17 protein-coding genes and 1 pseudogene are annotated in these 46,489 nt (G+C 59.9%); 8 read left to right on the top strand and 10 right to left on the bottom strand.

The genetic code is table 11. The features are described 5' to 3' along the window. Window positions 1-304 (bottom strand): annotated as a pseudogene (locus X742_RS0138605) (ABC transporter permease); the annotation flags it as partial. A gap of 56 nt (window positions 305-360) precedes the next feature. Further along, on the bottom strand, window positions 361-1,488 hold the full coding sequence (locus X742_RS142900) for a BMP family ABC transporter substrate-binding protein (RefSeq protein ID WP_023774950.1): 1,128 nt from the start codon (window positions 1,486-1,488) through the stop codon (window positions 361-363). Between the two features lie 342 nt (window positions 1,489-1,830). Here X742_RS142900 and X742_RS142905 point away from each other — a divergent pair, with 342 nt between their 5' ends. Together X742_RS142905 and X742_RS02960 are read left to right on the top strand one after the other, a co-directional pair. Further along, entirely contained in the window at window positions 1,831-2,475 is a 645-nt protein-coding gene (locus X742_RS142905; RefSeq protein WP_084056221.1) for a GntR family transcriptional regulator, read from the top strand. A 225-nt stretch (window positions 2,476-2,700) separates the two neighbouring features. After that, window positions 2,701-3,387 (top strand): hypothetical protein, encoded by a 687-nt coding sequence (locus X742_RS02960; RefSeq protein ID WP_198019259.1) that lies wholly within the window; start codon window positions 2,701-2,703, stop codon window positions 3,385-3,387. A gap of 825 nt (window positions 3,388-4,212) precedes the next feature. On the opposite strand, the gene X742_RS142910 is transcribed toward X742_RS02960, so the two are convergent. Next, on the bottom strand, window positions 4,213-4,941 hold the full coding sequence (locus X742_RS142910; RefSeq protein WP_031248558.1) for a hypothetical protein: 729 nt from the start codon (window positions 4,939-4,941) through the stop codon (window positions 4,213-4,215). 888 nt (window positions 4,942-5,829) lie between these two features. Here X742_RS142910 and X742_RS142915 point away from each other — a divergent pair. Further along, window positions 5,830-6,282 (top strand): hypothetical protein, encoded by a 453-nt coding sequence (locus X742_RS142915; protein ID WP_023774944.1) that lies wholly within the window; start codon window positions 5,830-5,832, stop codon window positions 6,280-6,282. Window positions 6,283-6,551: 269 nt separating this feature from the next. Here the strand turns inward: X742_RS142915 and X742_RS1000000173265 are convergent, their stop codons facing one another. Then, complete coding sequence (locus tag X742_RS1000000173265; RefSeq protein WP_023774943.1) at window positions 6,552-6,896, bottom strand: helix-turn-helix transcriptional regulator; 345 nt, start codon at window positions 6,894-6,896, stop codon at window positions 6,552-6,554. Window positions 6,897-7,022: 126 nt separating this feature from the next. On the opposite strand from X742_RS1000000173265, the gene X742_RS142925 reads away from it, so the two are divergent. From X742_RS142925 to terL, 5 genes are all read left to right on the top strand, one after another. Beyond that, window positions 7,023-8,267 carry a hypothetical protein gene (locus tag X742_RS142925; RefSeq protein ID WP_023774942.1) on the top strand — a complete coding sequence of 415 codons (1,245 nt, stop codon included), beginning with the start codon at window positions 7,023-7,025 and terminating at the stop codon, window positions 8,265-8,267. Next, the gene (locus X742_RS142930) at window positions 8,264-8,641 is read left to right on the top strand and encodes a hypothetical protein (protein ID WP_023774941.1); all 378 of its coding nucleotides are present in this window, start codon (window positions 8,264-8,266) and stop codon (window positions 8,639-8,641) included. Before X742_RS142925 ends, X742_RS142930 begins: the two co-directional genes overlap by 4 nt. Before the next feature lie 69 nt (window positions 8,642-8,710). After that, window positions 8,711-10,306: a DNA methyltransferase gene (locus X742_RS142935; protein WP_348524193.1), complete on the top strand. Its 1,596-nt coding sequence runs from the start codon at window positions 8,711-8,713 to the stop codon at window positions 10,304-10,306. Then, complete coding sequence (locus X742_RS0138590; protein ID WP_023774939.1) at window positions 10,303-10,758, top strand: DUF5681 domain-containing protein; 456 nt, start codon at window positions 10,303-10,305, stop codon at window positions 10,756-10,758. The genes X742_RS142935 and X742_RS0138590 overlap by 4 nt, the downstream gene beginning before the upstream one ends. A gap of 65 nt (window positions 10,759-10,823) precedes the next feature. Next, window positions 10,824-12,212, top strand: coding sequence for a phage terminase large subunit (terL, locus tag X742_RS142940; protein ID WP_023774938.1), 1,389 nt, complete (start codon window positions 10,824-10,826; stop codon window positions 12,210-12,212). A gap of 517 nt (window positions 12,213-12,729) precedes the next feature. Here terL and X742_RS142945 read toward each other — a convergent pair. From X742_RS142945 to X742_RS01000000170790, 6 genes are all read right to left on the bottom strand, one after another. After that, window positions 12,730-14,691 (bottom strand): DEAD/DEAH box helicase, encoded by a 1,962-nt coding sequence (locus tag X742_RS142945; RefSeq protein WP_051407771.1) that lies wholly within the window; start codon window positions 14,689-14,691, stop codon window positions 12,730-12,732. Window positions 14,692-14,728: 37 nt separating this feature from the next. Further along, window positions 14,729-16,876, bottom strand: a complete 2,148-nt coding sequence (locus tag X742_RS142950) for a hypothetical protein (protein ID WP_023774936.1) — start codon at window positions 16,874-16,876, stop codon at window positions 14,729-14,731. A gap of 21 nt (window positions 16,877-16,897) precedes the next feature. Continuing rightward, complete coding sequence (locus X742_RS142955; protein ID WP_023774935.1) at window positions 16,898-18,784, bottom strand: HlyD family efflux transporter periplasmic adaptor subunit; 1,887 nt, start codon at window positions 18,782-18,784, stop codon at window positions 16,898-16,900. Window positions 18,785-18,906: 122 nt separating this feature from the next. Further along, on the bottom strand, window positions 18,907-19,800 hold the full coding sequence (locus X742_RS142960) for an efflux RND transporter periplasmic adaptor subunit (RefSeq protein ID WP_051407765.1): 894 nt from the start codon (window positions 19,798-19,800) through the stop codon (window positions 18,907-18,909). After that, on the bottom strand, window positions 19,784-20,089 hold the full coding sequence (locus X742_RS142965; RefSeq protein ID WP_084569667.1) for a DUF3467 domain-containing protein: 306 nt from the start codon (window positions 20,087-20,089) through the stop codon (window positions 19,784-19,786). Before X742_RS142965 ends, X742_RS142960 begins: the two co-directional genes overlap by 17 nt. An 81-nt stretch (window positions 20,090-20,170) precedes the next feature. Beyond that, entirely contained in the window at window positions 20,171-46,351 is a 26,181-nt protein-coding gene (locus tag X742_RS01000000170790) for an Ig-like domain-containing protein (protein WP_210164351.1), read from the bottom strand. Between the last annotated feature and the right edge of the window lie 138 nt (window positions 46,352-46,489).

Below are 46,489 nucleotides of genomic sequence, written 5' to 3'. Positions count from 1 at the left end.
CACCGAGCACGATCGCCCCCTCGCCGCCGATGACGACGAGGCCGAGCCGCGCCGGCAGCGCCACGCAGAGCGCGGTGAGCAGCAAGGGGGCGGCGCGCGACAGCGAGTTCTGGATCGAAAACCAGGAGCCGAAGCCGCCGCGCCACATCATTTCATAGAGCTGCACCGGCGACTTGCCGACGGCCAGGATGAACAGGCTGAAGATCGCCATGCCAACGATGAGTGCCGCGACCGGAATGACGAAGGCCTCGGCGCGGCGGGCGACCCATTCGAGCGCCGCCGGATAATCCTTGACGCCGAACATCGGCACGTCCGCATTGCTGACCGTCTCTGCCATGGCCCCGTCTCCGTCCTCCCGGCTCAAGCGGTCGAGCCGACGACCCCGTCGACCAGATAATCCATGCTTTCGAGTTCGACGGCCGTCTCTGGGAAGGCCTGGCCTTCGGTGGCAACGACCGTGCCCTTGTTGCTCTTCAGCGGTCCCTTGATGACGGCGAAGCCACCCTTCATCATTTCGGCCAGCGTGGCATCGAACTGCTTGCGCGCCGGCTCGCCGACCGCGGGGCCGAGCGGGCTCATCTTGACAAAGCCGTCGGCGAGGCCACCGCGTGTGAAGTTGGGCAGCGGCTTGCCGGCGACGAGATCGTCGACGAACGTCTTGTAGACCTTGGCCCAGTTCCACTCGGCGCCGGTGAGGTATTTTTCCGGGGCCAGCGGGCTCTGGTTGGCGTGGTAGCCGCAGACAAAGGCGCCACGGCCAGCGGCCGTCTCGACCACTACTTTCGGGCTATCGACATGGCAGGTCACGACGTCGATATCCTGGTCGACCAGCGCATTGGTGGCCTCCGCCTCCTTCACCGCCAGCGACCATTCGCCGGTGAAGATGACCTGGCAGGTGATGGTGGGGTCGACCGAGCGGGCGCCGAGCAGGAAGGAGTTGATGTTGAGCAGCACCTGGGGGATCGGCTTGGCGGCGACGAAGCCGAGCTTCTTCGACTTGGTGGTGTGGCCGGCGACAACGCCGTTGAGATATTGGCCCATGCCGATATAGCCGAAATACGAACCGGCATTCATCGGGTGTTTGGCCTTGTCCCACATGCCGCCGCAGTGGCGGAACTGGACAGCGGGGAATTTCGCGCACATGGCCAGCATGTGGGGGTCGAAATAGCCGAACGAGGTCGGGAAGATCAGCGAGGCACCGTCGAGATTGATCATCGATTCCATCGTCTTCTGGACGTCGACCGTCTCGGGGACGTTCTCTTCCTCGACGACTGTGATGCCCTCGATGCCCTTCAGCGCCGCCGCCCCTTCGGCATGCGCCTGGTTGTATCCGTAATCGTCCTTCGGTCCGACATAGATGAAGCCGACCGTGGCCGCGGCGGCAAAGGCCCGGCTCATCGGCAATGCGTTGGAGAGACCAAGGGCTGCCACACCCGTGGTGGTGGTCTTGAGCAAGTCGCGGCGCGTCAGCATGAATCTGTCGGTCATCTGAATGTTCCCTCTCATGAGGCCCCTAGGGAGCCGATTTACACCTCGCTAAGAAAGTGTATGCAATCTCCATGCCAGCTTGAAAATTCCAGATTATCTAATAGATTCAGTGAAATGCAGTTTCGTGCGCTGCACAAAGACTTGGCAATTGCATACAGTTATTGCCTAAATAGTAATCTATTTGACATACGGATTAAAATATAGGCATAAAGGAATAATCAGTGAGTCGAATTGGCCGCTGGGCCTACGGACCCTGCGGTTCGGCCAGGCAAAAAGAACTGTGTGGGAGAGAGCGTGTCGGGAAAGCGCAGCTTGATCAGGTCGGGAACGACCGTCGATCAGATGGTGAGGGCGATCGGCGACCGCATCGTCACCGGCGTGCTGCGCCCCGGCGAGAAGCTGGACGAGGCATCGCTCGCCGCCCGCTTCGAGGTCTCACGCACGCCGGTGCGCGAGGCGCTAGGCCATCTCAGTGCGATGGGGTTGGTTGAAAGGCGGCCGAACCGCGGCGCCATCGTCGCCGTGGTCACGCAGGACCACCTGGCGTCGATGTTCGAAAGCATGGCCGAACTGGAAGGGATCTGCGCCCGCTTTTCCGCCGAGCGCATGACGGCCGGCGAACGGCGCGCGCTTGAGGCAGAGCATCAGGCGTCGGCGCGACTGGTGCGCTTGAGTGCCGAAGAAGACTACGAGCACTTCAACACCGAGTTCCATTCGCGGCTCTACCGCGGCGCCCACAGTACGCACATCCACGAACTCACGGTAACCACGCGCGGCCGGCTGGCGCCGTTCCGGCGCGCGCAGTTCAGGCTGGCCGGACGGCTGACGAAGTCCTGGCAGGAGCATGATGAGATTGTCACGGCGATTCTGCGCGGTGATGGCGCCGCGGCCGGTAAGGCTGCCAGGGATCATGTTTCAATCGTCAGCGAAGCCAGTTCGGTGTTCGCTGCGGCTGATTGCAAGCCGCTTGGGCGCAACGTAGCCTAAGAGTCTTCAATGCATGAAGCGTGCTGTTGCCGCGGCGCGGAAACGCGGCGCTGGAAGTTTGATGTCGCGCGCATGCCGCCCAAGACGCGCTTCTGAAAGACGCCGAGGAAGCGGCCGACTTAGTGCCCGGGCCAGTGTCCGGTCCGCGCTCGCCGAGTTGGTCAAACAAGGTCAGGCGGTCGATTCCTGCTACTCAATGCCGGATTGGTCCCAACCAAGAAGCGCGTGGTCACCGCGGCGGGCGTTGAGGCTTCTGAGGCCCCGCTGATCGGCCATCATCAACTGACTGTCGGGTTGCTTCGCGCCGACCTTCTTAACCCCGACGCGCGGATTGTTATCACCAGTGCGGAGCCTGCCCGCGGCGGCGTACCCATGTTCAAGTACACCGACTTGCGAGACTTCGCGGCCAAGAGTTACCAGGGTAACCGAACCGCCGCTGTTGAAGCCCTGATCCGCAACGGCCCGAACCTGAAGTACGCGCCCAACAATGCGTATGCCGACGCGAAGCTCATCATCGCTTGGTGGGTGGCCGCGCTGGCACGCAGGCTACCCTCCGACATGGCCGTGTATGCTGTCCGGTGCGTCGAACGACACCAAGGTGGCGCGAAACGCTGGCCCGCTGTTGAAGTACCTGATGATTCCAATAGTGAACCTCATTCCCGGCATGAATCAGACGCCGGAGACCGCGGCCCGTCGGTACCTCCAGGCGTCGGAGTTCGGAACCGACGTCTCGGGGCAATTCTTCGCCTCGGCTCAAGGGAAGTTCTCAGGCCCGATGAAGGTGCAGCGCCAGCCCTCTACGATCGCGCCAGCCAGGAAGCTACGTGGCAGGCCGTGGTCAAGGTCTCCGGCGTCGACTTGTCTAACCCAGCCCCTTTGCGCCCGCAGGACCCTAACAAAATTTTGTACTAAATAGTTCAGAATCCTCTTGGACTGTGGTCTCGGCGCCTAACTATCACACAAAAAAGTTCAAAATTAACCCAGACGCCCCTGACGTCGCCAGGAGAGTACGCATGGAACGATACCAAGAAATAGTGATTGTCGGCGGGCGCGCGGCTCCTGGTGACGGTTCGCTCGCAGGCGGGCCTTGAATCGGCGCGGAGGAGCTTGGGAACGACGCCATCGATGCAGAAGAATCTCTGCGGCGATCCGATCAGACCAAGGGTATACCTCCGTCGCGGTCACAACAAAGCGCTCGATATCAGCTTTCGACCAAAGCAGACCACAACCCTCGCAGTCTGAATGCCAGTTGCAGCGCTAAGCCTGTCATTCCTTATGTTCACGGACGAATATCTTGCGGCCTTCAGGGTCGTTCACGATCATACGACGCATACCGGCGACGGGATCAATGTCCCGCGACAGCGGAACTCCGGCTTCCAATACCTTCGCACGAACATGGTCAAGATCGGCAACGTCCAGTCCAACCATGACTCCCGGAGAGGCGACATCTTCGCCCGGATAGATTTCCAGAACCAGACTCTCGCTGGCGCAGGCCAAGTGCAGTGGGCCAGTCCCGTGCTGTTCGGAAAGGAAATCGAGACCGAGCAGACGATAGACTTNGGCGGTGCGTTCGATGTCCTGGGCGAAAAATGTTACAAAGGTGATCATGAGCACTGGTCCAATTCTGCAATGCTTAGCCGAGTCTCGATGCCCTGATCGGTCACAAGGATACGGCCAACGGGTATAAGAAGGAGCGCAGAGACCGCAATGGCCGCCCCGGCTGGCGACAGCACGGGATCAACCCACAACCTCAGGATAGACAGCAAAAAGCGCCGAAAACTGCCCCAGAAAGCCTGCAGCCACTGCATCTGCGATTAGGCGTCCTTGTTCGCGGATTCCAACCGTGTCTCGCACCAAAGCGAACACCAGAGGGAGAACGTGGCTCAGTGACATGCCGGCCAGAACAAAAAACAGCAGCGACATCGACGTTCCACCTGAGGCAGTTAAACCAGCAACACTCAACAAGGACATTGTCAGCGCACTTGCCATGTGTTTTTCCGGGTTCCCGATGCGGGCACGGGCTGGACGAAAACCAACGGCACCCATGACATGCCCTAACACATAAATGGCTGTCCCTTGCCCGCTGCCGATCGGGAACCCCAGCAGGCGCATACTGACGTGAGACAGTTCAAAATAGAGGAGAATATGGACAGCCATATGGCCTGCAACGATGGCCAACAGAGGAATCGCCCTAAGGCCACGCTTGGCTTCTGTCAAAATTTGGACTTGGGCTGACGGCGTGGCCTTTTGCTTGGCGCCCTTGCGCACCAGCATAAAGAAAGGGAGGATGACAGCCGGCACGCCAAAAAGCGCGTAGACAGCATTCGCGTTGGTGGTTGCTATCCTGGCGGCCAAGGCCGCCATGATCAGGCCGTAGGAGCTGGTTGCCATATTCAGGTAAGAGAGCAACCAGTTCGACGTCGGCTTGTCGTAGTCTTTGATCGCCAAAGCGTTGAAACCCGTCATGATGAGGGCAACTGACAGGCCCAGCCCAGCCCTCGCGAGGAGTGCCTGGGCCCCATGCGAGGCAAGCCCATCGCATAATCCACTGAGGGAAAACCCTAGGACCCCAAGGCGCAACAAGCCTGGCAAGACAGACAAGAGCAAGGTGCGCAAGGAAGCGATTGTCGTCGAACTGCCTCTGCTCCCGGAACTCAAGGATGAGCTTTCCTTCGCCCCGGCCGGCAACCTGACATTTCTCGTCACCGAGTATGGTCGGCCTTTCTCGGAAAACGGCCTTGGTAGCAAGATGCGCCAACGGTGCGACGAAGCGGGGCTCCCGGGCTGCAGCGCCCACGGGGGTCCGCAAGGCAGGCGCCACCGTTGCCGCCGAAAACGGTGTCACGCATGAACAGCTGAAGGCGATTTACGGCTGGACCACGTATCAGCAGCCCGATCACTACATCCGCAAGGCACGCCGCCGGATAGTGGCGCAGTCTGCCCGGACGCTTCTGGTATTCGATCGAAACGAGAACGAAATGTCCCACTTTTGGAGGGTGGAAGAGAGTGGGACAAAAAAGTACAAAAAACCCAATTAAAGCAACGGAAGCGAAAGCCAATGGTGGTGCTGGCAGTCATATGCGAACCAGTCTCTGTCTGTTTTTCCCTGTTAGGCGTAAAAAAACAGCGAATTTTCGGTCATTTTCGTTTTCGAAGCCAATTTCGACCTAAAATCCTACTGTAGCTTCAATTGTTTGGTGGGGAATTCCCTACGCGGCGTAACAGGGAAATGAAGCTCGCCTAACAGGGAAAGCGTTGGATCGGGAGCGGCCGAAATGTCCATCCTTTGCTTGACTTTAAGCAGCGTCGCGACTGGGGCGTCACACCCCCGCCAAATCCCCGTGATACCCAAGAATGCACCGCACCTTCACTAGGCAACAATTGTATGACCTCGTTTGGTCGACATCCATCGTCACGCTCGCCGAGAGTTTCGACATTTCGGATCGAGGACTGGCGAAGACTTGCGCCCGCTATCAGATACCGGTTCCCGGCCGCGGCTATTGGGCAAAAATCGAAGCCGGCCAATCTGCGCCGAAAACGCCACTTTGGAAAATTTACAACCCGACTTTAGAGATCGTCCACATTGGAGGCCACAAGCCAGCGATCAACCCATACGTCGCTTTTGCGATCGAGGCGGCGGCCGGCACAGTGAGGAAGTCGAAGGAGGAGAGACAAGCGACGGCTGCTCCTAACCAGACAACAGATGGTGCAGAGAAGGGACCGTCATCTCGGGCGCCAAAGGCAAAGGTCGTTTTCGAACTGGTGAAACGTCCCTACAAAGCGGTCACTGGCTTGTGGCAACGCTGAGATCTGCGAAACCCGACCAACACGGCGAGGTCTCAGTCCCTGGTGTGAGAATCCACAGGAGTCCCGTATCCCGGTTGTAATCTCCATCACCTGGCTCTTGCTCTCGACCAACGAGAAATCATGCTCAGCGACTTCGTTGACCAGGCCGCCAGGGATTTGCAGGATTACAAACACGCGGCCGCGGTTCTGGATCAGATCGTAGAAGCGTTACGGTGTTGTCGATCACATTTGAGGCCTGGCATAATGGACCCTCGCCGCTCTCTGAACCGTTAGCCCAACTGCCTCAGAGCCCTCACCTGCTCCAGCGCTACTTTCATAAGCCGGGGCGCTAGTTGGCGCACGGTTTCCAGGAGTTCGGCCTCCAGCTCCGCGCGCTCCCGCGAAACGGCGCGTCTCTTTTCCAAGCCTTCAAAGAAGTCCGTCAGCGGTACATTGAGGACGCGGGCAAGCTCAACCAGCGTCTCGACATTGGGCATCTGCTTGCCGCGCTCGATATTGGAGATGCTCTCTGGCGTGCGCCCGATGCGGTCCGCCAGCGCCTCCTGGCTCAGCTTCGCACGCCGTCGCGCCGCCTGAACCCGGGTACCAATAGCCTGCTTTAAAGACTCGCTCATACATGAAGCGTGACTTCGGTATTTCGAGTTGACAACGAAGTCCGCTTAAGCATTGGTCAGTGTTATGAAGTCTACTTCGTATCACTGGAAAATCATGAACAGCCATGCAAGGGGCGGCAGCCGGAAATGAGCGCGTTGCTTTTATCCGCCGCGCAGGGCAGCGCTACGCCCCTCACTCGCCACTCGCTGGTTCGCAATGCCGGCACGCCCTCGCCACATGGCTATGATGAGCGCTGGCTTCGGGATCTCCTGTTTTGGCATCCTGAGTTGCTGGTCGTCGATCGCCTCAGCAGCGGGCTTGATGAGGTGATTCCGCTGTGTTGCGAGCTCGCAATATCCAAAATTGGTGGAACAGTTTTTGCCGACCTTCTGGGGGTGACCAAGACCGGCAGACTCGTCGTTGTCGAGTGCAAGCTCTGGCGCAATCCGCAGGCACGCCGCGAAGTGCTGGCGCAAATTCTTGAATATGCCGCCCTGCTCCGACGCTGGAGCTTTGGCGATCTGACGTCAGCGCTCAACCGCAAGCTGGTCACCGCCGAGCCCAACCCGATCTATGCCGCGGCGAAACAGCGGTGGCCGGATCTGGAGGAGGCGCCCTTCGTTGACGCGGTGACCCGGTCCCTGAAGCTGGGCGACTTCCAACTCATAGTCGCAGGCGATGGCATTCGCTCCGACACTCACGCTATAGCCGATCACCTGAACTCGCAAAGCGTGGGATTAGCGCAGTTGGCGCTGCTTGAGATCCAGCTTTGGCAGGCAGCTTCGGGAAACATCCTGGTCGTGCCGACGGTGCCCTTGCGTACCGAAGTGCTGCAACAGAGAGTTTTGGTCGATCTCGGTGGGACGCCGCTTCAATTGGAAGCCCCACAAATCGTCAGCGCCGTCCCGGTTGACACCATGGAAAGCGTTGTCGATCCAGAACGAGCCAACCGGAGAGCAGTGAACCGCGCCTTCTGGCAGCAGTTCATCGATCAGACGCAATTCGACCACGCGGACCAACTGCCGCCACGCCATGGCGGTGACAACTGGGTCAGGATTCCGCTGCCCGAGCCCCTTGATTGGATGACCGCCTTTCGTTCGACCGGGGCTAAGGCTGAGGTCGGATTATTCCTCACCTTTCGTGACGAAGACGGCCAGGCGCTTTTTAATAGCTTCCACAGCGACATTGAAGGGCTTCGCAGCGAAAGCGGCCTTGAATTAGTCGCGCGCCGGAAATCTGCCGCCCCATTCTATGCGGAGATCGGTGTGTTCAAGCCGCGGTCTGAATTCGCGACGGACGACCAGCAACTGGCCTGGCTCTGCGGTGCCGCAAATCGACTTGTCACGTTAATCCGGCCGAGGCTAAGCTTACTCGCAGAGGCCGCCGAATGACACGGCTGCTCAAATGGGAACGATCGGCCCTGAAGGGCGACTTCACAGCGATGCCCTCGCCGTTTATGTGGGCTCAGTCGGCGCGCTTCGCACATTTCATGAATGGATATGAGGTTGCCGGTGGAATGGACCGCCTTGCAAATCTCTCCAACACCATGTCAGAGCGGTTCCGCGAGACAGGCGAATGGCAGGGGACTGCACTCGACCTCTGGCTCTGTCTCTTTTTCCAGCACCGCATCCATCGCCACACGGGTTCGGAAGACATAGATCCAGCGCTTGATGCTCTTTGTGATGCGCTGTGGCACGCGCTCAATCGGCTCCATCCAGAAGAGGCCTTTGCCTTGAGTTCACGCCTCAAGAAGGACGCACTTTAGGATCCATGCAGTATTCGGAGAACGAAAAGGATCCTTTCCGACCCTCAAGTTAGGTCGAAACAAAAAAATTTGTTTCGCCTTCTGTATATTGGCGCTTCCGACAAATTTTTTTGTCACCCCCATACTTGCACAACGCAGGCGGTTTGTGAATCCCGCGCCAAATTCTGCAAGATCCACTCTGTGGATTTCGGGCATAGCCGTTTTCTTCGGTTTTCTCGAATCATCGGCAATGCGAATTCACTGGACAGGCGAGCACCACCAGGGCGCGCGCCACGTTCCGAGGATCTCATGGCCATAAATATCAACACCGTTTCGATCGACGCACTCATCCCGTACGCCAACAACGCACGCACGCATTCCAAAAAGCAGATCAAGCAGATTGCCGACAGCATCGTAAAATTCGGTTTCACCAACCCGGTCCTGGTCGACGAGAGCAACAATGTACTCGCTGGCCACGGCCGCCTGGCGGCCGCACGCCTCTTGGGATGCAAGGCGGTCCCTACCCTTTCCATCACGCATCTCAACGAGACACAGAAGCGCGCCTACATAGTCGCGGACAACCGCATCGCCGAGAAAGCCGGCTGGGACAAACAGATCCTTGCCATCGAGCTGCAGGCCTTGGTCGATCTCGATTTCGACGTAAGCCTTACTGGCTTCGACATTCCGGAAGCCGATCTGATCATCGGCGAGTTCTCGCCAGACAATCAGGACGACGTCGATGAGGAGGAAGAAATTGAGCTCCTGGAAAAAGAGGCGGGCCCTGCTGTCGCCCAGCCAGGCGATTTGTTCCTGCTTGGCGATCATCGGCTAATCTGTGGCAATGCACTTTCGGCCGAAGTCCTTGCCGCTCTCATGCAGGGTGACAAAGCGTCCGCGTGTTTCACCGACCCGCCTTACAACGTCCCAATCGGCGGACACGTCAGCGGTCTCGGCAAGATCAAGCATCGAGAATTTGCGATGGCCTCTGGCGAAATGTCCGAGGACGAGTTCGCAAAATTCCTAGAGGATTCATTCTCGCAGATTGAAGCGTTCTCCAAGCCAGGGGCGATTGCATTCGTCTGCATGGACTGGCGCCACGTCGCAGAGACGATTGTCGCGGGGAAGCAAACCTTTGGCGACCTGCTTAACCTGTGCGTCTGGAACAAGACCAATGCCGGCATGGGTAGCCTCTACCGCTCGCAGCACGAGTTGGTGCTGGTGTTCAAGAATGGCAAGGAGCCTCATCGCAACAACGTCGAGCTTGGCAAGCACGGCCGCCACCGCAGCAATGTCTGGACCTATCGCGGCATCAACAGCTTTGGCGCCGACCGAATGGACGATCTGGAAGGACATCCAACCGTCAAACCTGTCAATCTGGTTGCCGATGCACTGCTCGACGTCAGCCGACGCGGCGACGTCGTGCTCGATCCATTCGGAGGCTCTGGAACAACACTGCTTGCCGCACACAAGACTGGACGGCGCGCCCGCCTGATCGAGATCGATCCGCGTTATTGCGATCTCATCATCCGTCGTTTCGAGAAGCACACCGGAAAGCAAGCCAAGCTCGCGGCCACAGGCGAGACTTTCGAGGAATTGAGCGAACAGCGCGCTGCCACTGCGGCACCCGCGGTAGCGGCTTCGTCGGCGACAAGCGAGCTCACCCAAGCCATTGGAGGCGCGCTGTGAGAGCCCGCAAGAAAAAGCCTGCCGGGTACGAGGTCGGCTATGGAAAGCCTCCTGTAAATTCCCGCTTCGAGAAGGGCCGATCGGGCAACCCAAACGGTCGGCCGAAGGGAAAGAAAAACGTGAACACGATGCTACGCGACGCGCTCTACGCGCCCATCCAGATCCAGCAAAATGGCAAGACGACGACCGTCACCGCCCTCGAAGCCATCGTGCTTAAATTGCGCAACAACGCGATTGGTGGCGACTACCGATCGGCGGTCCAGGCCATTGCACTTGCTATGCGGTCTTTCGAACAAGAAGAGATTGGCCAGCCCGACGCAGAGGCCAGTCCGCTCGATCAGCAAACGATGCTCGAGCTGATGCGAGACTATGTCGAACAGAAGGCATCGCCGCAGCGCGACTACGCGGAAAGCGCTAGCGCCGCCGCCAGCGACGAGCAGGACGAACGATGAACGCTCCCTTCCCTAGGACAGAGAGATCGCAGCCCACATCGCCCAAACTGCCGAGCCCAATTCAGATGTTGTTCAGCGCCGCCAGTGACGACCTCGCAACCTTTGTGGCGCTGGCTTTTTCCGCCGTCGATCCCGGTGCGAAGTATCTCCCCAACTGGCACATCCGCGCGATTACTTATCAGCTTGAGCGTGTCTTGCTCGGACATTGTAAGCGGCTGATCATCACCATGCCCCCGCGGTCGTTGAAGTCGGTCACCACCTCGGTTGCATTCCCGGCTTGGGTCCTTGGCCGCGACCCGTCGAAGAGAATGATCTGCGTCTCTTATGCTCAGCCGCTTTCGGTCAAGCTCGCGAACGATTTCCGAACGGTCGTCGATACCGTCTGGTATCGGTCGATATTTCCGACCTTCAAGGTCAGTCCACGCAAAAACACCGAGAACGAGCTGCAGACCACTCTTGGCGGCGGGCGATTGGCCACCTCAACCGGCGGGCAGCTAACCGGCCGCGGCGGTGACATCATCATTATCGACGATCCGCTGAAAGCCGATGACGCACACTCGGAGGTGGCGCGGAAGAAGTGTGCCGAATGGGTCCGCACGACCTTGATGTCGCGCTTCGACAATCCGGCGGCCGGCGCGGTCGTCCTGGTGATGCAGCGACTGCACGTCGATGATCTGGCCGGCGCGCTTCTTGAAACTGGGGGCTGGGAGCACCTGAACCTTTCTGCAATTGCCCAAGAAGACGAACGCATCCAGATTAGCAAAGGGCGTGTCCACGACCGCAAGTCCGGCGATCTCCTGCACCCGGCGCGCCTCGGAACGGTCGAACTCGAAAGGCTGAAGCGCGATCTCGGTTCACTCACCTTTTCTGCGCAATACCAGCAATCTCCTGCACCGGCCGAAGGCAACATGGTCAAGCGGGTATGGTTCCGCGACTACGACCCGCAACAACTCGATCTCGGCGGCATGACTATCGTCCAGAGCTGGGATACTGCCCTAAAGGGCGACCCCAGCAGCGACTACTCCGTCGGAACGACGTGGGCGCAGGACGGCTCGAACTACTATCTCCTTGATACCATTCGAGTTCGAGCGGCCTATCCAGACCTGGTCAGGTCAGTCAGAAGCGCACTTGATCGGTACAACCCCGACATCATTCTCATCGAAGACGCCGGCTCGGGATCGAGTTTGATTGCCGACCTGGATAGCCAGGGGATTGCCTCCACCCCTGTTAAAACTCGGACCGACAAGGAAAGTCGCTTATCGCGTGTCGCAGCAATGATCGAGAACGGCAACGTCTATCTACCGAAAGATGCGCACTGGAAAGACGACTTTCTGTTGGAGGTGCTCGCCTTTCCGCATGGCAGACACGACGATCAGGTTGATTCGATGACGCAGGCACTCATCTGGATGAAAGATGATCGGCCAACAGGCGGGTTCTATTTTGGCACGTTTTGACGTGCTCCGCTGATCATCGTCGCCATCAAGGGAGTACTCGAAGACCTCGGGCATGTGCATCCAGGACGAAGAGGCGTGCAAGCTCTTTGCCAGCGCCGGCTTAGGTTACGGTCAGGCACGTACAAAAGGTCGCTCGGACCTAATCGGGAGTGGCCAACGATCTCTGCGCTGGCCACACGATCACCGTCCTCCATGAAGGTACGGACTTTGGCGCCATTCCAGATCGGGCATACTGCCCAGAACCGAGGCGAGCCTCAAGGCGTGGTCCCTTAACGTCCTCGAATTGGCTGCAGGATTATTCTAGCAGCAAGCACCCATGGGCGTCGTAATTCGGGGCTGATCAGACCGGTTGCATACTCGTTTGCCTCAAAACATGATGATCGACGCGCCAAGTGAACAGCTTGAGGAGTTCGCTGGTTGCATCTCGGCTCTTACCCGGCTGCGGACTGTAGAGCTCGATTGCAAACGTCCATGTCTGGATAACGGATGGTCAGGGCGATCACGAGGCTGGCGCCCGCTATTCTGGACTCCCGGCGAACGCCAGCGCCTTCTCAAGCTTAGCATCCTGCTTCATGGTTTGCCTGCGGGCTGTCAGATTCCTGTCCTCCGCAGAACGCTGTGCGAACCACCGCAGCAGACGACAGAACGGTCCAGACGCCAACTCCGGTCTGCCTAGTGCAATCACGTACAAAATTCTGGCAATGACTCTGGCATAGCGGCGAAACAATTCATCCTCCAACGAGACGACAGCCTCGAAACTGCCCGGGTCGCCCTGACGTGCGCATCGCCCGAAGAGCTGACGATCGATGCGAGCAGATTCGTGGAATTCCGTCAGAACGACATGCAGTCCGCCACTTTGGACGATGCTGTGAGCGATCCTAATGTCAGTTCCACGACCTGCCATGTTTGTCGCTACGGTAATACGCCCTGCTTCTCCCGCAGCCGCAACGATGTCCGCCTCCGCTGCGTCCTGACGGGCATTCAATACCGTGTGGGAAAGGCCATGCGAACTGAGCAATGCACTGAGTTGCTCGGAAGCTTCAACCGATCGAGTCCCAATGAGGACTGGCCTTCCGACCCTCCTCACTTCGCGCACATGAACGGCGACTTTGCGCCACTTTTCCTCAACTGTCCGGCAAAGGTGTAGCCCCAAGTTCCGTCGCTGGACCCCGCGATGCGTCGGAATTCTGACGACCTCAAGCCCATAGACTTCCTGCAGCTCGGTCGAAATCTCGGCAGCCGTGCCGGTCATCCCGGCCAACCACAAATATCTCCTGAAGAAACGTTGGTACGTAATCTGTGCAAGTGTTTCACGGCGGCCGGTTGTTTTACAACCCTCTTTCGTCTCCACCAGTTGGTGTAGACCGCGCTCCCAAGACCGGTCGGCCATGACTCGTCCAGTATACTCGTCCACAATCTGTACCTTACCGTCTGTCACAATATAGTGGACGTCTCGTTTGAAGAGATGGAGGGCGGACAGGGCCTGCTCCACCAATTCAAGGCGCACTCTTCGCGACGCCCAAAGCCCGCCCACAGCCGAGGCCTCAATGCCAGCGACTATGGCCCGCCCTCGCTCGGTCAGTCGAACTGTCCTCTCGCTGCCCAACAAGCGATAGTGCTCACCGGCCGCCAGATCTTTGGCCAGATTCAACGCTGCCTTGTAAATCTCGGTCGCAGCCGGATCGTCAGTCTCGCGCGAAATGATGAGGGGTGTCCTGGCTTCATCAACCAACACGCTGTCGGCCTCGTCGACTATTGCAAAATGCAACCCCCGCAACAGGAGTTGGGATGCCTGCTGACCGTCGCCAATCGTCTTGTCTAGCAGAACACGTGCACCGCTTCGACGACCGCGGAGCGCGATCGTATCCCGAAGGTAGTCAAAGGTAAGCTCTTTATTAGTGCAGTAGGCGATGTCGCAAGCGTAGGCAGCTCGACGAACCGATGGATCTTGCCCATGCAGCACAAGCCCTACCGTTAGTCCAAGATTCTCATAGACGGGCCTGAGTTGATTAGCATCCCGCTGTGCAAGGTAGTCGTTCACTGTGACAACGTGGACTGGAACTCCAGCGAGCGCCGCTGTGGCCGCAGGCAGGAGCGCGGTGAGCGTCTTGCCTTCACCCGTTTCCATCTCAGCGAGGTGACCTTTGAGAAGCGCGTAGCCGCCGATAAGTTGCACCGGATGATGCTGCATACCGAGGAGACGTTGCGAGCATTCTCTTATCAGAGCAAATGAACGAGCAACGACGCTCTCCGCGAGTCCTTCACGCGAGAGAGCCAGCCTGATTTTTTCAGCAGCCAACGAGATGTTGTTGTCTGCGAGCGTTCGATACTCTTCCCCACAGCGCTCGACGTCTTCCAGAAATGTTCTGAAACCGTTCAACGTCACATTTGGTTGGCGCTTGACCTTTGCCCGGATTCTGGTGAGAGCATCGTCGAGAGAGCTCGCGGTCTCCCGCCGTCTTTCGGGAAACGGCACCATCCGGAGGTCCGCGATCCTCCAAGGCCTGATCGTGTCCTCACGCATGGAACTGGGACAGAAAGAGCTGCCGCAGCCGGCGTGACATCTGCAGGCCAACCGGTTCCCATTCGTGCTCGAACCGAACATAGACTCGGCTCCCGAACGCTGGCGGGAGAGCGCCAGCGGAAATCTTCAGATCGAATTGGAACCAGCGCCTTAGGGACTTGAGCCCGTCGGCGTCACGCGGATCAACGGCAATAGAACCACCACCACCTGACGTAAGAGCCTTGCTCGGAAGCTTGTCATAGGCGGCAGGCACTTCACGCAAAATGTTTGCCGGGAGCGCGGCGCCACTTTGTCCCGGCATGCGCACAGTGACCCGAAGCAATCGCTCTCGCACCAAGTCGATATCGTCCTGAGAGACCACAACGCGGATGATACTCCCCGCAGGTGGCGCCACATAACCGAGGACAGATCCCTGCCGGAAGAAGCGCTCAGGCATGTCCTCGCTTTGTTCAACGACTAGGACTCCTGCGCCGCCGCTGGTTGCCACAAGGTGGAGAAAGCGATCCTCCGTCCGATCAAGTTCAGCCCGGGCTTCCTCTAGTTCCTTCCGTGTTATCTCGGCCTGCGAACGATCAGCAAAACGTTCCGCACGGAACTGAAGATCAAGTTCCCTGACGCGAGCCCTTAGGATTGAACGCTGCATCTTCAGAACCGGATCGGCGCTTTCGAACAGGGGCTGGCCCGGTTCAACTGGTGAGCCAGGTGGGCGCTTCAGTTCGCGTAGGAATCCATCAGCGCCGGCGCGGACGTAGGCTTCCTCCGGCAGCCAAATCACCCCCTGTGAGATTGTCTGGTGCGGGGCTGGTACAGCGAAGAGGAGCGCGGTTCCAGCGAGCAAGGTAAGGGACGTGACCCCGACTGCCCTCACCCGATGCCGGCGCAAACGAGGGCTGGATATGACGTGCCACAACATCTTGGCGGCGGGCAGCGCTACACCCGAAAGGACCCCCCACATTGCCACAAGGACACCAAGGATTAGGTAGTGAGTTGCGACAAACAGCGAAATGCCAAACAGGACGAGCATTCGATAGATGAATGACGCGGGCGCGAAAGCCAGCAACCAGATTCGTTCGCCCGGACCGAGCCTAAGCGCGCGCTCCTTCTCGGCGCCGAAGGCATAACGCTCGATTAGGCGGCCCCAAAATTCGGTTGAGCGCTGTGCGAGATTTGGCATTTCGACAAGATCGGCTAGCACGAAGTAGCCGTCGAACTTGAGCAGCGGGTTTCCGTTCACCAGCAGAGTCGAAAGACCAGCAACGAGCATCACGTCGAAGGCTATTGCCCGCACGACGCCGGTCTCCACACTCAACCACACATAAAGCCCAATGGCCGCCAGCAACGTTTCAACCAGGATTCCCGCCCCGGCCACAGCTGCGCGCTGATACTTGCTGCGAAATCCGGCCGATGCCGAAGCATTCACATAGGGCACGGGAAAGAAAACCAGGAACATCAGCCCCATTTCATGGACTTCGCCACCGAAGGCCCGCGTCGTCAGACCGTGCCCCAGTTCATGCAGCAGTTTGACGACAGGATAGACGAGAGCGATCAAAAGCAGGCCTTGCGCCGCGAAGACCCGGTCCGAGATATTTTCCGTCAGAGTATGTGAGTGAAGGCTAGCCAAGTACAGCGCAGGCGCGACAACGACAACCCACAGAACCAAGCCGGTCATCCCAAAAAGCCCGTGGCAAAGCGGGAGTGCTCCCTTTAGGAAGCGATCGGGATCAAAGAGTGGTAGGGTTACGGAGAGCGGGCTCTTGAGATTGCGCTTCAACAGCGCCTGACTTTGCTTGGAGAACCGATCGAAAGCCTCTAGTGCATCCGGCTGAGTGTCGTGGCGAATGAGATCCGCGCTATGAAGCTGCGTCAACAGTCCGATGATCTCATCCTGGCTCGGCGCGCTGTCGCCGAACATATCCACCATACTGTTCCAGATGGCGTCGACGGTCTGCCGCCCGTCGAGATTCGCAATGAAATAGTATGCGACCGGCGTGAACCGGTGGGACTTGCCGCTGGCGGCGTCCTGAACAACGTACCAGGCGCTGCCGCGATAGCGATGACGATGGATGCGCGCATGAAGCCGAAGCATCGGCTTCAGGCCGCAGACCCTATACCAGTTTGAGCTTAGGAACGGTTCAACCATCACGTGCTCCCAAGTCCGGCATTAGGGGATCCAAGCCCAGATAAGGAGCCTGGTGCGTTCAATCAGGTTCCGTCCCAACACCCAAAGGAGCCGGCGCTCACCAATTTCGATCTTACCGATGCCCTCCATACCCGGCCGGAGAGGAAGGTCGCTGGAGAGCAGGTCCGCTTCAACACGGAAGTAGTTGCGACCGTCCTCGGCGGTCGCCACTGAGGTCAGCCGGGCGACACTGAATGGGACCTTCTGACCGGCCGCCCCAGTGAGGGCGAGAGTACCCTTTTGTCCAATGGCAATATGCCGGATGTCCTCCTCGTCGACACGCAACACTACCCGATATGAACTCAACGGCGCGACTTCGAACAATACCTTGCCTTGCTGCACAGGTGCGCCGAGCATCTGACTTAGATCCCCGGAGACAACGAAGCCGTCGACCGCGGCAACAATCCTGCTGCGCGCCAGTTTGTCCCTGGCCAGGCTCGCTTGGGCCTCTGCCTGATCAATCTGCGCCTGCAGCACCTGGATATTTAGTCTGTCATGCTTCGCCTGCGCGTCCCTATGTTTCTGCTGGAGTTTGCGAACCTCCATCTCCCACCGCGTGCTCTCCAGCACGAGATCGCGATCGTCGAGGCTAGCAAGAACGTCACCCTGGTGTACGATATCGCCAGGTCGCACATTTGCCCGGGCGATGAACCCGTCGAAGGGCGCTACGGCGGCTCGCTGTATCGAGCCCTCCAGCACGGATTTGGCTGATACCCGAAATTCCGTGTTGGCAAACGCGAGAAACCCGAACAAAGCGAGTGCCGACAGAACTGCTAGTTTGAATGCGGGGCGACGCGGTCCGAAGATCGCCGTAACAGTTGACCGAGCGTTTGTGGCGACCCTGCCAGCGATCCAGCGTTCGGACCCTCGCTGCAGCTCCAGCACAGGGCCGGCAAGAGTTCCGAGGAGTTGGAGGGTCTGGACCGCCTCGGTATCAAAAGGATAACTGGCTTGACGCTCCAGCGTCATCACGCCGATCGGTCCGTTGGCGGCCGAGAGCAGTACCGACAGAACGCTCCTGATCCGGCCCGAACAGGCAAGCTCCTTGTGAGCCACCGCGATCCGGCGTTCGGTTCCGGCCACCACGGGATAGGAGACTGGTTGTCTCTGATCGAACGCCTCGTCCATGGCGTTTTCCAGCGTATCGACCAACTCCGACTTCCGCTGAAACCAGGCCGAGTGCGACATTGCCCGCATCCGGATTCCGCGCCGCTCTTGGAACCCCAGCGAAACGCGCTCGCAGCCGAAGCGCGCCGCAACTTCGTTAGTTAAAGCCAGCGCCGCAGTCTGGAGATTGGAGTGTTCCTCAACGACTGCAAGCATGTCGAGGGTTGCATTTGCTCGAGCGAGGAGCCCTATCTCGCCTATGGCCCGCTGCCGCAGCAAGGCTGCTTCGAGCCACCCGGTCCCCCATTGCAGCTGCCGGAATACGGTCTTGAGATCGAAGTTCGCATGGGAGACAACGTCAAGCACGACGACGCCTACGGCGTTTCCCTGCACGTCGATTGGAAATGCGACATGCACACGCGCGATGGGCCCCGTAGTTGCTGGGATCGATCGTACGACACCACGGCGTTCTCGGATTGCCTGCTCTGCTCCAGGGCTCAGGTACGAGACATCCTTTTCGGCGTCCGGCCAAATCGCGGCGGGCCGGTACGAGCCTTCCGGACTCTGAAGCAGAAGGAGGCCAGCCCCAGTTTGCTGGATCTGGCTGCACTGGAGAGCCAGCCAGCAGGAGCAGAACGTTGCCAAGTTGTCTGCTGTCGCGAGAGACGCCCAAAGCACGGCATCATCGCCCGCCGAACCTTTGCCAGAATCCGCGGTGCGGTCCCTCGTCCCGTCCTTTTCGGAGTGATCAAGGGTGTCCATCGAACACCTCGAGATCCGCGGCACCGTCAGGCCCAATCGATTTCATAGAGTCGGCCAAAAACGCTGTCCTGTTCCAAGCAGTCGCGCACCGCTCGCTTTCCATCTACGCCAACCGCGCTCGTTCACCCCGCGTCGTGCCGCTGGCCCGCAACGAGCGTGCGAAACCTGATCGTGCAGCGCAGGCCTGCCGGCACGCTCCCGTCGGGATTGTCGAGCGTAAGCCTAACACCGAAAGTTGCACTGGGGGCATCGATGAACGGGTCGACTACCGAGACCTTGGCGGTAAGACTGCGTCCCACGGGAACTTCCGGATAAACTTCGGCAAGATCGCCGACCTGGATTTTTCCCAAGCGTTCGAGCGGCAGATAGACCTCCACAAACAGCGGATCGGTCTGCATGATGGTCAGCACGTGAGCCTGGTCGTGAAGGTACGCCCCTGGCGAGAGCGTGCGCTCTATGACAACACCGTCGTATGGGCTGCGTATCATACGCTGCTCCAGCAGCGCCTCTGAACGCCTCAACTCGAGCTGCGCCATCCGGACGCTGAGTTCGGCCTCGCGCAGTTCCTGCTCGGCTTGTTTCAGGTCAGAGTCGCTTTCGTCGCGGCTCGCCTCGGTCGCTGCCTTCACCTCGGCGAGCTTCGTTATCCGGTTGGACTTCTTGGTGAGGTATTCCATTCGAGATCTTTTCGAGAGCACCTCATGGTCGTTTTCTGCCCGAGCGCGGGCCACCTCGAGCGAAGCTCGTTCGACACCCGAGTCGAGCTCGGCCACGATTTGACCTGCGGTAACGGCGTCGCCACGGTCGGCAAGCACGTCTTTCACGAGCCCGGAAACGGACGCGCCGAGCTCGACCCTTGCGCTGGGCTCAATCAGACAATCGGCATCGAAGGCAGCTTGTCTCTCTTGCGCAACGGTGGGCTTCGAAGCAATGGCGAACGCCAGCGCGGCAAGAGCGCTTATCGCCAACGCATGACGATAAGAGTGCAATGATCGCAGCTTAGCGCAGTTCGCCATGGCGATTTTCGTACTCCTGGATGAGCTTCGTAATGAGTTCCTGCAAGCGCTTCGCCGCGAATGGGCTCAGGATAATGCGGTGGTGCAACTCGATCTCAAGATCTCGCTGATGAAGATCCCAATTCTGGTTGATCCCGAAATTAAGGACCACCTCTTCTCGCGTGCTGGTGGCGTTGCACACATTGCAATAGGTGCTTTTCAAGTTCGCAGTGTTCAAACGTACAGGAGGCTGGGTCTGGCCTGCCGTAATCGTTTCGCTTGACCCCTTCTCTGCTTTGCCATTCGCCATCCCGTCACCCATTCTCACCTGCTGCCCATCTTTCGCATTTTGCCGAAGTCAGCAAAAGCAATCCTGGCTCGCCACGCTCGGCTAATTCCTTCTGCTCTGCCCTGTGGATGCCGAAACTCGGATGCCGGCATTCGGATTCTGAATCGCAAGTGCCTGCGCCACGAATGGGAACTTCCATGCCGCCTGATCCGTCAACAGCGGCCACTTTTCGTTTGCGAATGCCGCTGTCGGGATCGTGAGATCGAGAGCGAAATCGCGATCGCCCGGCGAGGCTCGTCTCAAAGCGCCGGCAAACTGCCAGTCCGGAACTTCCAACGGTGAAGCCTTGGTTCCCTCCTCAGGATTGCGCGCGAGAGGAGCAGAGTTCTTCGCAGGCGTAGGATCCGCTGATGCCTCGAGCGTCACCTTCGCCTGAGAGGTTGTCGTGTTGGCCGAAGTCAGGGTCGGGCTAAGAGGCAAAGCTGCTGAGAACTCGCTCCGCAGCCCGGACCCAGTGCTATCGAACTGAACCTGAATGCCAGCGGGAATCGGCGGGATCTCCGGCTGGTCGCGGCCCGCTATCTCCGACTGCAGAATGTTGGCGTCTTGGCCGGTAACAGCACCGCTGAGGTCGAAATCCGCGATGGAGACCGGATCGATCAAGGACCAGGCAGAGAAGCCCTGTCCCGGATTTGCGGCCGCGCCGGAGATCAGCTTCACATCCGCCTTGGTGTATGCCGCATCTTTGTTGGCGTCGCCGATATAGCCCACAACCTGCAGGGCATCGTCGCTGGTAGTGGTTGTCGCGATGCCGTTCACACTTGCGACCACGATATGCAGGACCTGGGTATCTCCGTATGCCGCGGTCCTGGGCACCGAGGCAGTAAGGGAGACGATATTCAGGGTGCCGCTTCGCAGTGCGCTGCTGCTGGAAATGGTCACGGTGGCCTGCTTCGTCCCATCAGACTTCAGGGTGTTGGCAAATGAGAGTTTGGTGCCCTTGGGAAGATCGGCTCCGGCAGAAGCCCCGGCGATGGTGAGCAGTTCGGGGTCATAATCCACCGTAAACACCAGTGATTTCACGCCGCCCAGGCTGCTGAATGTTACGGGCAGTCCCTTGGCACGGGCGGGAACATCCACCGGCTGCCCTGGACCACGCATGAAATCGAACAGGCTGACGATGCCCGTTCCTACGCTCTTGACGTCGAACGCAGCGATGAAATCGTCGCCAGGAGTTCCATCGCGATTGCCATCCAGGTCGCCGCGGCTGTCATGCAGGGCGTTCTCACTGCTTCGCAGCATGACTCGATAGTGGTCAAACGGAAGGATGCCACCGACATTGAGAGCGGGTAGCTGTGCTGTCACGGGATCCTTAGCCGTCGGCTCCTGGCTGTGCTTTAACATCGATTCTGGGCTGGCGTTCTGGCTGCCATATTGCCGAATTGCGCCCGTCCGCAGGAAGGTGAAGCCCGCGAAGTCATCGTCGATGACGATCGAACCTTCGATGCGACCGACCCCCTGCCCGATCAGCATGACGTCGGCGGGACCGCGTGCATCTCCCTCGCCTGGATAGATATTGAACGTCGACGGGTCGAAGGCGTGATTAAAGCGCAACCGGAAGCCGGTCGCCGTTGGCGTGAAGCTTTGCACCACCAGCCAGTCAGCGTCGACCACCACCGTGATCCCAGAGGAAGCGCTGAACGTGCCGTCCTCGTTCTTGGCGCTCGCAAGGATGGTGAAACCGCCGCGTGCGCCATAGACATGCGTTGCGGTTGTGGCGCTTCCGGCTAGGCTGTCGATCACTCCATCACCCCAGTCGACGGTCCACAGGTTGATGGTGTCATCACCAGGATCAGACGCCCCAAGCGTGATGGTGTAGGGATCGCCCACGATAGCATGTCCCGGACCTGTGACGGCAATTGTCGGCGCAACATCCGCGACATGGATCGCGAAGCTCCGCTCGCTGGCGGCGCCCTGCGCATCAGTGACGCGCATCTTCACATTGTGCGTGGCATCACCGTCGCGCGCCGTCCATCTGAAAGCACCGGTGTCCGGGTTGACTATTGCGCCGGCCGGGGCAGTCACAAGCGAGAAGACGAGCTTGTCGCCCCGGTCCGGATCGCTCGCGACTGGCAAGAAGGCGACCGTTTCGCCCTCCTTTACCGAGACGTCGGAGAGCGCAGCAAGCGTCGGTCCATCGTTGAGACCCCTCACCGTAATCGCAACACGTGCCGTAGACAGCGCGCCAGAGCCATCTTTTACCGTATAGGTGAAGCCGTCACTTGCCGTTTCGCCCGCCGCGAGCGCTAAGAAAGCGCCGTTCGGGTCGTATTCGTAGCTGCCGTCGCTCTGCACCGTCACACGGGCGCCCGACGCGAGCAGGATCGTCTGTCCGATCGCCTGCTCGGAGCCATTCACCGCGACGACAGCGAGCGTGTCGCCGCTGTCCAGATCGGTATCGTTGGCGAGAATGCCCTGTGCTGCAGAGATACCCAGTGCCGTATTCTGATCAGTCGCCGCCGTGTCGTCGACCGCCTTCGGCGCGTCGTTCTGTCCAGTGATCGTCACGGTCACGGTTGCGGTCGAGGCTGCGCCTGCAGCATCGCGCACCGTATAGGTGAAGACGTCCGGGGCCTTTGCGGCCGCTGCGAGATGATCGAAGGTCCCGTTCGGGTCATAGGTAAAGGTGCCGTCGGCATTGAGGATGACTTTGCCGGCGGTCCCGGTGGTGTCGAGGCTGATGCCGTGGGTGTCGCCTTGGTCGACATCAGTGAAGAGCGGCGCGAGAAGCACCGCCGGGCCGTCCTCGATTGCCTCACCAACCAAATCCTGCGCCACAGGAGCATCATTCACCGGCGTGACTGTGAGGATGAAGGTGTCGGAGGCTGACAGTTCACCGTCGCTCGCCGTAACCTTGATCCCAAGGACGCCGTTGAAGTTCAGCGGTGGCATCCCCGAGAAGGTCAGGGTCGAGGCATCGAAGGAGAGCCAGCCTGGCAGCGGCTGATCGGTGGCGAGCGTCGCTGAAAGGGTAAGAGCATCGCCGTCCGGATCGTTGAAGACGAGCGCAGGAAGCGTAAAGGTCCACAGTGCATCCTCGGGCGAGGACTGGTCGGCGATTTCGGTTGCCAGCATCGGCGCGCCGTTGCCCGCTGACACCTCGATGCGCACAGTCGCGATGTTGCTGGACAAAACTCCGTCGCTTGCCTGGTAGGTGAAGCTGTCGGTGCCGAAGAAGTTGGCTTTCGGCGCATAGGTGAAACTACCGTCCGGATTGAGCGTCAGCGTGCCGTTTGTCGGGCCGGCGACGAGAACCGGCGTCAGGCTGTCGCCGTCGACATCACTGTCGTTGGCGAGGACCGACACCACCAGGCTGCCGTCCTCGGCAATGTATGCGATGTCATCGGCGGCGACAGGCGCATCGTTCACCGGCGTGACGGTCAGCGCGACGGTCGCGATGTTGCTCTCGGCGGTGCCGTCGGACGTCTTGTAGGTGAAGTTATCGGTGCCGAAGAAATTGGCATTCGGTGCATAGGTGAAACTGCCGTCCGGATTGAGCGTCAGCGTGCCGTTGGTCGGCCCGGAAACCAGGACCGGCGTCAGCGTGTCACCGTCGACATCGCTGTCGTTGGTGAGGACCGATACCACCAGGCTGCCGTCCTCGGCAACGTATGCGATCTCATCGGCGGCGACAGGCGCATCATTCACCGGCGTGACCGTCAACGCGACGGTCGCGATGTTGCTCTCGGCGGTACCGTCGGCCGCTTTGTAGGTGAAGCTGTCTCTGCCAGAGAAGTTGGCCTTCGGCGCATAAGTGAAGCTGCCGTCCGGATTGAGCGTCAGCGTGCCGTTGGTCGGGCCGGCAACGAGAACCGGGGTCAGGATGTCGCTGTCGACATCGCTGTCGTTGGCAAGCACCGGCACGACAATCGTTCCATCCTCGGCAACAACGTATGCGATGTCATCGGCGGCGACAGGCGCATCGTTCACCGGCGTGATGGTCAGGGCGACGGTCGCGATATTGCTCTCGGCGGTGCCGTCGGACGCCTTGTAGCTGAAGCTGTCGGTGCCAGAGAAGTTGGCCTTCGGTACGTAGGTGAAGCTACCCTCCGGATTGAGCGTCAGCGTCCCGTTGGTCGGGCCGGCGACGAGAGTCGGGGTCAGCGTGTCGCCGTCGACATCGCTGTCGTTAGTGAGCACCGGCACGACGGCGCTGCCATCCTCGGCCACGGTCGCCGCATCATCGATTGCCACTGGCGCATGGTTTTCGTTCGCGGCGTTAATCGTGAGCGCGACGGTCGCAATGTTGCTTTCCGCCGAGCCATCAGAAGACTTGTAGGTGAAACTGTCGGTGCCAGAGAAGTTGGCGTTCGGCGCGTAAGTGAAGCTGCCGTTCGGATTGAGCGTCAACGTGCCGTTGGTCGGTCCGGTAACCAAGATTGGCGTGAGTGCGTCGCCATCCACATCGGTGTCGTTGGCGAGGACCGACACCACCACGCTGCCGCCCTCGGCAACGCTTGCAACGTCATCGGCGGCGACCGGAGCATCGTTCACCGGCGTGACCGTCAACGCGACGATCGCGATGTTGCTCTCGGCGGTACCGTCGGAGGCCTTGTAGGTGAAGCTGTCGGTGCCGAAGAAGTTAGCCTTCGGCGCATAAGAGAAGCTGCCGTCCGGATTGAGCGTCAGCGTGCCGTTGGTCGGGCCGGCAACGAGAACCGGGGTCTGGCTGTCGCCGTCGACATCGCTGTCGTTAGTGAGCACCGGCACGACGACGCTGCCATCCTCAGTAACGCCTGCGACGTCATCGGCGGCGACAGGTGCATCGTTTACCGGCGTCACTGTCAGCGTGACGGTTGCGACGTTGCTTTGTGTGAAGCCGTCGCTGACCCGGTATGTGAAGCTGTCGACGCCGAAGAAATTCGCCTTCGGAGCGTAGGTGAAGGTGCCGTCCGGGCCGAGGGTCAGGGTTCCGTTTGCCGGCCCGGTGACGAGCGACGGGGTGAGCGTGTCGCCATCCTCGTCCGTGTCGTTGGCGAGGACCGGAACCACGACGCCGCCGTCCTCGGCAACCGTTGCTTCATCGTCGGACGCGATCGGCGCGTGGTTTCCCGGCTGGCCCTCGGTAACGAACTCGACGTCGTCGATGACAACCTGACTCCCGAGCGCACCGAAGCCCAGCAGGTCGAAATAGAGTTTCAGCGGTGTATCGGCGGCTATACCGGTGAGATCGAACTCGACCGTCACCGAGGTGTCGGGCGGAACCTTGCCGTCCGCGTCTAGGCCAATGAGCCTGATGCGCGAGGAAGCGAAGACAGTGCCGTCGGATTGTATATTGAGCGCAGCGTCGGTCTTGGAGAGTCCATTTGCCGTGACGGGCTTGCCGTCTGCGCCAATGAGCGCGAACTCGAATGCGTCCTGCGGGCCGCTCGAGTTGCGCGCGAAATCGGCGCTCTTCAGCGTAAAGCGAAGTGCAGTCGCATTCTGCGGAACGGCGAGCTCCTGGGTCGCACGAGAAGCCACCCTGTCCCCTTCATTGAGCGTGAGCGCGCGGGATTGAACCGCGGCGTTGCCCGTCAGCACCCAGCCAAAATCGTTAGCGGCTAAGTTTTCGACCCCGAAGGAACCATTCAGTAGTTCGTCAGTCGCACCTGCCGCCATCTGGGAAAGAGTGCCAGGAACAACAGCCGGTTCGGATGACCCCGAGTTCGAAATATCATCAGGAGGGCCGGCGGGCACCCGATCGTTCGAACCGGCTCCAGTTCCAGCAATCGTGCTGCCTTGCGATCCAACACTCGAAGGGGCCGCATTGCTTTTCTGCCCGTTATCCAAATACCGCCCAGCCACAGAGGGAGCAATCTGGAGCGCATATGCTCGCCTTACCGCCCTGTCGGCGTCCACAAGCCCGTAGCCGAAGCTTTCATTACGCTGGCCGCTCGGGTCAATGTCAGTCTTGCCCTTCGCCGTTGAGACCGACGGACTATCAATATGCATTGCAGTGTTTATCAAAATGCTCTTTATTTGCTGGCCATTGAGTGCCGAATTAACGCTTCGGACCAAAGACGCTATAGCGGACACAATCGGGGTTGACGCCGACGTTCCATCATAGGATCCGACTAATCCATCTAGCAGTTGAGTCGGAATTATTCCTGGTGCAACTAACGTTACTCCCATTCCAAAATTAGAAAAGTATGCCAGGCTGATACTTGCCGCGTTCTGCAGACCGTTCTCCGTCTTGAAAACGTTAGCTGTACCCGTGGCCCCAGCCGCGATTCCGCCAACTACGATGCCGTTCGACAGTCCATCGACGAATGTCGCCATATTCCGTATCGGAATAGCGTCGTTGCCGGCCGCAATAAGAAATAAGTCATCGCTCTGTAAGTTGTTCAGGCTTTCACTGTTCGGCTGATCGCTGCTAACATTGATTATAAGGGACTTATTGGCCCCTGCTCCAATCATCGACCTCATCGATTGAATCAATGCATCAAAACTTATGTCTGTTCCCTGAGGTCTTAACTGGTAGGCGTTGCCGAAAAGAATCGCACTACGCCAATTGATTCCAGCGTATAAGTCTTTGTTTGGCGAGTCTGCTCCTATCGTATACAACGTTTTGTAGCCGTGATCTGGATCGCGCGGGTAAGCTGGCCCTCCATACGTGAAGCCATCTGGCACAATCCTCGAAAAATCAAAATCGAGTCCGGCCATTAAACTCGTCTTTCTGGGAAGTGGCTGATCAAATACCGCAATTCTTGCCGTTTTGGCACCAGTTGTGAACCGCCACGCGCTCGGAATATCCGTTACAAATAGATGCCACTGCTGAGAGAACTTTGGATCGTCGGGATGCACCTCCAATTCGTATGTTGTTTTCTCAGCGCCAGAGAATTGTAGGAATTCAATCCCCTGAAAATAGATTTCAGATCCATCCTTTAGCCGGAGATAATCGAAAGCCGTACCGCGCAATATGGCCTGCTTGGGTGGTTCGTTCGCTCGCCTCTGCGCAAGCTTGCTTAGCTCGATCCCGTCAAAGCTGGCTACTTCTGACTCGTTCACGTTGACAACCAAGGTGTCGGTCCCACCACCTCCATAAATTACGACTCCAGCGCTCTTGCTACCGGCTGGCCGCCTGGAAAAAGTGAATACGTTTGGCCCGAATGACCCGTAAATGGTTCCCTCGTCCTTCCTCACGACGGCGGACCCCGTAAACGCCACTCCGTTTGTTGAGAAGGATTTATCTAGAACCGTTATAAACTTCTGATCTCTTGGCAACGACGTCGTTGGCCTGCTCGTGGCGGTCGTTGGCCGGGTGTCCTTGAGATAAACATAGTAATTCCCAGCCAGTAGCTGAACCTCACTCAAATCCACTTGTATCTCACTCGGCGTGGCGGACGCAGGAGCACGAGAGAAGTCGAATAGTAGCGTCGTCTTGCCATCCTCGATGGATTGGGCGACTAATTGTTGATTGGCTAAATCAGGACTATTAGCGATGTTTCCGATATCAATGCTAAGGACGCCATCCTCATAGATTGCGTCCGCATCGGAGTCCCCCGAGGCGTCAATGAGACGGAACGGTCCTGTTTGCGTGGCCATTCCTCGCGTCAGCCCACCCAGCCGAATCGGCTGATGGTTCAGATTGTCAGTGAAGTGGACGGCGTCCGCAGTTGTGCTAGCGCGCATTTCGACAGAGGCGCCGTTTGGATACTGCGCGAAGTCAGCCCGAACGTCGATAAGCGGATTCACTCCGTAGCGCTGCCCGAACAGTGGGTCGAAGAGGCCGAAGCCGGCCCCGGTGAAAAGATCGTCAATGGCCAGGTTATGGGTTGGCGAGCGCTGAGATGCACTGACCGGCAACTGCCGTTCGAGCTCCGCAATCATCTCCTGTGCGTCGAAGGCAAATACGGCTCCAGTCGCGGTGTACGAGCCGTAGAGATACCTTTCGTCGGCTGAAAGTGCGATCCCCTCTCCGAAGGCGTATGGGATCATTCGGGTGGCCGCCACAAGGCCTTGCGCTTTGCCGTCCATATACTCGGCAAGATTGAACGGATTGCGCAGTATACCTATATTGCTACCTGCCGGTTCTGCCGGTACTACGTCGGGATCATGCGAAGCAATTCCCTGAATGAACTTATTTTGGCCGTAGACGAATCCGTATTTCAAATCGCTAGTGAAGGCAACGTCAATTGCGTTGTTGATATCAAAGCTGTCAACGTTATCAGGACCAAACGGCGATGTAAGATCGACCTGGATAGTATTGTTTTTTATCCAATTACCATCAGCCTGTTTTTTGAGAATGATAATTCCGGCGCCATCATTTGACTTATCCAAAATAACAAGGAATTCTTCGCCGTTGGGCCCTAGGACGGCCCTGACCGACGACGGATCGCTGGTAGCGTCTTCAAAGACCTTGCTATTGGTAGCAAATTTGACTCCGCCCAATCCCAACATTTGATTGGCATCGGGGATGTCGACGATAACAACTTTGCCTGGCTTTGAAGCTGTGCCCGCGCCGCCTGGACTCCAACTTGGCTGAGATGGAGCAAGCGCAACAATCTGCTTGCCGTCGCGAGTAATCGTTAGTCCGCGCAGGCCGAATCCGGCATCAGGTACAACCAGCGTTGCCATATGCTGATTGTAAGTCGCGGACGCGGGATCGATGTCGATAACGTAGATGATACCATAGCTGCCACCAGAGCTGGTTTGTGAGCGTTCGTCGCTGACGAAGGCGAGGTCTCCAGTCGGATCGATCGCTATATCGTACGGAACAGCCGTCCCCTGCGCGTTGTAAAATGTGACGACATTGCTGCCATCAGTGTCCGGTTTCGTGTCATCGTCAGGCACTACGTCAATCTGACGCAATGTCATCGCATCAATGACTGCGACGCCGGCTCCGAACCGCAGAGTTGCATATGCGCGTGTGTTATCCGGTGTGATTGCGATGTTGTACGGGTTCGCGTTTGCGCTCCCTGAAATTGGGTTACCTTGATCGTCAAGCTTTCCGACTGGAATGCGTGCGATGACGTCAGGCAAGACGAACTCGGTCGGGTTCCCGTCCACGTCCAGCTGCTTGGTTGGCCGAATCACCGCTACCTGGTCCACCCTCTGTTTCGGAGTGCCATCCGGATTGTAACCGCCGAAGTCTCCCTGGCTGACAGCTACAAATACGTCTTGTGTTTGGGGCTCAAGGCTCGCCGATCCACTGTAGACGGTCAGGAGATCCCAGAACGCGTTCGGATCCTCGGAACTGTCGAACACGGCCAATGACGACGGCGCTCCGGTGAACGCCTCGGTGGTATGGAACCAGTTGAGGCGCGCGACCGAGAAATACGATGCGCCCAAAGCGAGGGTCTTGGGAATGCGCACCCAAATTTCGGTGTCGGTTACCGAGTCTGGCTTAACGAAAATAGCGCCGTCTTCGGTGCGAATGAACTCAGAGGTCGGATCGGCCTTTAGTAAGTCGGCGACCTCGTCAAAGCCGGAATTGAACGCAATCCGAACGCGGTCTTTAATCGACCACTCGCCTGGCTTGCCGCTGGAAGCCGGCTCTTGGTACGCGAACCCCGTGCCTGTTATCTTGAGCCACGGTTCAAGACCGCCGCCGCGATTCTCGAAAACCAGCGCCGTACCAGCGATCGTTGGGGGGCTGAATATGGCCTCTGACGTATCGTCCGCCACCGTAAGGACAGGCGCCACTTCGTTGATCACGCCGGGTTGAACTTCGACATTGAATTCGGAAGTGGTGAGCGTGCCAGCGCGGGATATTGCACCGACTTTGATTTGAGCCGGCCCCCCTGCTAACGTCAGGATGAAGTTGTTCAGTTGGGCAAAAGCGCCGACAATCGTCGAGCCGATTTCAGTGTATGCGAAAGAGGACAGCGCATCACCAATTGCAGAGCTGATCGCCCCCCTCACCTCAGCAAATTGGCCATCGGCGACCGCCTCGACCACGTAGGTACCGCCGGTGGTTATGCCAGTATGAGGTGGCGATGATGTGCGCGCCACACCATCCACTCCTGCGATGCCGCTCTCTACCTCGGCCCAGCCGCGCACGAGCCCCGACGGAGTCGCGAAGTCTGAAAGCCGATAGAACCGCACTTCGGTTCCCGGTGCCAATGCGGTCGGGACCGCGACCTGCATCGGTATGGCAACCGGGACGCCTTCCAGATCCAGCGTGAAAGCGGCGCCGAACGAGAAACCATGATCGTCAGGCAATGTTGGAATTGGCAGCTGCGCTTCGCTCAGAGAATTGATGGTGACTGAAGCATTCCGACCAAGCGCGTCGGGCGCGATTGCGACCTCGTAGCCATCGAGACTGCGGATAACCGCGCCAGTCTCTTTGTGTGCCGCAGAGGTGCCGACCTGTGGGCTAGTCACCCGCACGGGGATGACCGCCTCGGCCATCTTATACACGGCGGTCACAGTCGCCTCTCCGGGCGCCAATGCTACTATATTCCCCTGCGGTGTGACCGTAAGGATGTTGCTGTCGCTAACCCAATACTGGGCGCCTGTCGCCGCAACCGTGTTGTCGAAAGGATCTGGGAACAGCTTGATTTGCCGTTGGCCGCCCTCGGCTGAAAGCGAGACCGCGCCGGGGTAGAAGCCGAGCCCATAGTTCGGAAGAAGAAGATCGTTGCCTAAGTCGGGCAAACCCACCATGAAGGCAGTAGTTGCCGCCAGGTTGGCGCGGGTGGCGACCACCGCACCATAGCCTGCAGACAATCCCAGTAGTGTCCCACCCGGTCCTATCATACCGGAGTTGGGGTTAGTGGAGATAAGTGTTAGATAGGAAGCCGGCAGAGCAACTCCAGCTTCGTCGGTGAAATCGCCAAGCCAGTTCAATTCAAAACGTTCGCGGACACCAATTCGCGGCTGACGCGTCGTAACATCGAGCTTCACAAGGCTCGCACTCGACACGTTAACGCTGATCGTTACGGGTGCTGAACTCTGATAGCCATCGTCGGCGACGATCGTGAAGTTCGCCTGCCCTGCGAAGCCTGCGTCCGGTACGACGACGATCGATTTGCCGTCGGGCGCCAAGCGCGCAATTCCGTGCTCGGCTGCAAGGAGGCGCACAAAGGTCGTATCACCCTCGGGATCGCTGACCAGATTGCCGACGGAAGCGATGAATTCGAGATCCCGATGTGTCTTGAACGTGCCGGTGACCGCAATCGGTGCGCGGTTCGGCTGATAGCCGAGGTTCTGGAACAGCAGTTGGGAATCGGCGCTGTCGATCTTGCCGTCCAGATTCGCGTCGGCAGCAGCGACATAGCCAGGCTGGCCGGCAGTGGTGCCCTTCGCGGCGAAGGTGAGGCCAGCGTCGGTGCCATCGACCTTGCCGTCACGGTTAGCATCGCCGGCGACGAAAAGCTCAAGGCTGTAGGCGCCGGCACTCTGCGCATTCGAGCCGCCGATCGTCAGGAGCTTCAGTCCCGCCTGGTCGACCTTGTAGAGCGCGAAGGCGCCGCCCGCATCGGTGTGGCTGGCAACAAGCGTCGCCCCCTGGAGTTCGGGCACGGCAAAATTGGCGTCGCCTGCGGTCGGCTTCAGGATCAAGCCGATGTAAAGCGAGCCGCCATCGGTGGACGCGAGCTCGGACGGCCGGATCGTGAAGGTCAGCCGGTCAGTGCGGCCCTGTGCCAGGGAGCCCTGGTAGGCATCTGCGAGGTAGCCTGTTGCGGCGCCGAGATCGGCGGTGACCGGAAGCGCTGCGCCTGTGATCGCATCGATCGTGACACCCGGCTGACCGGTACCGCTCACCAGAGCGAGCCGGTGGTCGGCATCGTAGCCGTAACTTCTCGACGTGGCTGCGATCAGGTCGCGGACCAGAGTCAGGTTGCCCTGGGCGTCGTAAAGATAGGCGAACGAGCGGCCGTCGGTCGTGATCGCGCGGGCAATGCCATGCTCGCGGGCCACGAAGGAGATGCCGTCGCCGTTCGCGGCGAAGATACCGCTGTCGGCCGCGGTCAGCGACACGCCATCAGTGAAGCGGATCGAGGTCACGCCGGCCTGGGTGTCGACCGCATAAACAGTCCCGTCCGGGCCAACGAGCTCGTACTCCCCACGACTGTCCAATCCAGCCGGGTTGTAGGGCCTGCCGCTGACGAGATCGTAGAAGCGGTCGCCGACGCGCGCGAGCTGCGTCTCCGCCGACCCCAGAGCCCACGTCACGCCCGGGTCGGCGCGGAAGGACGGCGTGGAATAGACGAGGCCGGCCACACGGTGCTCCTCGGCCTCGAAAGTGAAGCCGACACGCTCGCCGGTCGGAAGCGTGGCGTAGACGCGTGTCCCGTTGCGGAACGCGCCATAGGTGCCAAGAGCCTCGCGGCCGGTCGCCGGCACATCGGTCTCGATGCCGACATCCTTCAGGGCGAGGCGCCAGCCATGGCCGAAGCTACCAGCTTCTGCGCGCGCGAGCGGATCGTATTGCCGTGTCAACGCGATGTCGTGGCCGGCCAGCGTGATGGTGAGATCCGTCTCGGAACGCGGCAGCGGCTTGACGCTGTCGATTTCAATCTGCGTTTCCGCCGTGGCCGCGCGACCAGCCATGTCGGCTGCGGTGAGGCGCAGCTTGTAGATGCCGTTCGCAAACAACGCAGGGTCAAGTTGAGTGAGCGCGCTGTCCGTGATCGCGCCGGTACCGGCGGCGAGCACCTTCCACGCGCCGGAGCCGAAATGTGCGATTTCGAGCTGCCAGCGATCGAGATTGGTGTCGATCACCGATCCGATCACATTTGCCGCGACATCGAAGCGTTTGCCCAGGAGGCCTGTGGCGAAGGAGACTTGGGGCGCCAGAATGTCCGCGGGATCGCGCACCTTGAGGACGGCCGTGCGCGTACCGACAAGTCCATCCGCATCGGTTACCGTCGCGACGATTTCGCCCTGGCCCGGCAGTCCGGCGGTGATGCGGGCGCGGCCCTGCCTGTCGAGCCCCAGCAATTGACCGTTGTAGCGCACCTCGAGCTTGGTGATGTCGGCGAAGCCGGCCGCGATGACGTGCACAAGCACTTCCTGGCCTGGCACCACGGGGAAGCTGGGGGTCTGCTCGATGACGACAGTCGGCAGTTCGGGCATGGTGGTGGCCCGCAGCACAACTGGCTCGAGCACGCTGTCCTGGCCGTCCGACAAGGTCGCGAGCACGAGGTAGTCTCCAGCCTGGCCGGGTCCCGGCGTCCAGCGAACCTCGCCGGTCGCCTCGTTGAGAGTTGCCCCTTCGGGCAGGCCGGCGGCGGAATAGGTCAACGTGTTCTGGGTATCCGGGTCGGTTCCGTTCAGCCGGAACACCAGTTCGTTGCCCAGCACCACCTGGTGGTCGGAGGATTTCAGGACCGGCGTGCGGTTCGTATCGGCGATGCGTACCTGCACGTCCAGCGTCGACAGCGCACCCGACGGGTCGGTGGCACCAAACCGGATCGTGTAGTCGCCTGCCTGGCTATAGCCCGGCGTCCAGGTGAATTTGCCGGTCTTTCGGTCGAAGCGAGCGCCCTGGGGCAAAGGCGACAGCACGGAGTAGACGACGGGATCCTGATCCACGTCACCCGAAAGCACCGCGAAGGCCATCTCGGCTCCTTCACGACCGGCCTGCGGGAACATCGGCACCAGCTCGGGGGGCCGATTTACGTTCTGCACCTTGAGTGTGATCGTCTCCGAGCTCGACTTATTGCCGTCCGAGGCGGTGAACGTGACCCCCGCATAGTCGCCGGCTGCGAAGAAGTTCGGTGTCCACGATAGCAGCCCGGTCTTCGCGTTGAAGGATGCCCCGGTCGGCAGGTTGGTGACCGAGAAGGTGATCGTGTCGTTGTCGGGGTCGATGGCCTGCAGCGACAGGGCGAAGGTCTCGCCTTCCGTCAGCGTGCGATCGCCGATCGGCAGAAGGACAGGCGCGGCATTGCTGGCGCGCACCACGAGGCGGATCGATTGACTGTCGGACAGCGCCGCATAGGCGCCGGCGTTTCCGTCATCCGTGACCTGGAACGTGATGGTCCGCCCGCCAATGTCGGCTGCGGTGGGCGTCCAGTCGATGCGGGCGGTGCCGTAGGTCGCAAGTGGCGTGATGGTCATGCCGGCCGGCATGTTGTTGCCGGAGAAGACCAACCCGGCCTGGTCCGGATCGCGAGCACGCAGAATGAAGCTCAGTGGCTGTCCGGCAACTGCGACCTTGTCGCCAATGACGTCGAACAGCGGGCGCTCGTTGGGTGCCACGACCGTGGTGACGAAGCTGACTGCCGTGGTGCGGATGTCAGGCTTGCCTTCGGTACCACCATCGTCGGTGGCGCGGATAGTGACAAGATAATTACCCCGATCGCCGTCGCCGGGCGCAAAGCGGACTACGCCCGTGTTGGCCCCGGTCTTGACGAAGGTCGCGAGGCCGCTCGTGGCGTTCAATTCCACCGGGGTGGTGTCAACGGCGGGCCCGCCGGCGGTAGGCTGACGGCTGAGATAGACCGTCCAGGTTAGCGGGTCGCCGTCCGGGTCGGAAACTTCCACCGGAATTTCGAGGATCTCGCCGCGGTTGACGCTCTGGTTGACCGGCGTTGGTATTACGGGCGCGCGGTTGGCATTGACGATATCGATGATGACATCGCGCACCGTCACCGCCGGCGTGAGACCGTCGCCCGTATCGGTTGCGGTGAACCGAACGGTGTAATGTCCGGCCTGCGTATAGCCCGGTATCCAGCCGAAGATGCCGGTGACAGGATCGAAGCTTGCACCTTGCGGCAGGTTCTCGACGCCATAGGACACGGTGGGTGCCGTGCCATCAAGCGGCGTCAGGCTGCCGTCCGCCTTGCGATCCTGCGGTACGAAACCAGGATTGTCAGGATCGAACGCGAAGGCGCGGAAGAAGAGCGGCTGGTTCTCCAGCAATCGGAACGGGCCGAGCTCATCGAATACCGGCGCGCCGTTGGCATTCGCGACCGTGAATGTCGTGCTGATCTCCGTCGTGTTGATCCCATCGCTGACACGGAATGGGATCACATAGGTGCCAGCCTGGGTGAAGGACGGCGTCCATTCGAAGGCGCCAGTGTTTGGATCGAGGAAAGCGCCGCCCGAAAGCAGCGCACTGGAGAAGATGAGCGCATCGCCTTCTGCATCGTTCGCGCGGAGCCGAATGCGGATTGGATCACCCTCCCGGACGACGCGGTCGGGAACGGGTACGAGGGTCGGCACTTGGTTGGCTGGTTCCACCAACAGGGTGAACGCCCGCGTAACTGTGTTCACGCCGTCGGTCACTCCAAGGATCACGCCCTCATACGTGCCGGCCTGGGTCCAGCCCGGGGTCCATTGCAGTTGGCCGTTTTCGGCATTCAGCGACGCACCGGGTGGGAGCTGGTCCCCAAAATACTGCAGATAGTCGCCGTCCGGATCGAAGGCGGCGAGACCGAGCGCAAGGGCCTCACCTTCGCGAACCCGGATCTCCGGGGGCAGTTCCTGGACCACCGGCGCCTGGTTTCCGCCAACAACATCAATGGCGAAGGCCTGGGTGGCGAAGCTACCGCGATTGTCATAGGCGCGCAGCACAACGCTAACCTGCGCCGGGCTGTCGGCCGTTGGCGACCAGGTGAGAAGGCCGGTGTCACTGAGGCTCATCCCATCCGGGCGGTCGAACAGCAGATAGGTGAACGGATTTCCATCCGGGTCGTGTGCGGCCAGCTGATACGAATAGCCCTGCCCTGCGGTTGCCACCGTGACGGGAGCGGAATCGATCACGGGCGCCTGGTTCGCGGCGGGAACCGCAAACACACCGTGACCGATCGAGAGATGTTGCAGGGCTGAATTTCCGATCGTCACCGTCTGCACGGTTGTGGACTGACCGGGTGCGAGGCGGCCGTTCGCCAGCGCCTCGCCCAAATTGATGTACCATAGACCGCCGCTCTGAAGTATCGCGCCGACCGGCTGGCCAAGGAAGTACTGCGCCGGATCGAGAACCAGCGTGAGCGGCGCCAGAATATCCGCATCGCTGATATTGGTGACCTTGACGTCGTAGGAAACGGTACCGTCGGCACGACTGGAACGTACCGCGCCGAATTCGACGGACACGAGCGCCGACAGGTCGATGATGGCGGTGAAATGGCTCGTGAAGGCGGATCCAAGTTCGGCATCCTGGATGCTCTCCAGATGCTCGCCGACCGTGAGCGTGTAGTCCCCAAACTCGAGCGGATCGAGGGCAAGCCGAACCGTGCGGGTCGCCGTATCATATGTTGCCCCCTTGAGAACGACCGCCTCACCCGTGCTATTCACGAGCGTGTAATTCGCAAGGTTCAGGACCGAACCGGAATCGAGGCCGTCGCCCGCCAGCATGTCCTGGTCGAAGGTTACCGTTATCTCCGCGAAGGGGAGCGGCACTGCGGATCCGTCCGGCGGATTCACGAATGCTACCTTCGGCGCCACGATCGGACTGACGACATCGATCTGATGCGACTGCGCAATCAGGAGGCGGCCATCCGCCGTCGTCGCAAGCGTTTCGCCCCACGTCCCGTTAAGGGCGATCGGAACGTGTTGGAGCGTAGCGAGGTCGACAGCGATCAACTGCGAACCGCGGGACTGGCCGTCGGCGAGATTGTTCGAGATGAAAAGGAGGCCTTCGAGCTTCGTGCCGACCTTGCCGAAGGCGATGGAATCGACCTCGCTGTCAAAAGACAGCATCCGTGTCGCGCGTCCCTTCTTGTCGAAGGTTACAACATCGCCGCGCTCGGGCCAGGTGGTGCCCCAAAGCTTGCCGTCCGGCGCGAATGCGAGATCGTCTACGCGGACCGAACTAAAGGCCGTGAAGGCGTGCGTCACCGGGTCGAATATCTCGATGCCGCGTCCCGACGACACGTAGATTTTCCCGCTAGCCGGATCGACGGCCAGTGCCTGCGTGATGCTGTCGCCAAAACGAGCCTGGATCTGACCGGTGGCTGCGTCCAGCAGGAGAAGAGCTCCGCCGCCAGTGGTGGCCCACAGCTGCCCCTGAGCGTCGAAGGCAAGGTCGAATATTGGCTCGTCCAGTGTCGCCAGCGGTTGGCCGGCATCGCCGCCGTTGTGATCGAATTTGTAGAGCGAGCCGCGGTTCGCACCGCCGCTTGCGTATACGCTGCCGTCCGCCGCCACCACGATGGCGAGGGCACCTATCCCGGCATGGCTTTGCGGGATTCCCGACGCGAACACCTGCGCACCAAAGGGACGGATCGTCGTGCCGAATTCCGGGAAGTCAGCCAGCGGCGTCGGCCCCGGAATGGCCTGCTGTGCCTGCAGGAAAAGTGGATTGGTGGAGGGTGTCGGCGATGGCGCCGGAGCCTCGCCGAGATCTTGGCTTGTGCCTCCGACGTTCGGCAGGTCGCCGAGGTCAGGCCCGGATCCGTCGTCGGGCGCCAGAATGCCCAATGGCGGTTCCTCGGTGTTGCCCGCATTATCCGTCGCGAGCGCCAGGAACTCATAGTTGTGCCCGATTTTACCCTGGAAGATTCCGAAGGTCTCCGTCGTCTGACGCTGCCAGATCTGGAAATCGCCTCCGTCCTCAGCGACGTAGACGGTGACATGCTTGACGCCTGATCCGCTAGCATCGTCGGTTGCTGTCCAGCGCACCTCGTAATTGGCGCCTTGTATGAGCTTCGCGGTCAGCGTCGACTTCGGGGCCGCGGCATCCAGCGTCTGGGTGAGTTCGATTGTCTCCTGGGGAGCCATCGTATTGAAGAGCACCCGCGCCTGAGCACTGATGGCAGCGCCGGTCAGTGCGCCATCCTTCGGACGGATCGTATAGCTGACCGTGCCCAGCCCTGCCCCTTGCGCATTGTTTGCTGGCAGCAGACCCCGGGAGGTATCCTGGATTACTTCTCCCGTCTCAGGATCAATGGCCTGCAACAGCCACGTCGCGGTTGCTGCGCTGATGTCGATGCCCGCGGAGACGCGCAGGATGAAACCTTTGGACCGGGTGAAGTCGAAGTCCCCCTGGAACAGAGAGCGGCCCTCCGGCACATGGACGTTGATATCTCCGACCTTCAGATCGCCGAGTCGGAAGGAATAGGGGTCGAGGTCCGAGTCGAGCTTGGTAACGATGCGTATCTCGCCGGGACGCGTCGAGGCGTTTTGCGGATTCTCGAACCGGATCGAATACGGAAGAGCTGTTCCCGCCGGCAGGAACTGCTCGCCGCCGACGCTTTGCGGGCCGGTGATCGATGCCAACTCGCCGACGGCCGCCGCCTGCTGGTAGTAGCGCGAGAAATCAAGTGGCGACAGTTCGCTCGAACCTGCGACCGAGCCGAATTCCGGCAGTGCCACCGTGCTTCCGCCGGCCCCGCGTTGATCGAACCTGATCCACGGTACGAAGACGTTGAAGTTCTCGAAATAGGTGCGCTGCGAAAGCCCCAGATCGAAGTCCGAATACTTCGAGAGCGCCGGTACGGGGACTTCGAGATAATAGCAGTCGTTCTGGCGAATTTCCACATGGTCGATCGGCGCCAGCGTGCCTGGCTGATCACCGTACCACTTGTGGATTTGTTCAAAGAAGGAGACCAGATTGCCGTCGCTGCGGACCTCCTCGCCGGCTGCGCCGAACAGCACCCCTGTCGTCAGCACCGACAGGACACTCTGGACAACCGGGTCCTGATTAATCGGCGGAGCCTCATCGACGGGGCGCAAAATGCCCGCAAGTTCGAGCGCCGCAAGGTAGCTAGCCTCCCAGGTCTTGGCGTCCGCGGCGAGGTTGATGAGTGCCGCATTCGCGGTTGGATCGGCCAGCACTTTCGTTCTGAGCTTCGCCGCTTCGGTCTTCTGCTCGGCAATGAATTCGTCGCGGGTCATCGGCGTGGCCGCGGCCACGACATTGAATCGGAACGGGATGAAGGGCTCGCGACACTCGTCCGGGATTGCGCCGAGTTGCGCATAGAGTTCGTAGAGGCCGGGATAGATCTGGTCGAGAGCCGTCGGGCCTGCGTCCAGCTTGCCTGCCAAGGCCGGGATCTCGGCGTATACCCGCTGCTTGAACTCCTCCCAGGCGCGATCGCTCATTTCGCGCAGGCCCGGATAGGTCGATACGTTGAAGCTCAGTCCGGTAAAGGCACCGGCCGGCATGTCGTAGAGGTAACCGGGAGCGAGAATCGTGCCGCTGGTGTTGGCTTCCGATTCGAGGCTGGCCCAAGGCACGTCCTCGCCGCTCTCCGGCTGGGTGCCGCCGCGCAGATTGGTCTGGAATGTCACATAGGGAAGATTGTAGATGACCGAATTGGTCTGCAACTCGGAAACGCCGTACGAGAAATGCACATACGGCGTGTCGACATTCGTGAGTGACTGGAAGGCGATCCCGTAGGTGCCGGTATCTCCAGCCAGTAGGACACGGGGGCCGCCAAGTCCGATCGTCACATCCGGTTCCAGCGCCCGCTCGATCAGGTACCGGTATGGCTCGATGGCCGTTGCCCCATCGGGGTTGATTACCTCTACGTCGTACAGCCCGTGGGGCGCGTCGGTAAAATCGAAGGTCGCCTTGATGTGAGTGGAATCCAGCACCTCGTAACGAACCGGCTCATACTCCGCGATGCCGGGGCGCACGAGCTTCACGATGGCGTTCTTTGAAAACTTCGCGCCGAAGACGTCGAACGTCACCCAGCGGCTATCGCCGCCTCGGTCGACTTCGACTCGGCTGATCGCGAAGGGTGCAACCTCGGCCAGGAGCGTCACACCTGTGTCTTCGGACGGTTCCTGATGGCCTCGGATCAGAACATAGTATTCTCCTGGTTTTGTGGCCGGAATTATTGCCGTCTGAGTTGCCTGCAGCGGATCCTGGTAAATCGCGTCGAACAGGAAACCAGTGGGCACGTCGCCATAGCGAAGGAACAATTCGTTGGATGCATTCGAATCCGAACCCGTCAAGCGAACCTTTAATGTCTCGCCCTGCGGCACGGTTATCCGATAGACGCGCACCTGGCCCGTGCTAAGGGTAGTCTGCAACGGCACGCCGAGGTGCATCTCGTCAACGCTGACACTCAGCGCATTGACCGATGGAGCAGCGTTATTCTTCTCGCTTTCGGCATTGAACGGCCCTTCGTAGACCTCGTTGTAGATGTCCGAGCGGACTATTAGGCGGTACTGGCCGGCCTTGGCTGGCGGCAAGGCCGCTTTGAGGCTCGACGTATAGGTGTCGTCTGTAAGGAGCGAGCCTGTAAAGGACACGCGCCCGAGCAGACGGTCGTTGATGTCCCAGATCGCGTCATCGGAAAGATAGACGCCGTCAGTCCAAGTCCCCTCCGCCGGATTGGCGCCCTGGTTCCTGACGGTCCAGCTGATCTGGAGCGTGTCGCCGACCGTCGCTACCGATGGGGTTACGACATTGTTGTCGACGACGAGGTCGGACGGCGGCGGCAATTCGAAGATGAGAGGCTGGTCGCTGGATTTCGCGTTGTTCGTCTCAAGGTTCGCTTCAAAAACCGAGCTGCGACCTGTTGCGCTGACCGGATCGGTCACGACGAAAAGGTAGTAAGATCCTTCAAGCCCCACCGGCGCCCTGATTGACTTCGCCACTGTGTAGCTCTGGCCCGCGGCGAGCCCGCCCGTATGCTCGTAGGCTCCGATGAAGCGGTCACTTTCGAGATCGAGATGCTGGTCACGGGAGAGGTAGACAAGATCCGTCCAGCTTTCTTGCGAGGCGCGAACGTCGCCGCTCCCGGCATTGAGGACAGTGAAGCCGAAATCGAACGGCTGACCTGCTGTTACATGTTGGGGAGCAGCGACCGATGAGACCTTGAGGTCCGGAGGGACACGCAGCGTAATGGGAAGAGGTTTTCCAGTCGCGTTGTTACCCTCGCCCTGGAACTCGGCGACAATGTCACCTGCAATCTGCAGGCCCGGAAGATCCGGGGCAATCGTGCTGGGGGCTAGTGTTGACGTCGCCCGTTGAGATCGGGCATCGGTTTCGACGATGATATAGAAATCGCCGTCAATGAACTCGGGAAGATCGACGTCCAGCAAAGCCGTGTAGGCCGCGCCGATGGCAAGCTTCCCCTGGTGCTGGAAGCTTCCGAGCTCATAGTCGCCGGTATCGAGTGAGCCGTCTCGTGAGAGGAAGACACGATCCACCCACGTATCCTGGCGCGTTTCGCGGGTACCTGCATTGAGCACCTGCCACGAAACAGTGACCCGGTCCCCTGAGAGCGCGGCGGCGGGAACCGTGAGGTTACTAACCTTAAGGTCCGGCTCGCGGTATGTGACCGAGATATCCTGTCTTGAAATATTGTTGGTATTGTTCGTGCCCTCAAACGCTGACTCCAAGTAGAGCTCGCGTATTTTGGCGTCGCCTACCTTTGCCTCGTCAAACTCGTCCTTGGGCGCGTTGCCCGTTGGGACCACGTCCGTCAGAACGAAGATGTAGAATGGCCCGTCGATGCCGGGCGGGAGAACGACCTCGGCACTGGCATTGTAGCTTTCTCCCGCCCGCAAGCCGCCCTGGTTGCTATGAACGGACGTGGCAAGCAACTGCGTCCGCGGCGGCGTAATGGCTCCGGATGAACTTTGAATATCAGGATTCCAGACGGGATCTCGCGAGAAGAAAACGGAATCGATCCAATAGGCGGTGTCCGGCCAGACGTCCGCGCCTTCGTTGGTCACGGTCCAGTTGATTGTGGTCTTCTCGCCGGAGAAGTTTTGGGCAGGAACCTCGATGCGTGTAACTTTCAGGTCAGCCGGATGCCGTATGACTTCGGACGCGACGGCAAGGTTATTGTTGAGTTCGTTGGTTTCGGGAACAGCGCCTGCGTTGTACGGATAACCAGCATCGACGTCGACAATCAGATAGTGGCCCTGAATGGCAGGTGACAGATCATACGTTCGCTCGCTCGTGGCCGTTTCGCCGACGGCCAATCCTCCGGCGCGATCAAACGACTCCAGGAGCCACTCCTTCGCTCCGACTTCACCGAGAGTCGGGCGGTCGGATATCCATATCCTCTCAACCCAGCCAACATCGCCAGTATCCCCTGGACCGGCATTTCCGACCGTCCACTTGACTGTATACTGGCCGCCGGCATCGATCTGCGTCGGTCCGCTCACCGACAGTACCTTCAGATCCGGCCGCTTCGTGATCGTTTCCGGGCCGAGGACCTGGATCTGCCGTGCCTTGTAGTTGTTGTTGTCGAATTCGTTCGGATCATCGGGGTTGACGTTGACAGCAAGCGTATCTTCCAAGACGACGTCGTAGGCATCGCTCCAGGGTGTGATAAAATAGGTGCCTGACTCCAGGCCGTCTGGCAGCGTCACCTTTAGGACCTGGTCATAGCTTTGTCCGACCGGCAGTGCGCCGTTATGCTGGATGCTCCCGAGCAGGATGCCACCGTTCTTGATCGGGCTCGGACGCGTACGGTCCTTCGTCAACCAGACCGAGTCGAACCACGTATCCTTGTTCGTGGTGGAGGAGCCCTTGTTCGTAACGGTGAAGCGGACCTCAATCTGCGAGCCTGCCACGGCCTGGACGGGCGCTACAACACTCCCGGTGACCAGGTCTGACAGGGGTTCGGGCTCTACGAAGAAGGCGAACGCGCGCGCGTTGTTACTGTCGTTCGGATACTCCTCGACTTGATCGGTCGAGTCCGTACGCACGATCAGATAGGCATCACGGCGAAAACGTATCGGAATCTCGATCGGTCCAGTCTCTTTCGTGTACCGCCCGCCCGGGTCGAGTGCGAGAAGGTTGTCGTACGAGCCGACCAGCATGTCCCCAGCATCGATCTGGTTGTCGAGGGAGAGATAAACTGAATCCTTCCACCGCGACGTTGTCGGAACCGTCCCCTGGTTGATGATCGTGAATTTGATCGAGGCCGTTCCGCCAGCCGGCACGCGAGCCGGCACGATGGCTGTCTCGACCTGAAGATCAGCCCTCGGCTTTAGCTGGACGGCAAGCGTACCGTCATCGCCCGTGTTGTTGTTGGTCGCCGCCGCGCCGTGCTCGTACAGGAAGTAGCTGGGTTCCGGGAGGGTGGCTTCGTCGGTCGTTGGCAACAGCGCATTGGTGACGACGAAGGCGCGGTAGAGGCCTTCGATCTTGTCTGGCAGGCGGAATTGTTCTGTGCGCGTGTACGATTTTCCTGTCGCGAGTTCCCCGCTGAAGGTGAACGTCCCGACCTGGAGGTCGGGTAGGTTCGTGCCCGCGAGCGGACGAAGCACGATGCGGTCGCTCCACGTACCTTTGGCGACGCCCTGACCGGTATTAGTGACCGTCCAGGAAACGTCGATCGTATCTCCTTCGATAGCGGAAGCGGGGACCTTGACGTCGGTAACGGTCAGATCCGGGGTCGGCGCCAGGGCGACCTCAATAGTATCGGACGTCCTTGTGTTATTGCCCGTGAAGACGAACTCGTAAACATCGCCGGTGGTGGCGAGGAGCCTGTAGGGTCCCGAGAGCCCGTTCGGCAGCACGATCTGTGCCGACCGGGTGTAGCTCGCATCGTTGGCAAGAATTCCCAGATGTACGAACCGCGCATCCGCGACAGTCTGGCCGGAGGCGTCGATGAGCGTGATCGTATCCGTCCATTGGTCACGATCCGTCACTCCGATGCCTTGGTTCTTTACAGTCCAGCTGACATTGAGCCGACCGCCGCTCGTCGCCGAGGCATCCGCGACCAAGTCCGTGACGGTCAGATCCGCGTAGGGAATCGGCACCACGTCTACTGGATGTCCCGGCGTTGCCGCGTTGTTTGCTTCCGATCCGTTCTCGAAAACTTCCGACTTGGAGTCGGTACGAACGAACAGGGTGAAACGTTCGGACAATGCGGCGGGCAGCATGATCTGCTCGCTACGATCATAGCTGCCGCCAACAGCCACGGCGCCATCGTGACGGAATTCCGCCAGCACCATGTCTTCACTGTTGCCGAGGATGTCGTCCCGCGAACCAATGATCGCATCGGTCCACGCCAGGGTCTGGCCGACGCCCGTTCCTTGGTTGGTGACAGTCCATCCGATCGTTACGCGGGCTGGATCGCCCACGGTGAGTGCTGGCGCGGTCACGCTACCAACCGAGAGATCGGCGTAGGCCGCCAAAGTGACATGCAGAGAACTGCTGGCCTGGTTGTTAGCCTCTGCCTGAGGCTCGCGGACGGCGTCAAGCTGGTCCGAAACGACGATCAGCTTGTAGTCGCCCGACGCTGACAGTGGCACCGAGACTGTCGCTTCGCCCAGATACTCCCCGTCAACATCAAGCCCGCCCGCATGAGGCATGTCCGCAAGCTTGATGTCCCCTGCATCTATGACATCATCACGCGACAGGTAGATTGCGTCGGTCCAACTGCCCAGCGCGGCCCCGGTGCCGTTGTTACGGACGTTCCAGCGCACCTGCATGACACTGCCCGACACGATTGTGGCGGGAGCCTGGACATTCGAAGTGGTGAGGTCGGGATGACTTAGTGCGAGTGATGAGCCCAACGCGTTGTTGGTCTCGCGGTCAACTTCGTAAACCTCCTGGTTCGCATCCGCAACGACAAGGATCTGGTAGGTGTCATCCGCGGAATCCGGAAGCGTGACGTCGACCTTTCCGACATAACTGGCGCCAACTGCGAGATCAAAGCTTCGACGGACCTCTCCGATCACTATGGCCGTGGCCAGTGTTCCGTCTTTCGACAGGTAGACCTTGTCGGTCCACGGCGCACGGGCGCCACCTTCGCCGTCGTTGCGAACGGTCCAGGTGACTGTCAGGTGTTGACCCGGTACTCCGGACGCTGGCGCAACCACGCCGGTTACCACCAGATCCGCAGCCGGCGCCGCGGACACCGCGATCGTCGTGAGAGACCGGCCAATATTGTTGGCGGTGGCATCGCGTTCGTAGACGCTTGCCTCCGCGTCTGTGATCACCAGGAGATGGAAGCTGCCTTGCAGACCATCGGGAAGACGGACGGTCGCGCGGCCGGCATAGGTGCCGTCCTTGGCTAGAGCGCCGGTGTGCAGGACATCGGCGAGAATGCGATCGGAGGAGTCGACGACTTCATCGAAGGAAAGCACGATCCGATCTGTCCAGGTGGCCACGTCTGTCGCGTCACCTTGATTCCTTACTCTCCAGGATAGGTCGATCAGCTCCCCGCTGCGGCCGGTGAGCGGCCCGACGACCGCCTCGACGACCAGATCCGCCGCGGGCGATTGCAGGTCGATGGTCACGGGAACCGCAACATTGTTGCCCAAGGTGTCCGGTTCGGTAACCGCGCCTGCGGCATCGGTGCGGACGGTCAGCAAGAAGGTTCCATCAAGACGCTGCGGCAACGTGACCGTCTCCTGACGCGTGTAACTGGCGTCCTGAGCGAGCGCGCCCGTGCGAGTGAAGCTCGCAACCTCTACGTCGTCCTCGTCTCCCCATACGGAATCCCGGCTGAGGATGATCGTGTCCTTCCAACTCGAGACACCGGTGTCGACTGGTCCGATGTTGGTGACGGTCCAGCCCACCGTGACCGTACCACCTCCCTGCCCCGAACTTGGGGCCGACATGTTCGAGGCCTCCAGATCAGGATAGAGCCTCGGTTGTGAGATGATTTCGAGAACAGCGCTGTTGTTTGCCTCGGCGTCGACGCCGTCGGCGGCTTCGATGATCGCGCCGATGCCGTTCTGGTTGCTGTCGGCGGTGACATGGATTTCCAGCGCACCGGCACCGCGCGAACCGTGCGGTAACTGCAGCGTGATACTGCGCGGCCGTGTCTGGCCAGCTCCGAGCGGCGCGTTTCCTGGAGCAGTTGGATCATAGAAGACGGCCGTGTGTAGAACAGTTTCGCCCGTTGCGATGTTCACGATCGCGATCTGTGTGAACCAGCCCGTCGTAACAGGGAGGGCACCGGTATTGGCGTCCGACCACTCGATGGTGAGGGGCCCGCCCGCCTGAACCACCGCGCTTGTGATGTGAAGATCGACAATTTTCAGATCTGGTGCGGATGCAATTGCGACTTGGGCGGTGTTGTTCGATTCGGCTGTGCCCAACGCGTTGCTTTCCGGCACCTGATTTGCGGAGTCGGTTGCGATCTCGAAGATGAACTCGCCGGAGCTCGCAAGGCCGGACGGCCAGACAAAGCTGTACTGACGAGAGCGGCTGTCGCCAGGGGCAAGCCCCTCGACACCCGTATCGAAGGCGATGCTATCCAGATGAATGATCTGCCCGGTCGAAAGATTCCGAACGCGAATCTGTTCCGTCCAAGAGCCCGATACGGCGAGGGTTCCGATGTTCCGCGTGTTCCAGGTAAGACCTACGGTGCCGCCGGGCAGCCAGCCCGTTGCCGGACTTACGACAATGTCGGTGATTGCGAGATCGGGGGCGGGAACGGCCTCTTGATTCGGGATCGGGACGGGTGCCGAAACTGGCACATGGAAGATGCTGAATGTGTACGCCGCAGGATCTGAATTGTAGACATAGCCCTCGACCGCCAGCGTGTAGGTCCCGTTAAAGGCCAGCGTCTCGACATCCTGGTCGCCAAAACCGGCAGACCAGACCTGCCGGCCGAA

The sequence above is a fragment of the Mesorhizobium sp. LNHC229A00 genome, from assembly GCF_000502415.1.
Taxonomy (GTDB): domain Bacteria; phylum Pseudomonadota; class Alphaproteobacteria; order Rhizobiales; family Rhizobiaceae; genus Mesorhizobium.
This window is presented reverse-complemented; position numbering and strand designations above follow the sequence as displayed.

Coding starts and splice junctions, on each gene's coding strand:
- X742_RS142960 (WP_051407765.1), bottom strand. CDS start 19,800: ATGGCGAACTGCGCTAAGCTGCGATCATTGCACTCTTATCGTCATGCG.
- X742_RS142905 (WP_084056221.1), top strand. CDS start 1,831: ATGGTGAGGGCGATCGGCGACCGCATCGTCACCGGCGTGCTGCGCCCC.
- X742_RS142965 (WP_084569667.1), bottom strand. CDS start 20,089: ATGGCGAATGGCAAAGCAGAGAAGGGGTCAAGCGAAACGATTACGGCA.
- X742_RS142925 (WP_023774942.1), top strand. CDS start 7,023: ATGAGCGCGTTGCTTTTATCCGCCGCGCAGGGCAGCGCTACGCCCCTC.
- terL (WP_023774938.1), top strand. CDS start 10,824: ATGTTGTTCAGCGCCGCCAGTGACGACCTCGCAACCTTTGTGGCGCTG.
- X742_RS142950 (WP_023774936.1), bottom strand. CDS start 16,876: ATGGTTGAACCGTTCCTAAGCTCAAACTGGTATAGGGTCTGCGGCCTG.
- X742_RS142945 (WP_051407771.1), bottom strand. CDS start 14,691: ATGGTGCCGTTTCCCGAAAGACGGCGGGAGACCGCGAGCTCTCTCGAC.
- X742_RS142915 (WP_023774944.1), top strand. CDS start 5,830: ATGCACCGCACCTTCACTAGGCAACAATTGTATGACCTCGTTTGGTCG.
- X742_RS142930 (WP_023774941.1), top strand. CDS start 8,264: ATGACACGGCTGCTCAAATGGGAACGATCGGCCCTGAAGGGCGACTTC.
- X742_RS142910 (WP_031248558.1), bottom strand. CDS start 4,941: ATGACGGGTTTCAACGCTTTGGCGATCAAAGACTACGACAAGCCGACG.
- X742_RS142900 (WP_023774950.1), bottom strand. CDS start 1,488: ATGACCGACAGATTCATGCTGACGCGCCGCGACTTGCTCAAGACCACC.
- X742_RS1000000173265 (WP_023774943.1), bottom strand. CDS start 6,896: ATGAGCGAGTCTTTAAAGCAGGCTATTGGTACCCGGGTTCAGGCGGCG.
- X742_RS142955 (WP_023774935.1), bottom strand. CDS start 18,784: ATGGACACCCTTGATCACTCCGAAAAGGACGGGACGAGGGACCGCACC.